This is a genomic window from Mycobacterium xenopi (assembly GCF_009936235.1).
GTDB classification, from domain to species: domain Bacteria; phylum Actinomycetota; class Actinomycetes; order Mycobacteriales; family Mycobacteriaceae; genus Mycobacterium; species Mycobacterium xenopi.
Window position 1 is genome coordinate 2805706 of the sequence record NZ_AP022314.1, and the last position, 57671, is coordinate 2863376.

Annotated in this window: 49 protein-coding genes, 1 tRNA gene and 1 pseudogene (2 of these 51 only partly in view); 13 read left to right on the forward strand and 38 right to left on the reverse strand. The window is 67.3% G+C overall.

Annotation, left to right across the window (positions count from 1 at the left end; all coding sequences use genetic code 11):
• Nucleotides 1-1203, reverse strand: partial view of a dephospho-CoA kinase gene (gene coaE, locus MYXE_RS13080; RefSeq protein WP_003920385.1) — the 5' portion only. It extends 18 nt beyond the left edge of the window; 1203 of the gene's 1221 nt are visible here — the first part of the coding sequence; the start codon lies at nt 1201-1203; the stop codon falls past the left edge of the window.
• A gap of 6 nt (nt 1204-1209) precedes the next feature.
• A complete protein-coding gene (rpsA, locus tag MYXE_RS13085) occupies nt 1210-2670 on the reverse strand; it encodes a 30S ribosomal protein S1 (protein WP_003920384.1) in 1461 nt (486 codons plus the stop codon).
• 863 nt (nt 2671-3533) lie between these two features.
• Here rpsA and MYXE_RS25295 point away from each other — a divergent pair.
• Nucleotides 3534-4232 carry a hypothetical protein gene (locus tag MYXE_RS25295; RefSeq protein WP_415624424.1) on the forward strand — a complete coding sequence of 233 codons (699 nt, stop codon included), beginning with the start codon at nt 3534-3536 and terminating at the stop codon, nt 4230-4232.
• On the opposite strand, the gene MYXE_RS13095 is transcribed toward MYXE_RS25295, so the two are convergent.
• The 9 genes and pseudogenes from MYXE_RS13095 to polA form a co-directional block, all read right to left on the reverse strand.
• On the reverse strand, nt 4156-6234 hold the full coding sequence (locus MYXE_RS13095; protein WP_085198278.1) for a DEAD/DEAH box helicase: 2079 nt from the start codon (nt 6232-6234) through the stop codon (nt 4156-4158). The two genes, MYXE_RS25295 and MYXE_RS13095, sit on opposite strands and share 77 nt — an antisense overlap.
• Nucleotides 6234-7508, reverse strand: coding sequence for a BREX system ATP-binding protein BrxD (gene brxD / locus MYXE_RS13100; RefSeq protein WP_085198281.1), 1275 nt, complete (start codon nt 7506-7508; stop codon nt 6234-6236). Before brxD ends, MYXE_RS13095 begins: the two co-directional genes overlap by 1 nt.
• Nucleotides 7505-10114 (reverse strand): BREX-2 system phosphatase PglZ, encoded by a 2610-nt coding sequence (pglZ, locus tag MYXE_RS13105; RefSeq protein ID WP_085198284.1) that lies wholly within the window; start codon nt 10112-10114, stop codon nt 7505-7507. The genes brxD and pglZ overlap by 4 nt, the downstream gene beginning before the upstream one ends.
• A complete protein-coding gene (locus MYXE_RS13110; RefSeq protein ID WP_085198627.1) occupies nt 10111-13773 on the reverse strand; it encodes a DUF6079 family protein in 3663 nt (1220 codons plus the stop codon). Before MYXE_RS13110 ends, pglZ begins: the two co-directional genes overlap by 4 nt.
• Entirely contained in the window at nt 13770-17330 is a 3561-nt protein-coding gene (gene pglX, locus MYXE_RS13115; protein ID WP_071700405.1) for a BREX-2 system adenine-specific DNA-methyltransferase PglX, read from the reverse strand. The genes MYXE_RS13110 and pglX overlap by 4 nt, the downstream gene beginning before the upstream one ends.
• Before the next feature lie 63 nt (nt 17331-17393).
• On the reverse strand, nt 17394-17747 hold the full coding sequence (locus MYXE_RS13120) for a hypothetical protein (RefSeq protein ID WP_071700404.1): 354 nt from the start codon (nt 17745-17747) through the stop codon (nt 17394-17396).
• Entirely contained in the window at nt 17744-18211 is a 468-nt protein-coding gene (locus tag MYXE_RS13125) for a hypothetical protein (protein ID WP_071700403.1), read from the reverse strand. The genes MYXE_RS13120 and MYXE_RS13125 overlap by 4 nt, the downstream gene beginning before the upstream one ends.
• Nucleotides 18212-18275: 64 nt before the next feature.
• Nucleotides 18276-22457, reverse strand: coding sequence for a BREX system serine/threonine kinase PglW (gene pglW, locus MYXE_RS13130; RefSeq protein ID WP_085198287.1), 4182 nt, complete (start codon nt 22455-22457; stop codon nt 18276-18278).
• Nucleotides 22458-22570: 113 nt separating this feature from the next.
• Nucleotides 22571-25305, reverse strand: a pseudogene (gene polA / locus MYXE_RS13135) (DNA polymerase I).
• Between the two features lie 85 nt (nt 25306-25390).
• On the opposite strand from polA, the gene MYXE_RS13140 reads away from it, so the two are divergent.
• The gene (locus tag MYXE_RS13140; RefSeq protein WP_071700400.1) at nt 25391-25831 is read left to right on the forward strand and encodes a Zn-ribbon domain-containing OB-fold protein; all 441 of its coding nucleotides are present in this window, start codon (nt 25391-25393) and stop codon (nt 25829-25831) included.
• Between the two features lie 35 nt (nt 25832-25866).
• Entirely contained in the window at nt 25867-27030 is a 1164-nt protein-coding gene (locus MYXE_RS13145) for a lipid-transfer protein (protein WP_050947692.1), read from the forward strand.
• 31 nt (nt 27031-27061) lie between these two features.
• Here the strand turns inward: MYXE_RS13145 and MYXE_RS13150 are convergent, their stop codons facing one another.
• Nucleotides 27062-27682 (reverse strand): ANTAR domain-containing response regulator, encoded by a 621-nt coding sequence (locus tag MYXE_RS13150; protein ID WP_003920370.1) that lies wholly within the window; start codon nt 27680-27682, stop codon nt 27062-27064.
• 99 nt (nt 27683-27781) lie between these two features.
• Between MYXE_RS13150 and MYXE_RS13155 the strand changes: the two genes are divergently transcribed.
• The 7 genes from MYXE_RS13155 (at nt 27782) to MYXE_RS13185 (ending at nt 34355) form a co-directional block, all read left to right on the forward strand.
• Nucleotides 27782-27858 (forward strand) — tRNA-Leu (locus MYXE_RS13155).
• A complete protein-coding gene (locus MYXE_RS13160) occupies nt 27859-28365 on the forward strand; it encodes a DUF488 domain-containing protein (protein WP_003920369.1) in 507 nt (168 codons plus the stop codon).
• 43 nt (nt 28366-28408) lie between these two features.
• Nucleotides 28409-29740 (forward strand): adenylate/guanylate cyclase domain-containing protein, encoded by a 1332-nt coding sequence (locus tag MYXE_RS13165; protein WP_003920368.1) that lies wholly within the window; start codon nt 28409-28411, stop codon nt 29738-29740.
• Between the two features lie 33 nt (nt 29741-29773).
• Nucleotides 29774-30409: an HdeD family acid-resistance protein gene (locus MYXE_RS13170; protein ID WP_086009169.1), complete on the forward strand. Its 636-nt coding sequence runs from the start codon at nt 29774-29776 to the stop codon at nt 30407-30409.
• 166 nt (nt 30410-30575) lie between these two features.
• Complete coding sequence (gene cydD / locus MYXE_RS13175; RefSeq protein WP_039889913.1) at nt 30576-32156, forward strand: thiol reductant ABC exporter subunit CydD; 1581 nt, start codon at nt 30576-30578, stop codon at nt 32154-32156.
• Nucleotides 32143-33840 (forward strand): thiol reductant ABC exporter subunit CydC, encoded by a 1698-nt coding sequence (cydC, locus tag MYXE_RS13180; RefSeq protein WP_415624425.1) that lies wholly within the window; start codon nt 32143-32145, stop codon nt 33838-33840. The genes cydD and cydC overlap by 14 nt, the downstream gene beginning before the upstream one ends.
• Nucleotides 33841-33842: 2 nt before the next feature.
• Entirely contained in the window at nt 33843-34355 is a 513-nt protein-coding gene (locus MYXE_RS13185; RefSeq protein WP_085198298.1) for a DUF4190 domain-containing protein, read from the forward strand.
• Nucleotides 34356-34359: 4 nt separating this feature from the next.
• Here MYXE_RS13185 and MYXE_RS13190 read toward each other — a convergent pair whose 3' ends face one another.
• The 11 genes from MYXE_RS13190 to MYXE_RS13240 form a co-directional block, all read right to left on the reverse strand.
• Nucleotides 34360-35775 (reverse strand): bifunctional lysylphosphatidylglycerol flippase/synthetase MprF, encoded by a 1416-nt coding sequence (locus tag MYXE_RS13190; RefSeq protein WP_112650139.1) that lies wholly within the window; start codon nt 35773-35775, stop codon nt 34360-34362.
• A 116-nt stretch (nt 35776-35891) separates the two neighbouring features.
• Nucleotides 35892-36749, reverse strand: coding sequence for an acyl-CoA thioesterase II (locus MYXE_RS13195; RefSeq protein WP_085198301.1), 858 nt, complete (start codon nt 36747-36749; stop codon nt 35892-35894).
• A 3-nt stretch (nt 36750-36752) separates the two neighbouring features.
• Entirely contained in the window at nt 36753-38171 is a 1419-nt protein-coding gene (gene pyk, locus MYXE_RS13200) for a pyruvate kinase (protein WP_003920361.1), read from the reverse strand.
• Between the two features lie 144 nt (nt 38172-38315).
• Nucleotides 38316-38741: a DUF2752 domain-containing protein gene (locus tag MYXE_RS13205; protein WP_415624426.1), complete on the reverse strand. Its 426-nt coding sequence runs from the start codon at nt 38739-38741 to the stop codon at nt 38316-38318.
• Nucleotides 38731-39129, reverse strand: a complete 399-nt coding sequence (locus MYXE_RS13210; RefSeq protein WP_003920359.1) for an NINE protein — start codon at nt 39127-39129, stop codon at nt 38731-38733. Before MYXE_RS13210 ends, MYXE_RS13205 begins: the two co-directional genes overlap by 11 nt.
• A 42-nt stretch (nt 39130-39171) precedes the next feature.
• Nucleotides 39172-40272 (reverse strand): prolipoprotein diacylglyceryl transferase, encoded by a 1101-nt coding sequence (gene lgt, locus MYXE_RS13215; RefSeq protein WP_085198306.1) that lies wholly within the window; start codon nt 40270-40272, stop codon nt 39172-39174.
• On the reverse strand, nt 40269-41081 hold the full coding sequence (trpA, locus tag MYXE_RS13220) for a tryptophan synthase subunit alpha (protein WP_085198309.1): 813 nt from the start codon (nt 41079-41081) through the stop codon (nt 40269-40271). Before trpA ends, lgt begins: the two co-directional genes overlap by 4 nt.
• A complete protein-coding gene (gene trpB, locus MYXE_RS13225; protein ID WP_003920356.1) occupies nt 41078-42349 on the reverse strand; it encodes a tryptophan synthase subunit beta in 1272 nt (423 codons plus the stop codon). The genes trpA and trpB overlap by 4 nt, the downstream gene beginning before the upstream one ends.
• Nucleotides 42350-42413: 64 nt before the next feature.
• Complete coding sequence (gene trpC, locus MYXE_RS13230; protein ID WP_003920355.1) at nt 42414-43232, reverse strand: indole-3-glycerol phosphate synthase TrpC; 819 nt, start codon at nt 43230-43232, stop codon at nt 42414-42416.
• Nucleotides 43233-43311: 79 nt separating this feature from the next.
• Complete coding sequence (locus MYXE_RS13235; protein ID WP_085198312.1) at nt 43312-43968, reverse strand: TIGR02234 family membrane protein; 657 nt, start codon at nt 43966-43968, stop codon at nt 43312-43314.
• Complete coding sequence (locus MYXE_RS13240) at nt 43955-45502, reverse strand: anthranilate synthase component I (RefSeq protein ID WP_085198314.1); 1548 nt, start codon at nt 45500-45502, stop codon at nt 43955-43957. The genes MYXE_RS13235 and MYXE_RS13240 overlap by 14 nt, the downstream gene beginning before the upstream one ends.
• 50 nt (nt 45503-45552) lie before the next feature.
• On the opposite strand from MYXE_RS13240, the gene MYXE_RS13245 reads away from it, so the two are divergent.
• Nucleotides 45553-46023: a peroxiredoxin gene (locus tag MYXE_RS13245; protein WP_003920352.1), complete on the forward strand. Its 471-nt coding sequence runs from the start codon at nt 45553-45555 to the stop codon at nt 46021-46023.
• A 153-nt stretch (nt 46024-46176) separates the two neighbouring features.
• On the opposite strand, the gene MYXE_RS13250 is transcribed toward MYXE_RS13245, so the two are convergent.
• From MYXE_RS13250 to MYXE_RS13265, 5 genes are all read right to left on the reverse strand, one after another.
• The gene (locus MYXE_RS13250; RefSeq protein WP_085198317.1) at nt 46177-46356 is read right to left on the reverse strand and encodes a hypothetical protein; all 180 of its coding nucleotides are present in this window, start codon (nt 46354-46356) and stop codon (nt 46177-46179) included.
• A gap of 31 nt (nt 46357-46387) precedes the next feature.
• A complete protein-coding gene (gene ftsH, locus MYXE_RS13255; protein ID WP_003920351.1) occupies nt 46388-48166 on the reverse strand; it encodes an ATP-dependent zinc metalloprotease FtsH in 1779 nt (592 codons plus the stop codon).
• 596 nt (nt 48167-48762) lie between these two features.
• Nucleotides 48763-48909, reverse strand: a complete 147-nt coding sequence (locus tag MYXE_RS13260; protein ID WP_003920350.1) for a DUF2905 domain-containing protein — start codon at nt 48907-48909, stop codon at nt 48763-48765.
• A gap of 125 nt (nt 48910-49034) precedes the next feature.
• Entirely contained in the window at nt 49035-49139 is a 105-nt protein-coding gene (locus MYXE_RS24525; RefSeq protein ID WP_218565225.1) for a DUF1931 family protein, read from the reverse strand.
• Between the two features lie 60 nt (nt 49140-49199).
• A complete protein-coding gene (locus MYXE_RS13265; protein WP_085198631.1) occupies nt 49200-49655 on the reverse strand; it encodes an Hsp20/alpha crystallin family protein in 456 nt (151 codons plus the stop codon).
• Nucleotides 49656-49931: 276 nt separating this feature from the next.
• Here MYXE_RS13265 and MYXE_RS24020 point away from each other — a divergent pair, with 276 nt between their 5' ends.
• The gene (locus MYXE_RS24020; protein WP_232061608.1) at nt 49932-50270 is read left to right on the forward strand and encodes a thioredoxin family protein; all 339 of its coding nucleotides are present in this window, start codon (nt 49932-49934) and stop codon (nt 50268-50270) included.
• 109 nt (nt 50271-50379) lie between these two features.
• Here the strand turns inward: MYXE_RS24020 and hisI are convergent, their stop codons facing one another.
• The 8 genes from hisI to hisD are packed head-to-tail and all read right to left on the reverse strand — an operon-like array spanning nt 50380 to nt 56713.
• A complete protein-coding gene (gene hisI / locus MYXE_RS13275; RefSeq protein ID WP_085198323.1) occupies nt 50380-50727 on the reverse strand; it encodes a phosphoribosyl-AMP cyclohydrolase in 348 nt (115 codons plus the stop codon).
• Nucleotides 50724-51509: an imidazole glycerol phosphate synthase subunit HisF gene (gene hisF / locus MYXE_RS13280; RefSeq protein ID WP_085198326.1), complete on the reverse strand. Its 786-nt coding sequence runs from the start codon at nt 51507-51509 to the stop codon at nt 50724-50726. Before hisF ends, hisI begins: the two co-directional genes overlap by 4 nt.
• 1 nt (nt 51510) lies before the next feature.
• The gene (locus MYXE_RS13285) at nt 51511-52311 is read right to left on the reverse strand and encodes an inositol monophosphatase family protein (RefSeq protein ID WP_085198329.1); all 801 of its coding nucleotides are present in this window, start codon (nt 52309-52311) and stop codon (nt 51511-51513) included.
• Nucleotides 52312-52313: 2 nt separating this feature from the next.
• The gene (gene priA, locus MYXE_RS13290) at nt 52314-53051 is read right to left on the reverse strand and encodes a bifunctional 1-(5-phosphoribosyl)-5-((5-phosphoribosylamino)methylideneamino)imidazole-4-carboxamide isomerase/phosphoribosylanthranilate isomerase PriA (protein ID WP_003920344.1); all 738 of its coding nucleotides are present in this window, start codon (nt 53049-53051) and stop codon (nt 52314-52316) included.
• Nucleotides 53048-53668, reverse strand: coding sequence for an imidazole glycerol phosphate synthase subunit HisH (gene hisH, locus MYXE_RS13295; protein ID WP_085198332.1), 621 nt, complete (start codon nt 53666-53668; stop codon nt 53048-53050). Before hisH ends, priA begins: the two co-directional genes overlap by 4 nt.
• Complete coding sequence (gene hisB / locus MYXE_RS13300) at nt 53665-54279, reverse strand: imidazoleglycerol-phosphate dehydratase HisB (protein WP_085198334.1); 615 nt, start codon at nt 54277-54279, stop codon at nt 53665-53667. The genes hisH and hisB overlap by 4 nt, the downstream gene beginning before the upstream one ends.
• Nucleotides 54276-55400, reverse strand: coding sequence for a histidinol-phosphate transaminase (locus tag MYXE_RS13305; RefSeq protein ID WP_085198337.1), 1125 nt, complete (start codon nt 55398-55400; stop codon nt 54276-54278). Before MYXE_RS13305 ends, hisB begins: the two co-directional genes overlap by 4 nt.
• Nucleotides 55397-56713, reverse strand: coding sequence for a histidinol dehydrogenase (gene hisD, locus MYXE_RS13310; RefSeq protein ID WP_112650170.1), 1317 nt, complete (start codon nt 56711-56713; stop codon nt 55397-55399). Before hisD ends, MYXE_RS13305 begins: the two co-directional genes overlap by 4 nt.
• A gap of 60 nt (nt 56714-56773) precedes the next feature.
• Here hisD and MYXE_RS13315 point away from each other — a divergent pair, with 60 nt between their 5' ends.
• Nucleotides 56774-57184: a nitroreductase family deazaflavin-dependent oxidoreductase gene (locus MYXE_RS13315; RefSeq protein ID WP_003920339.1), complete on the forward strand. Its 411-nt coding sequence runs from the start codon at nt 56774-56776 to the stop codon at nt 57182-57184.
• 11 nt (nt 57185-57195) lie between these two features.
• Here MYXE_RS13315 and MYXE_RS24535 read toward each other — a convergent pair whose 3' ends face one another.
• Nucleotides 57196-57651 (reverse strand): MDR/zinc-dependent alcohol dehydrogenase-like family protein, encoded by a 456-nt coding sequence (locus MYXE_RS24535; RefSeq protein ID WP_232061895.1) that lies wholly within the window; start codon nt 57649-57651, stop codon nt 57196-57198.
• Nucleotides 57552-57671, reverse strand: the 3' end of a protein-coding gene (locus MYXE_RS13320) for an alcohol dehydrogenase catalytic domain-containing protein (protein WP_232061609.1). 552 nt of this gene lie beyond the right edge of the window; 120 of the gene's 672 nt are visible here — the last part of the coding sequence; its start codon lies beyond the right edge, outside the window; its stop codon occupies nt 57552-57554. Before MYXE_RS13320 ends, MYXE_RS24535 begins: the two co-directional genes overlap by 100 nt.

Below are 57671 nucleotides of genomic sequence, written 5' to 3' on the forward strand. Positions count from 1 at the left end.
GGACTCGGCCCAATTCCACGCTCGACGGTAGGCGTCGCGAAGCCAGGGCTCCTTGGCCTCGTTGTACTCGGCGATACTGCCGTCGGCGGGCAGTGATGCCGCGGCTTTCTGTTTGACGGTCAGATACTCAGCGAGCGCGTCGGGGTTAGCGGTCAGCCAGTCGACGAACAGCAGCGCGAACTGCTGGTTGGGCCAGCCGTCGACGCGCACATGAACGTAGGTGGGGCGACCCGGGTCGGCGGAGCCGTGAACTCGCTTGTGCCACAAAGCAGCATCGTAGCTGTGGTCGTGCTGGGCGACCGTGCTTCGAGGATCGGGTTTAGCGATATCGCTACGGATATCGTCGATGCGGGGATAGCCGGCGGACAGCAACGCGTCAGCCAGCTCGTCGGCCACCGCCAGTGACTCGACGGTGACCTGAATATCGATGGCGTCCTTGGCGTCCAGGCCCGGCACCGCGGTCGACCCGATGTGGTCGACCCGCAGGGCCTTGCCGCCGCAGGCGGCCAGCAGCCGGGCGACGATGCGCCGCGCCTGTTCCGGCCACGTCGGGTCCGCCGGTGTCAGCCGCACGGGTTGGCGCACGGCTTGCCGGGCGGTGAGATTGCGCGCAAACGGCGCTATCCGGTGGTTCCACACGTTGCTGGCTCGCTGCGCCAACACCGCCATGCTGCCGGAGTTGTCCAGCCAGATGTCGGCGACGGCGCGCCGCTGTTCGTCGCTGGCCTGCGCTGCGATACGGGCGCGAACGTCGTCTTCGGCCATGCCGCGTTGTTCAACCAGCCGGCGCACCCGCAACTCGGCGTCGGCGTGCACCACGACAACCAGCGGGAAAAGCGGCGCCATCCCGGATTCGACCAGCAGTGGAATGTCTTCCACCACCACCGCGTCGTCGGGGACAGCAGCGATGATTTCTTCGCGACGCTTGGCGACCAACGGATGCACGATCCCATTGAGGGTCTTGCGTGTGTCGTCGTTTTGAAACGCCTTGGCGGCCAACGCCTGCCGATTCAGCGACCCGTCGGGCAACAGAATGTCGTCACCAAACACGTTGACCAGAGCCGCAAGTCCCTCGGTTCCGGGTTCAACCACCTCGCGGGCGATCACGTCGGCGTCGATGACGATCCCACCGCATTGCTGGAACGTGGCGGTTACTGCCGACTTTCCGGCGCCGATGCCACCGGTCAGCCCGATCCGAAGCATCGCCAGTTAGGCGCTGCCGGCGAGTTTCTCCCGCAGGGCAGCGAGTTGGGCGTCGCTGGCCAGCGACCCGCCCGTCTGCTCCTCAGACGAAGGCGTGCCCCCGTTCGCTTGCGGCTGCTCGGCACCGCCGGCACCGGCGGCGGCCGCGGCCTCGGCGGCGGCGAACTTCTCCATCTGCGCGGTGTGCATCTTGTGCCGGCGCTCGGCCTCGGCGTAGCGGGCTTCCCATTCGGCGCGCTGCTTTTCGTAGCCCTCGAGCCATTCGTTGGTTTCGGGGTCGAAGCCCTCCGGGAAGATGTAGTTGCCGTGCTCGTCGTAGCTGTCGGCCATGCCGTACTTGGCGGGGTCGAACTCTTCGGTGTAGTCCTCGTTGGCCTGCTTGAGCGACAGCGAGATGCGGCGGCGTTCCAGGTCGATGTCGATGACCTTGACCATCACCTCGTCGCCCACGCCGACCACCTGATCGGCGACCTCGATGTGCCGCTCGGAGAGCTCGGAGATGTGCACCAGGCCTTCGATGCCCTCCTCGACGCGGACGAACGCGCCGAACGGCACCAGCTTGGTGACCTTGCCCGGCACGATCTGGCCGATCGCATGCGTGCGGGCGAAGTGCCGCCACGGGTCTTCTTGAGTCGCCTTGAGCGACAACGAAACCCGTTCGCGGTCCATGTCGACGTCGAGCACCTCGACGGTGACCTCGTCGCCGACCTGCACCACCTCGGATGGGTGGTCGATGTGCTTCCACGACAGTTCGGACACGTGCACCAGGCCATCGACACCGCCGAGGTCGACGAACGCGCCGAAGTTGACGATCGAGGACACCACGCCCTTGCGAATCGCGCCCTTTTGCAGCTGGTTGAGGAACTCGCTGCGCACCTCGGACTGGGTCTGCTCCAGCCAGGCGCGGCGGGAGAGCACCACGTTGTTGCGGTTCTTGTCCAGCTCGATGATCTTGGCCTCGAGCTCCTTGCCGATGTAGGGCTGCAGATCACGGACCCGCCGCATCTCGACCAGCGAGGCCGGCAGGAAGCCGCGCAGCCCGATGTCGAGGATCAGCCCTCCCTTGACGACTTCGATGACGGTGCCTTTGACCGCCTCGTCCTTTTCTTTGAGCGCTTCGATGGTGCCCCAGGCCCGTTCGTACTGCGCGCGTTTCTTCGACAGGATCAGGCGGCCGTCCTTGTCCTCCTTGGTGAGAACCAGGGCCTCGACCTTGTCGCCGACCTTGACCACTTCGTGCGGATCGACGTCGTGCTTGATCGACAGTTCGCGCGACGGGATGACCCCTTCGGTCTTGTAGCCGATGTCGAGCAGCACCTCATCCCGGTCAACCTTGACGATGGTCCCCTCCACGATGTCGCCATCGTTGAAGTACTTGATGGTCTTGTCGATGGCGGCGAGAAAGTCCTCGCTCGAGCCGATGTCGTTGACGGCTACTTGGGGCGAGGAAACGGCGGGACTCGGCATATTGTTGGGTTGCTCCGGACAGGTTTGGTCGTAGGGATAGATTGAGTTACCCGTCGAGGCTACTCGACTGTGTGCATGCTGGCCAAACTCACCTCAGCCGCGTCTCGTTGCCGGCGCGATCCGGGTCGTCCCGCGCAGGATCCATGGTGTCCGCCTCGCCAGCATCTCAACCGCGCGGTCCGACCGGCGCATCGCGCTGCGAGGCTCCGGGGTGGGCGTTGCTGCCAGCTCCGCCCGACCGACCCCGCCTGTGGACCGCGGCGATCGACCGCCACGAGTTCCCCAGCGGCCCGGTACGCCACGCAACTCGACGGTGCCGCGGTCCTCAAAGCCCGTGCCGGAGCCAACGACGAGGTCACGCACGGTGCGGGAAACCAGAATTTCGCTGGGCCTGGCGGGCCAACCGTGCCACCGAGGCGTTCCGACAGGTCGGCAGTGACCTCATCAAAGCGGTGCAGCACCGCCCGCCACTGCTCATCACCGGCCGCGACCGCGCGTTCCGTCGAGGCGACATGTCGGTGAACAGCACCGTGCGCAGAGCGCGATGCGTATGCGCCGACGTCGCCTGGCTGCCGGTGGGAAACTCTCCGATGGCGGTCAGGATACTCGCGGGCTCGGTGTACCAACGCCCACGCTCGTCCGGGCGCGTTGTGGCGAACATCATGCTGGCCGGGCGGGCATCGCTCACACTGAGAAGGGCGGCTCGTGTGAAACTGGCGGTGTCATGACGGGCCTCGATCTGGGCCGCTAGCCCCAAGTTGCCCCTTCCGCCACGGACCGAGCTTGCATCAGGTAGCGCTATAACCTGCCGCGGTGTCCTACGCCGCGCCGTGGCCTCCGCCTTTCAGCGGCGAATCCGCAAAGTGGGAACGCCACTCGGGGTAATCATCGCCCTCGGCGCCGTCGCCGGGCTGATCGTGATTCTGATGACCGCCGCCAACCCTGTCGGCACGGCCATCGGCTTTGTCCCTTCCAGCCTCGCGATGGTCGTCGTCGTGCTGAATTACCTGTGTGTTGGACCGCTGGAGCCGGAACCGCCGCGTCTGCTCGTGCTGGCTTTCCTCTGGGAGCATCGTTCGCTGTCGTCCCCCGCTGACTACGATGTGCGTCGCGCTGCAGCGGCGAAACCCCCTAGCCAAGGCGGTGTGGGTTCTGCTCGGCTATGCCGGGCGGTGATCATGCATGGGTGTGGAACGGCTCGTCACCTGTTCAGCGCGGAGGTGTGCCTGGCCGTCTACGTGTTGTCGATGATGCCGATCTCCGGGCTGGCGGTCGTGCTGGCGGTTTTCAGCCGGCGCCGCCAGCAGCACATGGTGGCCGCCAAGCTGCCCGGCATGGTGGCGGCGGGCCTGGTGACGCCCAACGAGACGACCTGGCTGGGCTCGATGCGGGGCCGCAAGCAGCCGATCGGCAGGCAGCGCAGTTCGGCGGGCCGGCCGCCCGCAAGGCGGTCAAGAACCTCGCCGCCCAGATGGGTGGAGCTACCTATCGGACGACGATCCGGGCATCGCCGAGAACCTCGGCCGCCCTTTTTTGGTCGCCGATCCGCGCGGCCAGCGTGACCCGAGCCAACTCCGGCGGCAGGGCCGACGAAAACTTCAGTCCCCGAAGCGCATTCGCGTCGACAGCTGGCTCCCGCCACTCGACGCCATCGAGCGCGGCCGAGAACTCGGCGTCCGTGATGCCCGGCAACAGCCGCAGCGACTTCTCGTCGATCCGCTGCCGGGGATCGACGACCGTCGGCAACGACACCTGCAGCGTCCGGTTGGCCGCAGTGCCCGCCCACGTCCACCACCGCCCCGCCGAGTCGGCGGGCAGTCGTACGATCAAAGCATCTGCAGACACGTTGTCGCCGTTTGCTTCTCGGATTTCCGCGAGCTTCAACGACGCTCGGCTGGTGAACACCACTCCCATCGGCTGCGCCCCCAGCAGCACCGACCGCATACCGCGGGCGATGTCGTACGACAGACCGCCCCCGGACCCCGACCACTTGGCCCGCCCGCCCCCGTCCTCGGGTTCGACGAAGCATCTCCTGCGGTCCCAGTCGACATGGGTGACCCGCCACGACCGGCCGCCAAGAAGCAGCACTCGCGGCCCGTCGACCTCGTCGGTGAGCAACTCCGTGCCGATGGTCCCAACTTCGACCCGTCCAGCGAGCACCAGGAACTCCGGCGGCGCGGTGAACACCGCGGTCAGGTCGGAGAAGTAGCGACGGCCGAACTTCCGCTCGGCCTCGGGGCCGATGTGCAGGAACGGCCCGTCGGGCTCGAAGAAGCCTTCGGCGACAAGGTAATCCACAATGTCCGAGCTGGCGTCGAACACGGGCAGATCTCCCCACCACGACGCCCACTCCCTTATACCGATGCGGTGCTCCTGCAGGCACAACGCCATCAACTGCTGCGCCGCGATGTGCCGCGGCGCAGGCGGCGGGGTGATCGGCTCGACCCAGCCGTGCGACCACCGCTGCAGCATCCCCGCGGCCAGCAGGAGACTGTCGTCGTCGATGCACAGAAACAGGCAGTTGCGCACGGTGTCTGCGCGACGGCCGGTGCGGCCCAGTCGTTGCAGGAACGACGCGACCGTCCGGGTGGAGCCGATCTGGATGACACGGTCGAGGTCGCCCACGTCGACGCCGAGTTCGAGGGTCGAGGTGGCGACGATGACGGTGTCGCGGGCCTCGGCGAACGCCGCTTCGGAGCGGCGCCGCTCGGACGCCGACAGCGACGAGTGGGAAACGAACGTCGAAACACCGAAATCCCGCAACGCAACACCGAGTTCCTCGGCCTGGCGTCTGCTGTCGACGAACACCAGTCGCTTCTCCCCGGCGTGCAGCGACGCGATCACCTTGGCGGCATTACCCAGCGACGCAACGTAATCCACCGTGATCTCGGGCTCGGCAATGGACCCGTCGGCGGGTGCCACCACCGACGACGCCCGTGAGACGAAGCTGCCCTGCAGCCAGGCCAGCAGTTCCGACGGGTTTCCGACGGTCGCCGACAACCCCACCCGCTGCAGCTCGCGGCCGGCCAGCCGCGACACCCGCTCCAGCACCGCGAGCAGGTGCCAGCCCCGGTCGTCGCCGGCGAACGCGTGGATCTCGTCGACCACCACCGCCCGCAAGCCCGAGAACAGCACGCGCGGGTCGACTTTGGTGGACACCAGCATGGATTCGATCGACTCCGGCGTGGTCAGCAAAACATCGGGACGCTCGGCGAGGATCCGCCGCCGTTGGCTCTGACCGACGTCACCGTGCCAGACGGCCGCCGACCGGCCGAGCCACCGGGCGTAGCCGTCGATGCGGGGTTGCAGGTTGTTCAGCAGTGCCCGAAGCGGACACACGTACAGCACCGATAACCCTTGCCAGTCCTCGGTGGCCATCCTCGACAGCAGCGGGAACACCGCGGCTTCGGTCTTTCCGCCGGCGGTGGGCGCGAGGACGAGGGTGTCGCGGCCGTCGAGGATCGGTGCGACGGCTTGCGCCTGGGTGGGACGAAGACCGGTCCACCGCAACGTGTTTGCCAGATGGTATTGCAGCCCGGGATGCAGTCGCTCGAACGCGTCCATCACAAGTTGAGTGCAACGTCGTCGGCGGTCAGCGCGGCGCGTTCGGCGGGCGACAGTTCGTTCTCGGCGATGCGCACCTCGTAATCCCGGTACGGGTCGAAGTCCGGGAACTGTTCGATCTTGTCGAGGACGTCGACGAGTTTGCGCAGGAACAGCCGCGGCGCGATGCCGACTCGCCCACCGAGCTCGCCTGCGACCGCGGCCGAGAACCGTTGCAGGAACGAGTCGTCGGCGACGGACGCAACTCGGTTGGGGTCGGGCACGCCGGCGATGTACAACGCGCGGACGCGGGTGCCCAGTTCGATCAGCCGGGGCTGGTCGAACCCGGTGAGCCGCAGTTGCGGCGCCCGCGGGTTGTCGAAGCGCGGGTCCTTGGCGAACTCGGTGTGAAGCCGGTCGGCCAGCGGCGGCAGCAACGGGATGCCTTGGCGGCCCACGAAGAAGGCGGGAGTTCCGGTTATCAACAAATAAAGGCCAGGGAAATGGCCGTCGTGAATTTCGTCGACGAGTTGGCGTAACGCGTTGAGCGCCTTGGCCCGGGCGTCGCTGCGGATACGTTGCAGCGTCTCCACCTCGTCGAGCACCAGCAGCAGCCCGGGGTGCCCGGCGTCGGCCAGGACCGCCAACAGGCCGCGCAGAAAGCCCAGCGCGAGAAAGTGGTCGAGATCGCCCTTGATGCCGGCCCGGCGTTTGACGGCCGCGGCGACATGGGGCTGCCCGCCGAGCCAGGCCACCAGCCCGTCGGCGCCGTCGTGATCGCCGTCGGCGACCATGCGCCGGTAGGCGCGGATCGCCAACGGGAACACCGGTGCTCGCGCCGCGACGTCGGCGAGCCGGCGTTCCAGCAGTGTGTCGGCGTCCACGCCCTGCTGGCGGGCGTCGTCGTCGATGGTGAACAGCCAGGCGTCGAGCACCGGGCGCAACGCGCTCGGCGGAATTGTCGCGGTCCGCAGGGATTCGATGCTGCGGCGGTACACCGTCTCCAGTTTGTGCAGCGGGGTGTCAATCTCGTTGATCTGGACCTCGGCGACGGCGAAGCCCTTCTTCATCGCCCGGTCCGCCAGCCACCGCGCGAAAAACGTCTTACCCGAGCCGTATTCGCCGCGCACCGCCTTGAACATCGCGCCCCCGGCAGCGACGGCGTCCAGCGACGCATCGAGTTCGGCTTCGAATCGCCCCAGCCCGACGGCCAACTGGTCGAGCCCGTTGGACGGCACGGTGCCGCGCCGCAAGGCGTCGAGGATCTCGCGGCGCCGCCGCGCCGACACGCTCACTCCGACACCCCGAACTGTTCCTTGAGCGCGTCGACGTCGAGGCGCACCACGCCGTTGGCGACCCGCAGCACCTCGTATCCTTCGACGTCCAGCACTCGTTTGGCCTGCATCAGCGCGCCATTGACGCGGGCGGTTGCGACGCCGAGCACCGCTGCCGCCTGCGCCAGCGTGATCTCATGCGCGCTGGTGGCGAGCAGCGCGGCCAGCAGATCCCGGATTTGGCTCTGCTGCACGACGTTTCGCTTGGCGAGCTTGAGTTGTTCGCTGAACACCTTGCTGCGTAACACTTTTTCGGGCACTGTGCTTGACGGCTCGGCGGTGTCAAACAGGCTGGGCTCTTGCGGCTTCTTCGTGATGACCGGGGTGCTAACCGGGGCGGAGGCGTGCCACCACGGAGGCTCAGCGCCCGCGACGGGTACCGCGAAGTCAGGCAGCGTGCCGGCCGCCAGCACCACCACCGGCACCAGCGCTTCGGCGGGTGATCCCCCGCCGTGGTAGCCGGCGTTGCGCACCTGGTAGCGCACGTCGGGGTCCACGGCCAGCACGACCTTGTGGTCGGTGGTCAGCACGCGGGGGCCCTCGACGAGGATCTCGCGGTCGGGGTCGACGTTGGCGTAATCCCCGTGGGCGCGTTGGCCGTAGGTGTTGGCGCGCTCGACTTTGGTGCTGGTGCCGTACTCGATGATGTGGCCGTGGTCGGAGGTGATGACCACCGCGCGTCCGGCGTTCTTCGCGGCGTGTAGCAGCGCGCGCAGATGCGTGATGGTGGTCAGTGTCCAGTCGGCGCTGCCCGGATCGGTGTGGTGCAGGGTGTCGTCGACGTAGTTGAGCACGGCGGCGACCAGCGGTTGGTGTTCGACGTCGGCGATCGCGTTGCTGACGTCGGTGGCCAGCGAGGCGCCGGCGGGAATGGCGTCGAGCGCCTTCTTGTGGAAGATCGGGTCCGGCGCGCCGCCGGTGGCTTCGAGCTGGGCCTCGCGGATGAGCGCGACGAAGCCGGCCCGCTCGACGGTGTCGGGGCCTTCGCGCAGTTCCCCGCACAGCAGCGAGCATCGGCTGCGCTGGGTCAGGGTGGGCAGCACCGCCAGCGCAGCGCCACGGTGTCCGTCGGCGGCGGCGGAGATCTCCACCCATCCGTCGCGTTGGGCGGCCGCGACGAGGTCGTTGGCGGCGGCCAGTGACAGCGCGTCGATGACGAGCAGTAGCGTCGGCGTCTTCTTGGCGAGCGGTATCACCCACTGCGACAACACATTCTCGATGGTCTGCACCGGAGGATTCGGCGCGTCGGCCAGCGCCTGCGCGAACCCGCGATCGTGGTGGGCGCGGCGGGCCGCGACGGTGTCGATGACCGCGCGCAACGCCTCGGCGAGGTGCGGGCCGTCGGCACCTCGCCACGCCGCCACCAACGCCGTGTCGACCCACGACAGCTCACGCACGTAAAGTGCGCTGGAATTGGCGAGTCCCGTTGCAGGGGTGGGTGTTTGGGCAAGCCAGCGAACGAGGCGGACAGCGCCGGCGAATGCCGGGCACGACGGGTCGGATCCAGACAGGAAATGGTTCTGCACGTCGGTCCATGCGCTTTCGACGCCGGGTAGCGTTTCCGGCCGGGTGAGCGCCGTCGTCACCGCGTCGGCGAGGACCGTGAGCCGGTGTTCGAGGCCGTGGCGCAACAACTCCGATGACGCAGCGGCCGCGCCGATTCCAAGGTCGTCGACCACGGCCGCCGCGGCCTGCAGCACGGAGTGGGGTGACGTCAGCGCGTTGGTCACCAGACCGCGGGCGTTGACGTACCAGGCGCCCAGGTCGGCGGGCGTCAGGGAGGTCAGCCCGTATCGGCCCAGGAACACGCCGAGGGCCTTGGCATCGTGACGAGCCTGCGAGAACAGCCCGGCCACGATGCCCAGCGGCACCAACTCGCTGATCCGGTCGGTGGCCAGCAGCGCTCTCAGCGGTCCGGCGATGGCCGCGGCGCGTCCCGCCAGCCAGCCGTGGAACACCGAGGTGAGTTCGCTCCCCCCGCGCGCAGCCAGCGCCGAGAGACCATCAGCGGCCTTACCCGACAGGCTCCACTCCAGCACCGCGAGCGTGTCGATCTCCACGTCGGCGCGGTTGACGATCTTCAGCACGTCGCGCGCGACGGCGGCCATGGCGTGGTCCAGGGTGAGCACCCCGCCTGGCGCCGGGGTGTAGGAGTCGGGCGACAGGATGTTCAGCAGGCCGTTGGCGATGGCGCGGTCGTTGTGAACCCGATACAGCGCGGGTTCGATGGTGGACGCGGCGAAGTTGCTGCGCAACGCGTCCCACGGGTCAGGGGTGATGAGCCTGCCGTCGAGCAGATGCGCCAGCACGGTGTCGCTGAGCTCGTCGTCGTCGACGTCGGTCAGCACCACCGTCCACGCGTCGGAGTCGCGGGTGTCGATCGCCTCCCAGATCGCCAGCACCGACGGGCAGGCCACGACGGTCACCGGTGTGCCTTCGAAATCGAAAGTGTCGCCGTTCCATTCGGGTTTGGCGCGCAGCCCGAGCACGCCGCGGGCGTACCGTTTGGCCTTGGCCTTGCCCAGGCGTGCCCGGATGATGGGTTCGGTCACGGCCAGTGTGCTCACTCGACCCACCAACGCACGTGAATTGTCTTGCCGTGCTTGGACAATGCCTGCGCCAGCTGCGATTGCAGGCTGGACAGTTCCTGCGGGCTGCTGACGGTGAGCTCACCGGACTCCTCACCGGCGGGAGGCTTCGGCTGGTCATCGACCACCCAGGCAACGAGCCTGTCCTCTCCGCTGGCCAGTTCGTCGCTTAACGAGCGGCCCGGCACGGCGATCGCGTTCTGCAGCGACCGTTGGATCGCCCGCGCGCTGTCGCCGGCCTCGCCCGCCCGGTCGGCCCCGGCGCGCAACGTCTGCAGCAGTGGCCATTTGAAGTTGCGCAGGGCACGGGCGTCACGGGCGGCGTCGTTGCGAATCTGCCCGGCGGTCTCGATGGCGACGGGAAGGGTGACGGCGGCCATCGCGTCGATAACAGCGACGTTTCCCGTTGTGGTGCTGAGATTTTCGACGAAGCCCCGCAGGGCCACCGCAACGGTCAGCCGATCGTCGGCGCCGGGTGTCGAGCCCAGCCGTGAATGCGCGGGCTGCAGTTGGTCGATGAGATGACCCAGTTCGGTGACGGCCTCGGAGGCCTTGGCGCGGACTTGAGCGGCGAATTCGGCGACGTTGGCGCCGGTGAGGTAGGTGCGCGGCATGGTGTAGCCGAACAGTTTCGACGCGTTGGCGCGGGCGTCGTCCCAGGCCTGCTGGGCGGGCAGTTCCTCGGCGCGCAGTTCGATGCTGGGCCGCAACCGGCCCAAGGGTGGCGGGGTGATCGCGCTGCCCGCCTCGAACCAGGCCCGCTTGCGCAGCAGCGCCCACGCGCAGATCACCAGGTCGCGTGCTTCCGGCCGCAGCCCCCAGGCGGGGCTGATTCCGTCGATATGGTCTTGCAGCACACACACGGTCAGCGGCTGCGCCTGCTGTGCGGCGCGGTCGAGTTCATGGGCCCAGTAGGCGAACGTGTCCTCGCCGAACAGGAAATGGTCTTCGGTGGCCTTGCCGACGCGCAACGGGTCTGCGATGCGGCGCACGATCTTGCGGTCGTTGCCCGGGTTGGTGGGTACCCGACCGTCGCGGTGGGCGCTGGCCTGCTCGACGTAGTCGCGCACCGTCTCGAAATGGCGGGCGGTGAGTTCTTCGTCGGCGGGCTCGAACGCGGGATGGTTGGGGTAGGTCGCGGTATACGCCTGATCGACGATCTTGGTAAACGCGTCCCCGAGGGTGGCGGCGGGCGGCAATTCGGGCTGGAAATCGCGGGACAGCGAGGTGAGCACGTCGTACTGCTGGGACTCGGCGGTGATGCGTTTGGGGTCGGCGGGCTCGATGCCGTAGGCCTGCTTGAGCAAGGTCTGGAAGCTGGTCATGGTGCCGCTGCGCAGGTTCTCCAGGATCCCGCGGGCCTGCGCCCGGTCGGTCGCCGACAGATGGTCGGAGTATTCGTTCCAGCGCTCGCCGCCGCCGGTGAACAGCCAGTCCAGTTTGACCAGCAGCGCCAGGTCCGCCATCGCCGCGTCGGTGAAGAACCTGGGCAGCCAGACCACGGTGTGCCGGTCGCCGGTGGTGAGCAACCGGTCGATGCGGTCGATGTCGTCTTTGCTGGTGTAGCCCTCCTCGTCGAAGGGGTAGTCGACGACGACGCGCCACGTGCCCGGCCGGTTGTCGAAGGACTGCTCGGGCAGCGAGCCGGGGTCGCGGACGTTGCCGAACACGATGTCGACCTCGCGGCGCGATCCGCGCCATACGATGGTGCGGGTGGCGGCGCCGCTCAGGTCGTCCTGCCGGCTCGACAAGCCGAGCGCCTCGTGCACCAGGCGGCGGACGAGCACCCGACGGCGACCCGAATTATCTTCGCCGCGAATGCGTTCCAGGATCGACTGGTAGTCGACGTCGGCGAGCTGCACCCGGATCACCGGGTTGGCGGCGTCGGAGACGCTGATCTCGGGGACGTCCTTCTGCGCCCACTCGCGCACAACGCCGAGAACGACGCGGGATTCGCCGCCGGCCAGCTTGGACCGGATGGATCCGTGGTTGAGCGCGGCCAGCCGCGGCGCGGTGATGTCGCGCAGCGCTGGGACTCTCGGCGCGATGGCCGACAGCAGCAGGGTTTTCGCGATGCGTTCGTGTGCGCGGAACCCGGCCGGTACCGAAGCGGGATCGTCCTCGAGTTGTTCCCTGCTGACCGAATGCTTCTCCAGCAGGGAGGGCAGCAGCCGGGTGTGGTAGAGCTCGGTAGCCGATTTGAACATCGCTGCGGCGTGCGCGTCGATGGGGTCGCCGCCCTCGACGATGTAGTCGAAGGCGTCACCGACGGGAATGAGGTCGTCGACGGTGAGGGTGTCGCGGCGGTCGACGAGCATGCGCTGCATCACCTTCAGCGCGGTGCGTTCGCGTTGCATCACCGACGACAGGTTGCGCAGCGTGGAGACGAGCACCGGGGAGAACGGGTAGGTGAGCCGGAATTCGGCCTCCGACGCGCCGCGGTGGTGCTCGTCGGTGTTGAGGCTGTCGCGCAGCACTTCCCACACCTCGGCGCGGCGGGTGAGGTTCGCGAACGCCTCGTCGAGTACGGCGCGGGCGGCGTCGTCCTTGGGTGCGAGCAGCCGCGCGTGGGCGACCTCGGCGAGGTTGTCGTCGCCCAGGCCGATCTCGCGGAAGCGGCCCTGCTGGTAGTGGAACGCGCGGTCGAGTGCCTCCTGCTCGGCGCCGGAGGCTCCCGCGTCGGCGAACCACTTGCGCAGGTCCATCTGGCGGGAGATGAAGGAGATCAACGGGATTGCACGGTTGCGGCCCGACGACTCGACGAGCTTGGTGATCTTCTGCGATTCGCGGGCGAAGAACTCGGTGTCGCGCACCGAGAACGCCAACCACAGCACCAGTTCGTCGAGGAACAGCACGACGGCGTCGTAGCCCAGCGATTTGGCGTGTTCGGAGATGACGACGAGGCCGCGGTCGAGGTCGACGTAGTCGGCGGTCTCGGCGAACGATTTGAAGTAGCTGCCGGCCAGCGCGGACACCAGGTCGCGCCGTTCGGGGTCTTCGGGTGAGGCGGCAAGGGCCGCCTGGTATCGCGGCAGGTCCCAGCCACCGCCGACGAGGCCGCCCCACTCATCGCCGACACCGGAACCGGACCCGAGACCGGCGAGGAATTTGTCGTCGTCGGCCATCTGCGCGCGCATGTTCTCCGCGTCGGCGAGCAGCTTGTCCGACAGATGCACCGCGGGCAGCGGCGCGTCGGGGTGCAGCCGGGTGATCTGCTCGACGTAGCCCCGAAACACCGCCTGCTCAAGGCTTTTCGCGCCGAGCAGATGATAGGTCAGGCGCAGGATCTTCTTGCCAGAGAGCTGCCCGTCGTAGTGTCCGGTGAGGTCTTGGAACTTCGACGTCCGCACGGCGGGGTGGTTGCCTAGCAGCGCGTAGAGCACGGCCATGAAGTGGCTCTTGCCGGAGCCGAACGACCCGGTGAGGTAGGCGGCGCGCGACGTGTTGCGGGCTAGCGCGTCGGATACCAGGTCGATGGCGGCGAAGAAGTTGTCTCGCAGCGAGTCGGTGATGACGTACTCGTCGAGGGCGGCGGCGATGCGCTGGTCGTCGCCGGTGCTGTCGGTCAGGCGCAGCACGTAGTCGTCGCTGCCCACCCGCTCGGGAATGTCGATGACATCGCGCAGCAGTGTGGTCATGACGTTGCGGCCCTTCGTGTTCTGCGCGTGGGCTCGGGACGCCACGCGGTCAGGTCGGTGACGGTGAGGTGGTGTTCGGCCAGCCGGGCGGTCAGCTCGTCGTCGATGGTGTCGGCCACCGACTCGCCGTACTCGGGGTCGATCTCGTTGTGCCACTGCCGAACCCACGGCAAAAGCTCATGCAGCCCGGCCAGCAGCGGTATCAGCCGCGGGGTGTCCCAGCCGTCCTCGATGCGCTGGCTGATCAGCGCGGCCAACGCCAGCGCCTGGTCCGCGTGGTCCCAGCCAGCCCAGCCGAGCAGTTCGGTGGTGTCCGATTCGCGGCCCGCGTTCGGGTAGCTGATGAACCGCTCCTTGGGCACGTCGAGCTTGCCGCGGTGCGACCAGTACGAGGGCTTGGCGAAATCGGCGCTGGTGTACTTCGGCGGCACCGGGATGGGGGCGTCGATTTTCTCGCCGGCGTCTTCGCGGCGCTGCAGTGCCCAGGTGTGCTCCCAGGCGGCGCGCTTGTCCAGCCCGGACGGCTTGTAGCGGTAGGCGGCCAGGAACGGAACCGCCTCGTCGGCAAGCAGTTTCGCCAACGCGGCTCCGGTGGGGACGTTCTGGTCGCCGGCCCACAGCCGCAGCACCCGGCGGAACTCCTCGTTGCGGTCGAGGATGTCGGCGAGCTGGGCCACCGACAACACCGTGGGCCGGCCCTCGCGGTCATACCACAGGGCGCGGTCCTCGACGCGGTCCAGCAGCCAATCCTTCAGTGCGGCCTGCACCTGCTTGTCCCACGGCTCCATCGCCCAGCGCCGCTTGTACTCCGGCCGCTCCAGCAGGCGGATGTGCGGATTGGAGTCGATGGCATCCAGGCGGCGCTGCAGCAGGTCGCGGTAGTCGGCGGGCAGGTGCTGGGGGATCTCGGTGACTGGCGTGGAGCCGTGCCGCTCGAACCATGCGGTCTCCTCGCCGTCTTTCATGCGCCGCGCCAGGGCGATCTCGAAAGCCCGTTCGCCAAGAGCGATTTCGGGGACATCGCCGCCATAGGTGAGGTCGTTGTCGATCAGCCCGTAGATGCGGTAGTACTCCCAGTCGAGTTCCTCTTGGTGGGCGATCATCAGCCCGCGAAGCCGGGCGAACTCCGACCGCGCCGCTTCCAGCACGGCGTGGGCGGGCGTCTGCCGCGCGGCGACCTCCACAGGGGTCTGCTGTTGTTGTGCTTGCGCGAGGTCATCCAGCAACTTGGCGCGCTCCAGCGGTGTGGTGGCGGGCAGCGGAAAGTCTTTGAGGGTGGTGCCGGTGAACTCGTATCGTGGCTCCCAGTCCTCGTCGCCGATCCCCCCGCCGATACCGCCGTTGCCCTTGTTATGGCTGTTTTGTTTGAGCCAGAAGCAAGCCACCGATGAGTTCAGCACACCCAGCAGTCGGAGGTGATCCTCGACTGTGGCGCTCGCGGGCAGCTTGATCACCGGGGCTGACTGCTTGAAGACCTTCCCGCCGTGGTCGAGCACGAAGTGGTTGTGCGTCGCGACGAACGCGAAGGTGATGGAGAGGGGCGAGGCACCAGCGTCGATCGGGAGTTGATGCCACTCATGCCAGGCGCGCCCATCGGAGAAGTACGTCCCACGAGAGAACGTCGCGCGATTACCAAGCTCGGTTCGTACGCGCCATAACCGCTTGCACTCGTCGGGAAACGATTCGAGGCTGAGCAGCTGATGGCCGTCGTCGTAGGGAAAGAAAGCACGGATGACTGCCGTGGCGGTGTAGTCGCGAACGTCATCACCTTGAATCAACAGTGGATATACCTGGTTATCGAAGCGTCCGCTCGCGAAGAGTGCAGATGGAATCGAGAAGGCATCGTCTGCGCCCATGACACCGAAGAAGCCAATGCGCATTATCAGAGAACCGAGCACATCGGAGCCGGCGTCTTCGATCGCCTTTGATAGCTCAACGGCGCCGCCACCCGAGAGACTCCACGGATGGGGGCCGAAGCCGCTTCGCGGCACATCGGCAACGGAAACGTACGCGTCCTCATGGCCTGGCTGATCGACGTGCTCGACAATCGTCGACCAGACAAGGCCCTTCGCGGCATCGGCTGGACGGCCCGGCTCGCCGCGGATTCCCAGGACCGCGCGAATGGTCTCGGTCGACGGGCGTTGGTTGCGGCCGACCAGGATTGCGGTCGGTGTTCCGTGTCCGGGGATATAGGCACCAGAAGTGTCTATGACGACTCGAAGATCAACCGTGGGCAGGAACTCCTCGATCAGCTTGGAACCGAACTCCCGCTTCATGAACGAGTTCGACGTGATCTGGCCGACCCACCCCGCTGGTCGTTCACGGCCCGACGAATATGCAAGCCGGAAGAACAGTTCCATGAACGGAACTGTGAGCGCGTACTTCCGATGCGGCGTCTGATACAGCTGCCGGTACGTCGTGTTGAGCGCTGCGTCTTTTACCGTGATGTACGGCGGGTTACCGACGACGACGTCGTGCTCGCGCTGCAGGATCTCCTTCAGCGCATCGGCGTTCTCGGTCGAATCGGCACGAATCACGGGGCCCGCCAACAGATCTTCCGGAAGTAACTGCTGATTGGCTCCCCACAACAGACTGTCCCCGGCGGCCAGGTGCGGCGTGTATCGGATCTTCTCTTCGATGCTGGTATCCCCCGCCGCGTGCAGCGCCGCCACCAGCAGCCGGAACCGCGCGATCGCCACCGCGAACGGGTTGATGTCCACGCCGTACACCCCATCGAGCGCCTTCTCGACCAGTTCGCGGGCGCCGAGGCCGGGCGCGTGGCGCTGCCAGCGCTCGTGCAGGCGCCGGAACGCGCCGAGCAGGAAATGCCCCGAACCGCAGGTCGGGTCGATCACGGTGAACCCCTCCAGCGGCCGGTCCGCCAGCGCCGGCTCCATCGTCTGATCGAGGATGAACTCCTCGACGAACTCCGGGGTCTGCAGCAGCGCGTAGGTCTTCTTCGCGTGCTCGGACAGGTCTTGGTACACGTCGCCGAGGAACCGGGTGTCCACCCCGGCGAACGGATACAGCGGCTCACCCGTCGCGCTCTGCTGCCACCAGAACTCCAGCAGCGTCCGCGCCGCATCACCCGACGGTGCGACCAGGTGCAGTGGCGAATACTCGTCCACCAATCCCTTTGTCGCAGTGAACTTCCCGAAGTATGCGATGATCTGCTGCAGCCATTCACGATCAGTGTGCTCGGGATGCTGCTGGAAATATGAACGTCGCGCATCCAGCGCGTGGCCGCGTTCGTCACCGGTGGCACCGCCGACCCAGCGGGGCGTCACCAGGGCGTTGTCCTCGCAGTAGCGCGCGAACACCGTCACCAGCACCCACGCCACCGCCGCCTGCGTCACCCGATCGTTGCGCCACTGCTGCCACGACGACGCCGTGCGCTGCGCCGCGAATGCCGCGTCGTAGTCCCGTTTCCACGCCTCGTACACGCCCGGCTGACGCAGGTCGTGATCGTCGCCGTCGACCCGCGCCCGCAAGTCGGCTTCCAGCTCCGACACCTGGCGCCGCAGCGCAGCCACCAGATCCGCTGCAGCCCAAGTCATTTCCGACGATCCCCTATCGCCAGTGAAGAACGCCGTGCCGGCTTGTCACTCACATCTTCTCCCTCATTCGGTCTCACGAGGATGCCCAGGCCCCGCGTGGCGCAGCCACAACGTGCGCTTTTCGACATCGACGAGGTACCAGATCCTTCCGCCGCCGGTCACTTCGTATTGCCACTGCTCCATCTCCACCCCGCCGTGCATGCCCGACGCCAGCCGACCCTTCAGCCGATGATGGCGCGGGGTTGGCGCAGGACTTTGCGGGCGGCTGCGCAACTCGTTCCACGCAGTCGCGGTGTTCGCAGCGGCTTGCTGGCACAGCGATTCCCATCCCTTGACCGCCTCGCTGGTCGCGAAGCGCAACTCCCACTGCCCCCGCACAGCCGGCGGTGCGACACGATCTCCCCGTTTCGGACTCACTCAGGCGGCGGCACCCTTCCGTAGTCGCCGTCGCTCGGCGCGGCCAGCACCGCCGCCAACTCCGGATCGGCGAGTACCTCCGCGGTGTGCCGCCAACTCTCGATCACCTGAGCCACCGGCACCGGGTTGTCGATCGAGTCCGCGGCCCGCATCGTCGCCACCAACTCGTCGACGAACTCGTGGACCTCCTCCTGCGACAAGAACGCCACCCACGGGAACGCATCCGGCAAAGCCTCGGTCACCAGGTCACGCGCCCCGCGGCCATGCTGCATCATCGCCACGAACAGCCGAGACGTCGCCGACGCCGCCTCCCGTTGCTGAGCAGCCCGCGAGGCCGTGATCAGGACCAGATCCTCGGCGTCGCGCCGGCGCACCCGCAGGGGGCGACCCGCCGAACGGCGCAGCCAACGCTCGACAGTTGCCTTGCCCTTCAGCTGCAAGTCAGAAAACGACACCTCGTCCATGACATTAAAACTACTTCTAAAGTATTTCCTTGTCGAGGTCGGTGGCGCGTGACCGGGTGCTTTCTCAGCCGTGTATTGCATCCGCCTCCTCCCGCCACACGAGGAACTGCCCGGGCGAGCCCAGCTGAATCGGCTTGCGGTCCACCAGCGCTCCGGTCTGCCCACGTAGCTGAGGGAGCAGCACCCAAACCGGACGCCGCCGCGGCGCCGACAGGTCGCTGAGCGTGGCGAGAATGTCGAGATGCCCGTAGCGGGCCAGCGGCGACACCTCGGTGAGGATCAGCGGTTCGGCCCGGCTGGGGCCGTCGAACACCGACGCACGCAGCTCTTCGGTCAACTGAGGCACCACCCGGTCGATCACCGCGCGCAACCCGCGTGCGTCGCGGCTGCCTGGCTCCGCTGCGTCGGCGCTGCGAATCAGATTCCACGACACGCCCTGCCGCTCGGCCAGTTCCCGCATCGCGGCGATCAGACGCGTCGTCACGTCGAGCACCTCACCGTCGTAGGCAGCGGCGAGTTCGCGCGCCACCCGCTCGTGCTCGCCGGGCCGATCCGTCTGAATGGGCACACCGACCGCGAGGAATCCATGCTCGTCGATGCAGCGTCGCAGCGCCGCGCGGTGGTCCGCCCGTTGCAGCGCCTCTGCATCGAGGCCACCGGAGCCCGGCACCTGGGTCGGTGTGTGGGTGTGCATGGTGGTGGCGCTGGGCGGTTCGGGAACCCGGAAGCGGTAGGCATCGCCGTCCCACTCGAGGTCCAGTCCGGTCTGCGCGATCAGGGTGTCCAGATGCGGCCGCAGCGGAACTCGGTCCAGCTCGGGGAAGCGGGCGGTGACGCGGCTACGGACCTGCGACGGCGACAGCCGCTCGGACTGCGCCAGCCCCGTCAGCGCCACCCGCACCGCGGCCGCGGGCGGCATGCTGCGGTTGTGCAGCTCGCCGCGGCCCGACACCGCGGCATGGCGGGAGATGGCCGCGGCCAGCCGCACCAGCCGCCCATCCGCCGGCAACGGGATCTGCGCGTCAGTGTCATAGACGGCTCGGTAGCCGTCGAGGAACGCCGCCCTCAGTTCCCTGGCCGCCGTCGACGCGGGCACCAGGGCGGCGACATCGGCGGTGACCAGCTTGTCGGCCCGCTCCCCCGCAGCTTCGGCGGCGGCGAGCAGCATCTCGTCCTCTGCCAGCAGCGCCAGCCGCCGACCATGCCGTCGTCGCACGAACTCCATTGTCCCCGAAGCGGTTTCGTGCTCACTGAGCCGGTCCAGCGCCGCGCGCAGTAGGCCACCGGCCGTGCGGTCGTGCGCCGACCAGTCGGCCAAGGTGACGTCGGACTGCGGCAGCCGCGCGCGGATCTCGGCGGTCAGCGTGCTCACCGCGGCGACCCCACCGAAATCGGTGACCACCTGCTTGGCGATCTCGGTGATCGCGTCGAGCAATTCCCGGGCGTCGGTGTTCTTCGCCCAGTCGTCCTGCAGTTCCTTGAGCACCTGGATGCCGCGCGGAGTTGTCTTGCCCAGCTTTTCGGCCAGTTCGGCGCTGCTCGCGAACGCGTCCAGCCCCGGCGTGACACCCAGGATCAGCTCGGCGGCCCGCCTGCGGGTGGTGGCTGCCCGCGGTGCCGATACCGCCGACATCAACAATCCCACCGCGTCGTCGAGACCCATCAGTTGATCGGAGACGGTGCGCTGCTTGCCCAGCCGCTTGGTCCACTCTTGGTAGCGGGTGCGGATCTCTCTGCGGGTGTCCTTGGCCTCCCTGGCGACCAGCCTGTTGAGCGGGGTGGAGTCCAGCGCCAACAGCTCGCCGACGGTGGCGACCTGCGCGGTGGCCAACGCCGACACCGCCCGGGCGCTCAACCCCGCCGCGGCCAGCGGCGTCGACACGTCCGCCCGCGCGGCGGCCGAATCGCTTTCCTGCGGCGCGGTTTCGGTGTCGACGGCGCTGAAGATGGCGCGCCAGGCGCGCAGCATGTCCTCGGCGGTGTCGGGCCGTTTAGCCGCGTCGCGGGACAGCGCGGTGGTGAAGAACGCGACCATCGCCGCGGCGGCGGTCGGCTCGAACATGTCGGGAGTCAGCGTGATGTCGTCATCGACGGTGGCCGGGTTGGCGTTCGGGTTGGGCCCGTACCGGGGGCTCTTGCCGGTCGCCATCTCGAACAGCACCACCGCGGCGCCGTAGCGTTCGGCCGCGGTGTCGTACTGGCGGCGCCCACCAGTGCCCAGGAACGGGTCCAAGTACGGCGGGGTGCCGGCCTCGATGTTCTTGGGATCGACGCCGGCCATCGAGAAGTCGAAGATCACCAGATGCGAGTCGGCGCGTGAACTCGACTGGTAGACACCGAGATTCGCAGGTTTGATGTCGCGGTGCATCACCCCGTTGCGTTCCAGCGCCACCAGTGCCGTCAGCAGGTCGGTGCCCCACCGCTCCAGCACGTCAATAGACAAGCGGCCGCGGTTGTTGAGTTCCTCAGCCAGCGTGGTGCGCCCGGCGTACTTCAGCAGCAGCGCGGTGCGCCCACCGACTTCGACGACGCCGTGCAAGGTGACGATGCGGTCGTCGTTTTCGAATCGGCCCAAGATCTGCGCCTCGGCACGCAACCGCTCGGCGGCGTCGGCGTCCTTAGCCACCTTCAACACCCGTTCGGCGCCGCCCACCTGATGGTCGGCGACCAGGATGCCCACTGCCGTCGACCCGGCACCGAGCTTGCGGCGGTACGTGAACCGTCCGGCCAGCTCGGTTCCCGGCCCGGCTTCCAGCGGATCGGTGCCCGTCGCCTTGCCGAGCACGTCCTCGCGCGCAGCCGCGAGCCGTTCGAGAAACTCGGCCACGTCGGCGATGCGCTCGTCAGGCTTGGGGTTGGTGGCGTCGAGCACCAACTGGCGCAGCGAGGATCGGACCTGGGGCATCTCCGCGGCCAGATCCAGGCCGTGGTCGCGGCGGAGCCGGTCCATCAACTCGCCGCGTTCGGTGGCCGGTGACCGGCCGCCGGTCAGCACGTAGAACGCCAGGGCGCCCAGCCCGAAGACGTCGATGCGCGCCGGGTCTGCCGGGCGCGGGCCTTCCGGGGCGGCGAACAGCCGGGCCATGTCGCTGGGCGCAGCGGCCATCAGCGACAGCGAGCCGCTCGACAGGCGGCTCACCGCGGTGTCGGGGTTGGCGGGCAGCACGCCGGCGCTGTCCCAGTCGGTGACCTGCGGCAGCAGTTCGTCGCGTTCGCGGATCGCCACCGAACGCGGGTTGAGGCCACGGTGCACCACGCGGTTGCGGTGGGCGTAGTTGACGATGTCGGCCAGCCGACCAATCAGGTCCAGCTGTTGTTCCAACGACAGGTTCTTGTGGTCGGCCAGCCAAAGGTCAAGCGGCACATCACCTTTAGGTTGAGGAAACACCAGCCCGATCCCCAGTTCAGGCTCGTTGACAAGGTCTTCGGGGACCTGCAGCCCGTCGTAACGCAGCCGGGACAGCAGGTGGAACTCGTGGGTGACGGCCTGCTTGCGGGCGTGGCTGTCGGCCTTGGTCACGCCCTCACCGATGGTGTAGAAGCGGATGCGGGCGTGCCGTTCGGTGTCGACATGGTGAAATGCCGGCCAGTCCTGCCAACCGTCACCGTCGGCGAGGGGCTGCTCGTCGATGATCCACGACCCGACCTCGCGCTGGCGCCGCGGCGCCAGACCGATCGCCTTCATCAGCCCGTGGATGATCAAGCTGTTCTTCTCGCTGACCGGCTCTCGTCGGGCCGGGGCCAGCAGCCGTTCGGATATGCCGGGCAGGCCGGTCTTGTGGCTGAGCCCGTCCAGCCCGTACAGGTTGATCTTCGAGCTTTCCGGCAGCTCGCAGGTGAACTCCGGGTGGTGCAGAAACACCAGCTCCTGCACGTACGGGATGATGCCCGGGTCGTAGCCCGCCTTCTGCCGGAGTGTGTCTGTGAGCAGCGACTTGAAGTACTGGGCCTTGCGGCGGGTCAGCAGCAGGGGCGAGTCCTCCGCCCGCTGCCCGTTGCGCATCCACACGTGATCGTTGCCACGCAGGGTGCCCGCGTAATGCTTGAGCTCGATGAGATAGAGCGTGTCTCGGGCAAGCACCAGCAGATCGACCTCGTGCCAGCGGCCGCGATTGTCGCGGAATTCGAAATTCGCCCAGGCGCGAAACGGCGCCGCGTCGGGAAGAATCCGCTTGATGGCATCGAGCCCCTGCTGCTCGTGGGCGAATTGCGACTCGGCGATCTGGACCCAACGGCCATCCTTCACCGGTTGGGCACCTCCTCGTCGCTGTGAGCCGGTTTGCTGTCAGCAGTATCGGCTACGACACCGACAATTTTGGGCGAACCACGTGCCGCTCGGCGAGCCGGGTCTCGGCCCCACTAGTGCGCGGCCGCATCCCAAGAGCGGCCATAGCCCACCGACACCTCCAGCGGCACGTCCAGCGGATAGGCGCTGCCCATTTTGTCGCGCACCAACGCCTCGAGTTGCTCCCGCTCGCCGGGAGCCACTTCGAACAACAGTTCGTCATGCACCTGCAGCAGCATGCGCGACTTGAGCCCGGCCGCTTTGAGCGCCTTGTCGACCTCGATCATCGCGACCTTGATGATGTCGGCCGCGCTGCCCTGGATCGGCGCGTTGAGCGCGGCACGCTCCGCGGCCTCGCGCACCTGCCGGTTGCTGCTGTCCAGCTCGGGCAGGTAGCGCCGCCGCCCAGCACGGTCGAGGTGTAGCCGTCCTTGCGGGCCTGCTCGACGACGGCGCGCAGGTAGTCGCGCACGCCGCCGAAGCGGGCGAAGTAGGCGTCCATCTGCTCCTTGGCTTCCTCGGTGGAGATCTTCAGCTGCTGCGATAGCCCATAGGCGCTCAGCCCGTAGGCCAGCCCGTAGGACATCGCCTTGACCCGGCGCCGCAGTTCGGGTGTCACTTCGTCGATCGGCACGCCAAAAGCCCGGGATGCCACGAACGAGTGGAGGTCCTCGCCGGTGTTGAACGCTTCGATGAGCCCTTCGTCGCGCGACAGGTGCGCCATGATCCGCATCTCGATCTGGCTGTAGTCGGCGGTCATCAGCTCGGCGTAACCCTTGCCGACGACGAACGCGTCGCGGATCTGGCGGCCGGCCTCGGTGCGGATCGGGATGTTCTGCAGGTTGGGCTCGGTCGACGACAACCGCCCGGTGGCGGCGATGGTCTGGTTGTACGTGGTATGAATCCGGCCATCTGCGCTCACCGCATTCAGCAGCCCGTCGACGGTGACCTTCAGCCGGGTGGCATCACGGTGGGCGAGCAGATGCTCCAGGAACGGGTGCGCGGTCTTGTCGAACAGCGACTGCAGCGCGTCGGCGTCGGTGGTGTATCCGGTTTTGGTGCGTTTGGTCTTCGGCATGCCCAGCTCGTCGAACAGCACAACCTGCAGCTGCTTGGGTGAGCCCAGGTTGATCTGCTTGCCGATCACCGCGTAGGCGGCCTCAGCGGCGTCGCGGACCTGGTCGCCGAATTGGCTTTGCAGCTCGCTCAGCAGCTCCAAGTCCACGGCGATACCGGCGGCCTCCATGCCCGCCAGCACCGCTTGGACCGGCAACTCCATTTCGGCCAGCAACGACTGGGAGTCGATGCGGGCAAGCTCGACGTCCAGCGCGTCGGCGAGGTCGGCCACCGCGCGGGCCCGCAGAATCGTGGTTTGCACCGCCTGGTCGTCGACGCCATCGGTATCGTCGAGAAGCGAAAGCTGTTGCTGCTCAGGGGTTTCAGCGCGCAACTCCCGGCGCAGGTAGCGCAGCGACAGGTCGTCGAGAGCGAAGCTGCGCTGCCCGGGCCGCACCAGGTAAGCGGCCAGCGCGGTGTCAGAGGTGACACCGCCCAACGTCCAGCCGCGCCCGGCCAGGTCGTGGATGGCCTGCTTGGCCTCGTGCAACGCCTTGGGTTTGTCGGGGTCGGCGAGCCAGGCCGCCAACGCAGCGTCGTCGGCAGGGGTCACCGTGGCGGTGTCGATGTAGCCGCCCTCACCGTCGGCAGCGGCGATGGCCAGCGCGGTGGCCTGACCCCCGTAGGGCAGGTGGGTGCCCACGACCGCCAGCCCGCAGCGCCGGCCATCTCCGGCGTGTGCGGCCAGCCACTGCCCGACGGTGCCCGGCTCCAGCGCGCCGCCGCGCACGTCGAACCCCGCGTCGACTTCGGGCTCGACGGCTGCCAGCGTCTCGAACAGCCGGTCGCGCAGCACCCGGAACTCCAAGTGGTCGAACAGCCGGTGGATCTGATCCCGGTCCCAGGGCTGCAGCCGCAGCGTGTCGGGGGTTTGGGCCAGCGGCACGTCGCGGATGAGCTCGGTGAGTTCCCGGTTGCGCACCACGCTGGCCAGGTGTGCCCGCAGCGCGTCGCCGACTTTGCCTTTGACCGTGTCGACGTTGTCGACCAGTCCTTCCAGTGAGCCGTACTCGGCGATCCACTTGGCGGCGGTCTTTTCGCCCACGCCCGGGATGCCGGGCAGGTTGTCGCTGGGGTCGCCGCGCAGCGCGGCGAAGTCCGGGTACTGCTTGGGGGTCAGCCCGTATTTGTCGACGACGGCCTCCGGGGTGAAGCGGGTGAGGTCGCTGACGCCCTTGCGCGGGTAGAGGACGGTGACGTCGTCGCTGACCAGCTGCAGCGCGTCGCGGTCGCCGGTGACCACCAGCACCCGGTAGCCCTCTTTCTCGGCTTGGGTGGCCAGCGTCGCGATGATGTCGTCGGCTTCGAAACCCGGTTCGGCGAGCACGGTGATGCCCAGTGCGGCAAGGACTTCCTTGGTGATGTCGATCTGGCCGTGAAACTCGTCGGGGGCCGAGGTCCGGTTGGCCTTGTATTCCGGGTAGCGGTCGGCGCGAAATGTCTCCCGCGACACGTCGAACGCGGCGGCCACATGCGTCGGCTGTTCGTCGCGCAGCAGGTTGATCAGCATCGCGGTAAACCCGTAGACCGCGTTGGTGGTCAGCCCGCCGGCGGTCTTGAAATTCTCCGCGGGCAGTGCGTAAAACGCCCGGAACGCCAGCGAATTGCCGTCCAACAGCAGCAGTGTCGGCTTGTCTCCGTTTGCAGTCGGGGCTTCCGCCGGCGCGGTGGCCGCGGCTTTGGCTGGGCTCACGGCCCTACTCTATGCATCCGGTCGGACAGCGGCGCCAAACTGCAACACGTTTCAGTTTTGCCCCGGTTGTCGGTAGGCTGGCCGCGTGCCAGCAACAACCCGCCAGCAGCCGGCGATCGAGGGATGGTTCGCCACCGACGAGGCCGGTGTGCCGCATCTGATCGGCAGCAAGTGTCCGCGATGCGGCACCTACGTGTTCCCGCCGCGCCCCAACACCTGCCCCAATCCCGCCTGCGACGGGGACCAGCTGGACGCGGTCCCGTTGTCGCGACGCGGCACGCTGTGGAGCTACACCGAAAACCGCTACGCACCCCCGCCGCCCTATCCGGCCACGGACCCGTTCGAACCGTTCGCTGTTGCCGCGGTCGAGCTGGCCGACGAGGGCTTGATCGTGCTCGGCAAGGTGGCCGACGGCACGCTGGCCGCCGACCTGACGATCGGCATGGAGATGGAGCTGACCACCATGCCGCTGTTCACCGACGACAAGGGTGTGGAGCGCATCGTCTACGGCTGGAGGATCGCGTGACTACACCTGAGCCGCTGTACATCCTCGGCGCCGGGATGCACCCGTGGGGCAAGTGGGGCAACGACTTCACCGAGTACGGTGTCGCGGCCGCGCGGGCGGCGCTGGGCGAGGCCGGCCTGCAATGGCGTCAGATTCAGTTGGTGGCCGGCGCGGACACCATCCGCAACGGGTATCCCGGTTTTGTCGCCGGTGCGACCTTCGCGCAGAAGCTGGGCTGGAACGGCGTCCCAGTCAGCTCGAGCTACGCGGCCTGCGCCAGCGGATCGCAGGCGCTGCAGAGCGCGCGCGCCCAAATCTTGGCCGGTTTCTGCGACGTGGCGCTGGTCATCGGCGCGGACACCACTCCCAAAGGGTTTTTCGCGCCGGTCGGCGGTGAACGCAAGAACGACCCGGACTGGCAGCGATTCCACTTGATCGGGGCGACCAACCCGGTGTATTTCGCGCTGCTGGCTCGCCGGCGCATGGACCTCTACGGAGCCACCGCGGAGGATTTCGCGCAGGTGAAGGTCAAAAACGCGCGGCATGGACTGCAGAACCCCAACGCCCGCTACCGCAAGGAGGTTTCCCTCGCCGACGTGCTGGCCAGCCCGGTGGTGGCCGATCCGCTGCGGTTGCTCGACATCTGCGCCACCTCCGACGGCGCCGCGGCGCTGGTGGTGGCCAGCGCGAAATTCACCCGCGAACACCTCGGTTCGCTGCGCGGTGTGCCAGCGGTGCGCGCGGTCAGCACCGTCACCCCGCGCTATCCGCAGCACTTGCCCGAACTGCCCGATATCGCAACGGATTCCACTGCGGTGGTGCCTGCGCCGCAGCGGGTGTTCAAGGATCAGATCGTCGATGCCGCCTACGCCGAAGCCGGCATCGGGCCCGAAGACTTGAGCCTGGCCGAGGTCTACGATTTGTCGACCGCGCTGGAGCTTGACTGGTACGAACACCTGGGGTTGTGTCCCAAGGGCGAAGCCGAGGCGCTGCTGCGCAGCGGGGCGACGGCGATCGGCGGCCGGATCCCGGTCAACCCGTCGGGTGGGCTGGCCTGCTTCGGTGAAGCGATTCCAGCCCAAGCCATCGCGCAGGTCTGCGAGCTCACCTGGCAGCTGCGCGGCCAGGCCACCGGTCGCCAGGTCGAGGGCGCCACCGTCGGGATCACCGCCAACCAGGGCCTGTTCGGGCACGGCTCCTCGGTGATCGTGGCCCGCTAAGTGCGGGTGAGCAGACGTAAAACGGGCTGTTTCACGTCTGCTCGCGCGTCGGGTCGAGGGTTTCGAGCACCACTTCGGCGACGCGTTTCATGGTGGTGCGCCGATCCATCGCCGCGCGCTGGATCCACTTGAACGCCTCCGGCTCGGTCATGCCCTGTTTGGTCTGCAGCAGACCCTTGGCCCGTTCGATGAGCTTGCGGGTCTCCAACCGGTCGGCGAGCGTCGCCACTTCGCGTTCCAGTGCGGTGATCTCGCTGAACCGACTGACGGCCAGCTCGATGGCCGGAATGAGGTCACTGACGGTAAACGGTTTCACCAGGTAGGCCATCGCGCCCGCGTCGCGGGCCCGCTCGACCAGGTCGCGCTGGCTGAACGCGGTCAGCACCACTATCGGCGCGATCCGCTTGCTGGCGATCTCCGATGCGGCGTCGATTCCGTCGCGGCGCGGCATCTTCACGTCCATGATCACCAAGTCGGGCTTGAGCCGCTCGGCCAGTTCGACGGCCTCCTGCCCGTCGCCGGCCTCACCGACGATGTCGTAGCCCTCCTCGCGCAGCATTTCGGCCAGGTCCATCCGGATGAGTGCCTCGTCCTCGGCGATCAGAACCCGGCGCGGGCTGGCAGCGTCGACGTCGGTCGTGGAGCCGGTCATGACGACATTGTGTCGCGGACGGCGGCCACCAGCGACCGCGGGGTTGTGACACCGTCCCACCGCACGCATCCTCTATGGTGGGAGGCCGGAAACCGGCACGCCCTCGTATCCCAACTGGCAGAGGAAGCGGACTCAAAACCCGTACAGTGTGGGTTCGAATCCCACCGAGGGCACCAATGCTGTTCACCATCGGCCACGGCGCGAAAACAGCCGAGCAGCTCACCACGGCGCTCCGTCAACACGGCATCGAGCTGCTGGTCGACGTGCGAAGCTTTCCCGGGTCGCGCCGCAACCCCGATGTGTCCAAGCAAGCCATGCCGAAGTGGCTGCGCGACGCGGGCATCGGTTACCGGCACGAGCCCGAACTGGGCGGCAGGCGCAAACCGCCGGATGACCCGTTGCCCAGCGACCACTGGTGGGATAACGAGCAGTTCGCCAACTACGCCGCTCATACCCGCACCCCGGGATTTCACGCGGCGTACCGGCGGCTGTTGCGCGACGCCGACACCTGCAACGTCGCCATCATGTGCGGCGAACCGGTGTGGTGGCGTTGCCACCGGCGCATCATCGCTGATCTGGCCACCCGTGACGGCTATCCGGTGCACCACATCATGCCCAACGGGTCATTGTCAGAACACCCCATGTCTGAGTGGCTTGCCGGAGACCGGCCGGACAACTCTTGACAACGTATTTCTGGAATGACCAGCTCACCGGTAGGCTTTCGGCGTGGCCGCCAAGGCCAGAGGCGCCCCACGGTCAGAAACGGCCGATTCGTCGCGAACATCGTGCTGTGTCGCAACAGTGCGGGCACAGCCACGTGCCCGCAGCCAGCACTACGCCGACAGCGCGTCCCGACGCCGCCGGGTGCTCAACATCAACTCCGCGATGGCGGTACTGGTATGTGCGAGCTACGCCATTGTCGGACTTGCGGTCGGACACCCGGTGTGGCGGACTCAGCTGGTCAACCTGCTGGCCGCTGCTGTGTTCGCCGCGGTGCCGTTACTGCATCGCTTTGGCGAACTTGTTGCGCCGCTTACCTTTATCTGCACCGCTTACCTTGCGATCTTCGTCATCTGCTGGAACGTCGGCACTGGCTCGGGGCTGCAGTTCTTCTTCCTGGTGACAGCGTGCCTGGTGGTGTTGCAGCTCGGCATCGAACACATCGCGTTGGCCGCGACGCTGGCGGCGATCGCCGCCGCCCTGGTGATCGCGTTGGAGTTCCTCGTCCCGCGCAACACCGGATTGCAGCCGGCGTGGGCCCAGTCGATGGGCTTCGTCATCGCCGCCGTCTCCGCGTGCGTGATGGTGGTCGTGACCATGTGGTACGCGCTGCGCGAAATCGCCCGCGCCGAAGCCGTGATGGAAGTCGAATACGACCGGTCCGAGGCGCTGTTGGCCAACATCATGCCGGCCAGCATCGCGGCCCGGCTCAAAAATCCGGCCCACAACATCATCGCCGACAAGTACGACGAGGCCTCGGTGCTGTTCGCCGACATCGCCGGCTTCACCGAACGGGCCAGCAGCATCGATTCGACCGAGCTGATCCAGTTCCTGGACCGCCTCTACACCGAGTTCGACGCGCTCGTCGACAAACACGGGCTGGAGAAAATCAAAGTCAGCGGCGACTCCTACATGGTGGTCAGCGGGGTGCCGTGGCCGCGCCACGATCATGTCCAGGCGCTGGCGGATCTCGCGCTGGACATGGCCGACGCCGCCGCCGAACTCAAAGACCCGCATGGGCGTGCGCTGCCGCTGCGCATCGGCCTGGCCACCGGGCCGGTCGTCGCCGGGGTGGTGGGATCGCGCCGTTTCTTCTACGACGTGTGGGGCGACGCCGTCAACGTCGCGTCCCGGATGGAGTCCACTGACCCCGAGGGCAGGATCCAAGTGCCTCAGGAGGTCTACGAACGGCTGAAAGACGACTTTGTGCTGGAGGAACGCGGGGATGTCGAGGTCAAGGGCAAAGGCGTCATGCACACTTGGTATCTCGTCGGCCGCAAGCCCGGGGCGCGGTCGGGTCGCCTGCATAGTGGCGCACCGCAAATCGCCGGCGTCTGACGCCTGCCCCAAACGCCGCACCCAGCTCGCGCGATATGGGACACTGCGCTGATGGAACCCACTTCTGTCCCAAGCTTATTGCCGCATCTGTGGAAGTCGACGCTGGTTTCCGGGATTCTGGCGCTGGCCCTCGGCATCCTGGTATTGGTTTGGCCGGGGATAACCATTCTGGTCGCAGCCATTGCCTTCGGCGCCTATCTGTTGGTCACCGGCATCGCGCAGGTCATCTTCGCCTTCAGCCTGCACGTGTCAGCCGGTGGCCGCGTGCTGCTCTTCATTAGCGGTGCCGCATCGCTGGTGCTGGCCGTGCTAGCCTTCCGGCACTTCGGCAACGACCCGCTGATCGCAATCCTGTTGCTGGCGATCTGGATTGGCGTCGGCTTCATCTTCCGCGGTGTGGCAACGTCGATCTCGGCGATCAGCGACCCCAACCTGCCTGGGCGAGGCTGGGCGATCTTCCTCGGTGTGGTCAGCCTGCTTGCCGGCATCGTGATGATCGCCTCGCCGTTCGAATCGCTCGCGATACTGACGCTGATCGTAGGCATCTGGCTGGTGGTCATCGGCGTGTTCGAGATCGTGTCGTCGTTCGGCATCCGCAGCGCATCCAAAGCGCTGGACAACGCGCTGTCGGGGGGAACCGGCGCGACGCCGCCGGCCGGCGGACCTTAGCGGCACACCCCCACCAGCTATGTACTACACTCTGTCGTAGTACTTGATCCGCGGTTCGGGGAGCTGTCATGGCGAGGCGAGCGTCCTGAGCACCGGCCGACGTGCGCCCCTGGACCCGCGGCTGTGGCGGGCTTCGAGCGCGCTGCGCCGTTTCCTGGTCGCTACCGTGGGCTGTGGTGTGGTGATCGCCGCCTGCGCACTCGCCTCGGCGATTGTGCTGGCCCACGTCGTGGCCGGAATCATCACCGAACCGTCCCCTCGAAGCCTGCGGCAGTGGACGTCGGCCTTGTCAATCCTGTTGATGCTGTGGACGATTCGCACGCTGGCGCATTGGCTGCAGGCAAGGCTGGGCCAACGCGGTGCCAGCGCGGTGATCGCCGACCTTCGTGCGCAGGTGTTGACCGCGGTGACGGCGCAGGCGCCGAGACGGCTGGCGACGCAGCGCGAGGCCGCCGCTGCGGTGGTAACCCGCGGTCTGGATGGATTACGGCCATACTTCACCGGATATCTGCCGGCGTTGCTGCTTGCCGCCGTCCTGACCCCGGCCACCGTCGTAGTGATGGCGGTCGACGACCTGAAGTCGGCCGCGATCGCGTTGGTGACGTTGCCGCTCATTCCGGTGTTCATGGTGTTGATCGGCGTGGCGACCGCTCAGCGATCCGCTGCGGCGCTGGCCGCCATGACGACGCTGCAGGCCAAGCTATTGGACCTGATCGCCGGGATTCCCACGCTGCGGGCGTTGGGCCGTGCCGCCGGCCCGGAACAACGCATCGCCGAATTGGCTGCCGCACACCGACGTTCGGCTATGGCGACGCTGCGCATCGCGTTCTTGTCAGCATTGGTGCTCGAACTGCTGGCCACGCTGGGCGTCGCGTTGATCGCCGTCGGTGTCGGTCTGCGCCTGGTGTTCGGGCAGATCAGTCTTGCCGCCGGTTTGACGGCCTTGTTGCTGGCCCCCGACCTGTACTGGCCGCTGCGGCGTATCGGCGTGGAATTTCATGCCGCCCAGGACGGCAGGACCGCGGCCGATAAAGCCTTCGCGCTCATCCAACCGCCGCCGAGGAGCCGGCCCGGACGGCGAATCGGCGGCGCGCAGGGCGCGACGATTCGAGTCGAGAACCTCAGCGTCGACGGCCGCGACGGCGCCGCACCACGGAATCTCGACGTGGTGCTCGAACCGGCGCAGGTCACGGTACTGACCGGTCGAAACGGGGCGGGCAAAACCACCGCGCTGCAGGTCATCGCCGGGCTCATCGCACCGAGCACCGGCAAGGTGACCGTGGCGGGAATCGACATCGCCGAGCTCGAGCCGGCCAGCTGGTGGCGGCAGCTGTCGTGGCTACCGCAACGCCCGGTGCTGCTGCCCGGCACGGTCGTCGACAACTTGAACCTCTTCGGCGAGCTGACCGACCCTGACACAGTCTGCCGTGCAGTGCAATTCGACAGTGTGGTGGCAAAGCTGCCCGACGGGTTGCAGACCGTCCTGGGACGCGACGGGGTGGGATTGTCGCTAGGAGAACGTCAACGCTTGGCTTTGGCGCGCGCGCTCGGATCGCCGGCGCCCGTGCTGTTGTTGGACGAGCCGACCGCACACCTCGACGCCGACTCCGAGGCCCGGGTTTTGCGTGCCGTCGTCGAGCGGGCGCGGGCAGGGGCCACCGTGGTGGTGGTCGCTCATCGCGAGCAGGTCGTCGCGATCGGCGACCAGGTGGTGGAGGTGCGCGCCGAGCGTCATGCGTATGTCTGATTCGCTGCTGACCGCGGCCAGGTTGCTGCGGCCACGGCTGTCGCGTCTGCTGCTCGCCGTCACGCTCGGTGTGCTGGCGCTCAGCAGCGCGCTGGCGCTGGCCGCGGTTTCGGCGTGGCTGATCACGCGCGCCTGGCAGATGCCACCGGTGCTGGATCTGTCGGTGGCGGTCGTTATGGTGCGGGCGTTGGCGATTTCTCGCGGAGTGCTGCACTACTGCGAGCGCCTGGCCACCCACGACACCGCCCTGCGGGCCGCGGGCAGCGCGCGGGGCCGCATCTATCGAGGCCTGGCCCGGGGACCGGTCGACGCGGTGGCGCGGCTGCACAGCGGCCAGCTGGTGAGCAGGGTCGGCGCCGATGTCGACGAGTTGGCCAATGTGCTGGTGCGCGCGGTGTTACCGATCGCGGTTGCCGCGGTTCTGGCGCTGGCGGCAACGACGGTCGTCGCCGCCATCTCGGCCCCGGCGGCGGCCGTGCTCGCGGCATGCCTGCTCGCCGCCGGCGTCGTCGCACCCTACCTGGCCGCACGAGCAACCACGGCACAGGAAACCGTTGCCCGCCAACATCTTTCCGAGCGCGACGTGGCAGCCATCATCGCTCTCGACCATGCGCCCGAACTTCGGGTCGGCGGCGCGCTGGCTAGGGTCATTGCGGAATCCACACGGCGACAACGCCGGTGGGCCGATGTGCTGGACGCCGCGGCGAAACCGGCCGCCGTTGCCGAGGCGATGCCCACCGCGGCGATCGGGGTCAGCGTACTGGGGGCCGTGGTGGCCGGTATCTCGATGGCCTCCTCGGTCGCGCCGACCACGCTGGCGATTCTGATGTTGCTCCCGTTGTCGGCGTTCGAGGCGACGAGTGCGCTGCCCGGCGCCGCAATCCAGCTGACCCGCTCGCGGATTGCCGCGCGGCGGCTGCGGGAGCTGATCCCGTCCGATGCGACCCGCCCGGTTACGCGCGCTGCGACGTCCCCGCCGCCGGCGACGGCTCGACTGACCGCCGTCGATATCAGCACAGCTCACCCCGACGCGACTGGCTCAGCGCGGATGAGTGTGGACCTGCCGCCCGGCGCGAGGCTGGCGGTCACCGGTCCCAGCGGCTGCGGCAAGACCACGCTGTTGATGACGCTCGCTGGCCTGCTGCCGCCGCGGCTGGGCCGCGTCGAGCTGAACGGAACACCGATCGACGTGCTGGCTGAAAGCGAGCTGCGCAGGGCCGTGTGCTTTTTCGCCGAAGACGCCCACATTTTCGCCACCACGGTCCGGGACAACTTGCTGGTCGCCCGCGGCGACTGCGGCGACGACGAGCTCGCTGAGGCTTTGCACCGCGTCGGCCTCGGTCGCTGGCTGGCCGGTCTACCCGATGGCCTGGCGACAATGCTGAGCGGCGGCGCGCAAGCGCTGTCGGCGGGTCAGCGCAGGCGGTTGCTGTTGGCTCGTGCGCTGATCTCACCGGCTCGGATCCTGCTGCTCGATGAGCCGACCGAGCACCTTGACGCCGCCGACGCCGAAATCCTGTTGCACGACTTGCTCGACCCCCACGGCGGGCTGATGACCGCCGCGCGAACCGTGGTGGTGGCTACTCACCAGCTGCCCAACGACATTCGGTGTCCGCAACTGTGCGTCGGCTGCGACGGGTACGCTGGCTGCCGGTCGTCGACGCCGCCCGATGTGGAGCGCTAGCAATGACAGATTCCCCGGACCATCCCTCCGACACCCCACCGCCCTACCAGCCGTATCCCTATCCGCCCGGATCCTACCCCCATCCCCCACAACAACAACCGTACCCATTTACGGTGCCGCCTCGCGTCCTGCGCAACGGCTTGGGCACCGCGTCGTTGGTGCTTGCCGTCATCGCGCTGCTGGGGGTGTGGTCGGTGTTCGGCGGTGTCATCCTCGGCGTCGCGGCCAGCGTGCTGGGAATCGTTGCTTATGGGCGAGTTCGCCGCGGTGAGGCCGACAACGGCGGCGTCGCGGTGGCCGGAATCGTGCTGGGCGCCATAGCGATTGTGGTCGGGCTGATCTTCATCGCGATCTGGGCGGCACTGTGGCACGACATCGGCGGTGGCGACTACATCGATTGCTTGCAGCGGGCCGGGTCGAATCCAGCGCTGCGACAGCAATGCGTGGATCGGTTTCGGGAGAACTTCGAAAACAGGCTCAGCGTCACCCTCACTCCGCGACCATCATTGCGGTAGAACGCTACAGCCGGCGCCGGCGGGGCATGAACTCCAGCGACAACAACACATACAGCAGTGGGAACAACTGCCGCAGCTGCACCAGCGCGTAGCGTCGGCCGTCCAGCGAGTGGAATTTACGCAGATATCGGTACAACGACTCCAACGCGATCAGTGGATCCAGTAGATGGATCAGCCGGTAGAACAGGCTCTGCATCCGGTTGCGATGCTTTTCGTCGAAGATTTCCGGGAACGCCGCGAACGCCAGCGACAACCGTTGGGCTCCCATATCTTTGGCGGCCATCACCATGTCGACGGACAGCCGCTCGTCGAGCCCGTTCGGCGCTCCCCGGCGACGCCACGGCACGTCGAGACTGATGTCGCTGCCGTGGCCGGCGGTTGCGTAGCGGTGAAAGCCCTGTACCTTACCCGAGGCGTCGCGCGCGATGATCAGCAACACCCCCGGGTATCGGCCTTCCAATGCGCCGTCGAGGGCCATGCAGAAACCGCGTTCGGTGTGGGCCCCCTTGGGGGATGCGCGCAACACCTCGGTCAGCTCAGCCAAAAGGTCGTCGTCGAGTTGCTGTTCGGACGCGATTTCGGTGGTGACACCGAAGTTGTGGGTGCGCTGGACGGCCTGGCGCAGGTTACGGAATTTGCGCCCCACCATCTCGAAGTTGGCCACGTCGATGACGACGTCTCGGCCAATCGGTATGGCCCGCAAGGATTGTCCCACCACCGCCGGGTCGGTCCACAAGTGCAGCCGTCGCTCGCTGCACGCCAGCACCACCAGCCGCCACCCGCGGGTATGACACTGCGCGGCGAAGTCGGCCACCAGCTGCGGGAACTGCGCCTCATCGCCGATCGGGTCGCCGCTGACCACCGCGTAGCCGATCCGGGTGCGATACGCCAGGGCCGCGTTGCCGTCCGCGCTGAAGTGGTAGCACTTGCCCGTCTGCATGGCGAACGGCGCCAGCGGGTCGCCGCTGGTGGCGTCGACCAGCGCCCACACCCGCGGCACGTCGGCTGCACGCGGGCGAGCCGAGGTGGGCCACATCAACGCCAGACCCGAACCCGCGATCAGCACGTCGCCTAGCAGGTCGAACGACAACACGTGTGCGCCCAGCCCGGCGAACAGGACGAGGACAGCGATGCTGGCGTGCAAGGCGGTGACCGGCCGGCCCAGAAAGATGCCACGAGCGATCAGCGCCACCGCCGCAAGCACGGTCAGCGACCACGCCAGTCGCCCGGTGGCCTGCCAGTCGGGGTGGCGGTGATCGTGGGCTATCAGGGCGACCAGCCAGCATGCCGCGCTGAGCAGGGCCAACGCGCCAACCCAACGGGCGGCCGGGGAGTCGACGTGTACGACCACTCGCTCGCTGGGACGCAGCTTGGGCGTGACGTCGACCGACGAAGTGTTCACCCCCACCTCCGGTTGCATTGTTCGCCGCTCAAACGGTGGCGCATCGTCGGTCCAGCCCCTACATTCTGCCTGCCCGCTCACCGGGAACGCTACGCCCGGATCGCGGCCGGCGGGGCGGGTCGGCGGACGCCAAATCAGCGTCCGGGGAAATACTTCACGACGCCTTCTTGTACGACGGTCGCCACGAGCTGTCCAGTGCGGTCGAAGAAGTGCCCGGTGCCCAGCCCGCGCGAGTCGGCGGCCACCGGCGACGACGTCGAGTACAACAGCCAGTCGTTGAAGCTGACCGGCCGGTGAAACCACACCGAATGGTTGACGGTCGCGGCGAAGATCCGATCGTAGCCCCACGACAGTCCATGGGTGGTGATGATGGAGTCCAGCACTGTGGTGTCCGACGAATACACCAGCGCCGCGGTGTGCAGCACCGGGTCGTCGGGTAGCACACCGTCGGCTTTGACCCACACCCGGTTGTGCGGGAGCCGTTCGCCTTTGTCGCGCATCACCCATGACGGGTCGTTGGTGTAGCGCCATTCGATGGGTTGCAGCGCATTGACGAACTGCGGAACGGTGTTTTCGTAACCGCGAAGCAGCTCACCGATTTTCGGCAAACTCTGCGGTTCCGGGACCTGCGGAGGGTCGATGCCGTGCTCAAGTCCGCGACCGCCGGACAGATACGAGATCATCGCCGACGACAACAGGGTGCCGTCTTGCATCGCGTCGACACGACGGTTGGCGAATCGTCGTTCGTCACGCAGCCGGATCACGCGGAACTCGATGTCCTTGCTGGGATCACCGCCGTTGATGAAGTGCACCGACAGCGCGTTAGGCGGCAGGTCGCGGGTACGGGTGCGGCTGGCTGCCACCAATGACTGCGCCATCAACTGGCCACCGAACGTGCGCAACGGGTGTTTGCTCGGATGGGATCCGATGAAAATGTCGTCGCCGACGTCGTTTAGATCCAGCACCGCAAGTAGTTCGTTGAAGTCTGACATCGGCTAGACATCGTCCTCGCCGATCCGGTGCACGTGGATCAGGTTGGTCGAGCCCACTGTGCCCGGCGGAGCGCCCGCGACGATGACGACGAGGTCACCGCGTTTGTAGCGGCCCAGTTCCAGCAGCGACTTGTCGACCTGGCGGATCATGCCGTCAGTGGACTGCATGTGCGGAACGATGAAGGTCTCGGTGCCCCACGTCATGGCCAGCTGGCTGCGCACCTCGGGCAGGTCGGTGAACGCCAGCAGCGGCAGCGGGGTGTGCAGGCGGGCCAGCCGGCGCACGGTGTCGCCGGATTGGGTGAACGCAACCAAGGCCTTGGCGTCGAGCCGCTCGCCGATGTCGCGGGCAGCGTAGGAGATCACGCCACGCTTGGTGCGCGGGATGTGCGTCAGCGGCGGGGCGGCGACCGAGTTCTGCTCGACCGCGCAAATGATCCGTGACATCGTCTTGACCGCCGCCAGCGGATACTTGCCGACCGCGGTCTCGCCGGACAGCATCAGCGCGTCGGCGCCGTCGAGGACGGCGTTAGCGACGTCGGAGGCCTCGGCCCGGGTCGGTCGGGGGTTCTCGATCATCGAATCCAGCATTTGCGTCGCGACGATGACCGGCTTGGCGTTTTCGCGGGCCATCTGGATAGCGCGCTTTTGTACCAGCGGCACCTCTTCCAGCGGCAGTTCGACGCCCAGGTCGCCGCGGGCCACCATGATCGCGTCGAACGCCAGCACGATCGCTTCGAGGTTGTCGATCGCCTCGGGCTTCTCCAGCTTGGCGATCACCGGCACCCGTCGGCCGAACCGATCCATCACGTCGTGGACCAGCTCGACGTCCGACGGCGAACGCACGAACGACAACGCCACCATGTCGACGCCGAGGTCCAGCGCAAACTGAAGATCTTCAATGTCCTTGTCCGACAAGGCCGGAGCTGACACGTTCATTCCCGGCAGCGACATGCCCTTGTTGTTGCTGACCGGGCCGCCCTCGGTGACGGTGCACACCACGTCGTCGCCTTCGACGTTTTCGACCTGCAGGCCGATTCTGCCGTCGTCGACCAACACCTTGTCGCCGGCCACCGCGTCGTTGGCCAGTTGCTTGTAGGTGGTCGACACCCGGTCGTGGGTGCCCTGGCAGTCGTCGACCGTGATGCGCACCGTCTCACCGGTGGCCCAATACGTTGCCCCGCCGGCGAAGCGGCCCAGCCTGATCTTCGGGCCTTGCAAGTCGGCCAGCACGCCGACCGCGCGACCGGTGGCATCAGAAGCGGCCCGCACCCGCTCGTACGCGGCTTTGTGGTCGCTGTAGTCGCCGTGGCTGAAGTTCATTCGGGCGACGTCCATTCCGGCCTCGACCAACGCTGGAACCATCTCGTCGGTGTTGGAGGCCGGGCCGAGGGTACAGACGATCTTGCCGCGCCTGTTCACGACGCCTCAGCATAGTCGCGCTTGTCGGTCAAAGCTCGCGTTGACGCACGCCCCAGCACGGCAAATCGTTCACAGACCAGCGGCGTCAGCCCCCCTGGGGAAGCCGATTGTTGTTGCGTGCGAGTCGAATTCGATCCCATACGTTTACCCGCCGGTAACTGTCGGAACCAGTGGGAAACCGGAAAGGTTGCGCAGCACCGTCCACGCGATCGCCGCGGCGGCGATGGTCAGCACGGCGGGTATCGGCAACACCGGATCGCGTCGGCGGCGCAGAAAGATCCACGTCCCCAACATCGGCAGGCCCACGAGCAAGAAAGCGTTGTCGGCGACGGCCGCCGCCAGGTCGGCGTGCAGCACGTCATGCAGCATCCGAAGCCCGCCGCATATCGGGCAATTCCACCCGGTAAGCGCCTTGAACGGGCACAGTGGGAACAGCGAATGCGGGTTGTGCGGATCGACCAGGCCGATATAGGCGACGGCGGCAGTCAGGAGCGCGCCGCAGCCGAGCAAGGCGGGTAGTCCACGCCGACCGCTCGATCGGGCGTTCTGGGGTAATCGGCTAGGTGCCATCGCGCAGTGGGCGGCCCTGGGGGTCGCGCACTTTGTCGGTGAGGATCAAAACCGCGTCCACGATGCCCCAGATCACCGGAACGACGGCGCCGAAACCGAAGGTCAGGACGGCAACAAGCAAACCGATCAGCAGCTGCGCGACGCCCAGCCCCGTGTAGCCGAGGTAGATGCGCCCGAAGCCGAGGAACCCTAACAACCCGATCAGCTGCAAAAGCCCGGCGACGACCTTCGATTTATCCGACAGCGGCTCACCGGTCACGGGATGCCGGCCGTAGGGCGCGGTGGGATCGACGTAGCCTGCGGCACCTCCGGGCGGCGGCGCATAGGGCGGCGGGCCCGCTGAGCGCCACTTGTCGTCGGGGGTGCCTTGCTGCGGCAAGTCGGTCACCCCTTCAGCATGCCAGATCGGCCCGCGATCGCAGGCGCGCGCTTACGACCCGTCTTCGGGCTCCTTGGACTCGGCGTCCGTGGCTTCGGTTTCGTCGGCCTGGTCTTCGGCGGGGTCGTTTGCGGGTTCAGCGGCGGCGGCGTCCGTGGCTTCGGTTTCGTCGGCCTCGGCGCGCTCTGGTACTTCGGTGTCTTCCGTTGTTTCGGACGGCTCGACCGGCTCGTCGGTGTTGGTGCCACTGGGCGCCGGAACCGGTTCCTCCTCGACGGCCGGGCCGCCGGCACCGCCGAGGGTTGCGGGATCCTCGCGTCCTCTCGGCGCCAGCATCACATAGACCACTGCACCGATGAACACGAACGTCGATGTGAACGAGTTGATCCTGACCCCGGCGATGTGGGTCGCCGGGTCATCGCGTAATAGCTCGACCCAGAAGCGGCCCACGCAATAGCCGGCGACATACAGTGCAAACAGGCGACCGTGGCCGATCGTGAACCGCCGATCCAGATAGATCAGGGCGACGAATACCAGGACGTTCCACAGCAATTCGTAGAGGAACGTCGGCTGCACCACCATCGCCAGCTGGCCGGTCGACACCCCGTCGAGGGAATGCACGTCGACGAATCCCGATGGATCGCGCCGGTAGAACACTTCCATGCCCCACGGCATGGTGGTCTCGCGGCCGTAAAGTTCCTGGTTGAAATAGTTCCCGAGCCGGCCGATGGCCTGTGCGAGCACGATACCCGGGGCCACCGCGTCAGCGAAGGCCGGCAGCGGGATGCCGCGGCGGCGGCAACCGATCCACGCGCCCACGCCGCCGAGCGCCACCGCACCCCAGATTCCCAAACCGCCGTCCCAGATCCGCAGTGCAGCGACGAGACCGGCACCGCCGCTGCCGAAATACGTGCGCCAGTCGGTGATCAGGTGATAGAGCCGGCCGCCGACCAACCCGAAAGGCACCGCCCACAGCGCGATGTCGTAGATGACACCACGCTCGCCGCCGCGCGCCGCCCAGCGTCGATCCCCGATCAGCAGCGCAACGACAATGCCGGCGATGATGAACAGCGCATATGCTCGGATGGGAATCGGGCCCAGGTGCCACACCCCGCGTGGCGGGCTGGGGAAGTAGGCGAGAATCCTCGTCATGGTACGGAATCCCTTTGACGCACACCGATAGCCAGCTCCTCGGCCAGTGCGCGCAACGCTGGCATGCCCTCGGCTAAAGCCGACACCAGCGCTGAGCCGACGATGACGCCGTCAGCGTAGCCGGCAATTTCTGCGGCCTGCTGTCGTGACCGCACCCCCAACCCGACACCGACCGGTATGTCAGACACTGCCCTTATCCTGCGCACCAATTCGGGTGCGGTTCGCGAGACCACATCGCGTGCTCCGGTCACACCCATCGTCGACGCCGCGTAGACGAAGCCCCGCGACGCCTCGATGGTCGCCGCCAGGCGCTGCGGTGTCGACGAGGGGGCGACCAGGAAGATCCGATCCAGACCGTGCTCGTCGGATGCGGCCAACCACTGTTCGGCCTCGTCGGGAATGAGATCAGGCGTGATGAGTCCATGCCCGCCGGCGGCGGCCAAGTCGCGCGCAAACGCGTCAACCCCGTAGCGCAGCACCGGGTTCCAGTACGTCATCACCACTGCGCGGCCACCGGCGGCACTGATCGCCTCGACGGCGGTCAAGGTGTCGCGAACCCGCACCCCGCCGCGAAGTGCGGCCTCGGACGCTGCCGCGATGGTTGGGCCGTCCATGCCGGGGTCCGAGTAGGGCAACCCCACTTCGATGAGGTCACAGCCACATTCGACCAGCGCGATCATCGCCGCGATCGAGGTTTGCACATCGGGATACCCGGTGGGCAGGTATCCGATCAAGGCCGCCCGATCGCTATTCCGGCACGCGTCGAAAAGTGGTGCGAGCCTGCTCATCTGGCTCTGCTCTACGGTCATGTCCGGCCGTTGCCTTCCGCATCGAGCAGGCCGAACCACTTCGCGGCGGTCTCGACGTCCTTGTCACCTCGGCCGGACAGGTTCACCACAATCACTGCGCCGCTGCCCATCTCGGCGCCCAGTTGCAGAGCGCCGGCCACGGCGTGGGCTGATTCGATCGCCGGGATGATGCCTTCGCTGCGGCTCAGCAGCCCGAACGCGTCCATCGCCTCCGCATCGGTGACAGCCCGGTACTCGGCGCGTCCGGTTTCCCGCAGCCACGCGTGTTCTGGCCCTACCCCGGGGTAGTCCAGGCCGGCCGAGATCGAGTGCGATTCGATGGTCTGGCCGTCGTCGTCCTGCAGCAGGTACGAATACGAACCGTGGAACGCCCCGGGTGATCCGCCGGTGAAGGTGGCGGCATGCCGGCCGGTTTCGATGCCGTCGCCGGCGGCCTCGAACCCGACCAGCCGAACCCCGGGATCGTCGAGAAACGCATGGAAGATACCAATCGCGTTCGATCCGCCACCCACGCATGCGGTCACCGCGTCGGGCAGCCGACCCGCCTGATCCTGGATCTGCACCCGCGTTTCGAGCCCGATGATCCGCTGGAAGTCGCGCACCATGGTCGGGAAGGGATGCGGACCCGCCGCGGTGCCGAAACAGTAATACGTGCTCTCGGCGTTGGTCACCCAATCCCGGAACGCCTCGTTGATGGCGTCTTTGAGGGTCTTCGAACCGGATTCGACCGACACGACCTCGGCGCCCAGCAGCCGCATCCGCGCCACATTGAGTGCTTGGCGCGCGGTATCGACCGCACCCATGTAGATGACACAGTCCAGCCCGAGCAACGCACATGCGGTGGCAGTGGCCACCCCGTGCTGTCCGGCACCGGTCTCGGCGATCACCCTCGTCTTGCCCATCCGCTGCGCCAGCAGCGCCTGGCCGAGCACATTGTTGATCTTGTGAGAACCGGTGTGGTTCAAGTCTTCTCGTTTGAGGAAGATGCGAGCCCCGTGAGCATGCGCGCTGAGCCGGCGAGCTTCGTACAGCGGCGACGGCCGGCCCGCGTAGTTCGCCTGCAGCTTGTCCAGGGTGTCGAGGAATTCCTGGTCGGTGCGGGACTTGTCGTAGGCAGCGGTGACTTCCTCGATGACCGCCATCAGCGCCTCGGCGACGAAACGGCCGCCGTACACGCCGAAGTGACCACGGCTGTCGGGGTCGTGGCGAGTGGGTTCGGCGACGGCCGCACTAGAGCGAGGAAGCTCCGGGCCCGAAAGATCTGCCATCACCAAGGCTCAACGCGCAACGGCTTCATCGGGTTCACGCTTCCGGCCATGGGCCCACGGGCGGCTAGCGGGCCGGTTTCGGGCAGGACGGGTGGGTGCCTGCGGTAACCAGATCAGCGACCGCGGCCCGCGGGTCAGCGCTGGTGACCAGGCCTTCGCCGACCAGCACCGCGTCCGCACCGGCACCCGCGTACGCCAGCAGATCGGCGGTACCGCGAACCCCCGACTCGGCGATCCTGATCACGTCGGTGGGCAGGCCAGGCGCGATCCGCGCGAAACAATCGCGGTCGACTTCCAGCGTCGTGAGATCACGGGCGTTGACCCCGATCACCCGCGCCCCGGCCTTCAACGCCCGGTCGGCTTCTTCTTCGGTGTGCACCTCCACCAGAGCGGTCATGCCCAACGACTCGGTGCGGTCCAGCATCGACACCAGCGCGGGCTGCTCGAGCGCCGCGACGATCAGCAGCAGCATGTCGGCGCCGTGTGCCCGGGCCTCGTGAATCTGATAGGGGCAGACCACGAAGTCTTTGCGTAATACCGGCACCGACACCGCGGCACGCACCGCGTCGAGGTCGGCTAGCGTGCCGTGGAAGCGGCGCTCCTCGGTGACCACGCTGATGATGCGCGCGCCGCCGTCCTCGTATGCGCGGGCAAGCTTCGCCGGATCGGAGATCGGCGCGAGTTGACCAGCCGACGGGCTGGCGCGCTTGACCTCGGCGATGACGGCGATCCCCGGCGCACGCAACGCCGCCATCACGTCAAGCGGCGGCGGTGCTGCGGCGGCGGCCGCTTTGACCTCGGACAGGCTGACGACGGCTTCACGGGCGGCAACATCGGCGTGGACTCCCTCGAGGATGGAGTCGAGCACGGTTGCCGAACTCATGCTGTCGGTTCCTTTCGCCGGGCCCCGCGGGTTATTGACGGCGTCCCTCGAAGGGTAGCGACCGAGAGCGTGCGGCCCGTCACCGACCCTCGGTGTCAGCTTCGTGTCGCGGGTCTTGGTCCAGCTGCGGCGCCGCCTCGCCGGGCCGATCCGTCGGATCACGGCCTTCGTCGAGCGCATCCCACATCACGCGCTCCGAGATCGTGTCGTCGTCCCCGCGGGCCCTCGATCGGCGTGTGGCCCGGGTCGCGTATTTGGTGGTCGCCGGCCCTGTCGCCGAGCGCATCAGCAACACCGCACCGGCCACCATGCACGCCGTGGCCACCAGCGTGATCGCGGCACCCCAGTAGCGTCGCTCGCTGCCCACCAGCGTGAATACCGGGACGTGCGCCAGGTCGGCCCCGCGTGCCGCGACGTCCGGAAGCGCCCACAAGCCAATGGCCAGGTAGCCGCTGGCCAGGCTCGCGACCGCGACCAGCATGGCCAGCAGCCGCAACGGCCACCCCCGCACCGCCAGCGCGGCGATCGCGATGGCCAGCAACAACACCGCCAGCGGAACCAGCGCCGTCGACCACGTCGCCCCGGAAATGGTGGCGGTCCTGGGTGGGCCGAGCCCGTCGAACGAGCGCACGACGACCCACGGCAGCCGCGCCGCCGCCCACAGGCCGCCAGCGGCGATCACCAGCAGCAGTTGGGCCGTCAGAACTGTCGGCTTGCGCCGCTCAGGCTTTGCCATCGCCGCCGGTGTCGGGGGCGGTGAGCGTCTCGGCGGCGGCGATCGCGCGCAGCACCGCGCGTGCCTTGTTCGTCGCCTCGGTGTGCTCGTACGGCCCGTTGGAGTCGGCCACTACCCCGCCGCCGGCTTGCACGTACGCGGTGCCGTTGCGCATCAGCGCGGTGCGGATGGCGATGGCGAAATCGGCGTTGCCGGCGAAGTCCAGGTAGCCGATGACACCGCCGTAGAGGCCGCGGCGGGTCTTTTCCACCTCTTCGATCAGCTCCATCGCCCGCACCTTCGGGGCGCCGGACAGCGTGCCGGCCGGAAAGCAGGCCGTCACGGCGTCCAGCGCGGTGCGGCCTTCGGCCAGCATCCCGGTCACCGTCGACACCAGGTGCATGACATGGCTGTAGCGCTCGATGTGGCTGTAGTCCTCGACGCGCACCGTTCCCGGCACGCAGACCCGGCCGAGGTCGTTGCGGCCCAGATCGACCAGCATCAGGTGCTCGGCGCGTTCCTTGTCGTCTTCGAGCAGTTCCTTTTCCAGCAGGATGTCCTCTTCGTCGGTGTGTCCCCTCCAACGCGTTCCAGCGATCGGATGCGTCGTGACCCACCGGTCGTGCACGGTCACCAGTGCTTCCGGACTAGATCCGACAATCGAAAAATCCGTTCCGCCAACGTCATTCGGCACATGAAGCAGATACATATACGGACTGGGGTTGGAGGCCCGCAAGATCCGGTACACGTCGATGGGTTCGACGTCGGTGTCCATTTCGAAGCGCTGCGAAGGCACCACCTGAAAGGCTTCGCCGGCCTCGATCTGCCGGACGAGATATTCGACAATCGCGCCGTATTCCTCGACGGTGCGCTGGGCACGGTGTTTGGGCTCGGGCCAGGTGAAGGTGGCCACGGTCGAAGGCAGCGGCTGGCCCAGTGCGGCGGTCATCACGTCCAGCCGCGCGATCGCGTCGTCGTAGGCTTCATCGACGCGCTCGTCGGTGCCATTCCAGTTCACCGCGTTGGCAATCAGCGTGATGGTGCCCTCGTGGTGGTCGACCGCGGCGAGATCGGTGGCGAGCAGCAGCAGCATGTCGGGCAGATGCAGGTCGTCGACCGCCAGCTCGGGCAGCCGCTCGAGCCGCCGCACCAGGTCGTATGCGAAGAAGCCGACCATGCCGCCCGACAGCGGCGGAAGCCCCGGCAGCGGGGCGGTGGCCAACAACTCCAGGGTGGCGCGCAGCGCCTGCAGCGGGTCGCCGCCGGTCGGCGCGTCCTGCGGCACCGCACCCAGCCACACCGCTTGGCCGTCGCGCACCGTCAACGCCGACGGCGCCCCCGCGCCGACGAATGACCACCGCGACCACGACCGGCCGTTCTCCGCCGACTCCAACAGGAACGTGCCCGGCCGGTTGGCGGCCAGTTTGCGGTAGGCCGACAGCGGGGTCTCCGCGTCGGCCAAGACCTTGCGCGTGACCGGCACGACCCGGTGCTCGGCCGCCAGCGCCCGGAACGTCTCCCGTGACGTGGTGGCGGCAGCGAGTTGGGCCTGCATGCAGTTATCTTCCCAGACGTTTGCGATGCCGCTGGCGTAGCGTGACGGCCATGAAAACCGGTGACACCGCGCCCGACTTCGAACTGCCCGATCAGACGGGAACGCCCCGCAAGCTCAGCGAGTTGCTCGCCGACGGTCCCGTCGTGCTATTTTTCTATCCCGCCGCCGGAACGGCCGGCTGCACGCGGGAGGCTTGCCACTTCCGCGATGTGGGCAGCGAGTTCGCCGCGGTGGGCGCGCAGCGGGTGGGCATCAGCACCGACCCGGTGAACAAGCAAGCCAAGTTCGCCGCTGATCACGGGTTCGACTACCCGCTGCTCTCCGACGCCGACGGGACGGTGGCTTCGCAGTTCGGAGTCAAACGCGGACTGCTGGGGAAGTTGATGCCGGTCAAGCGGACCACTTTCGTCATCGACACCGACCGCAGGGTGCTCGACGTGATCGGCAGCGAGTTCAACTTCAACTCGCACGCGGACAAGGCGTTGGAGACGCTGCGGGCACGGACGGGGCGGTCTGGCTGACGCTTGAGTTTTGCAATTCTAGCTCCTCCCAACGCTTTTCGGGCACACCAGGCCGCGGCCTTGGCCTGCCCCGTCTGCTTGTCGGGTGTGGTCGCACGGTGCCGTTGCGCGGGGTACCCCAAGGGGGCTTCGGCAACTAAGCGGCTGGAAGGCTCAATAGTGATCATTGCCGACGTCTTTCAACGCCGAAACCTCGCCGCGTGCAGCGGAATCGACCTCGCCATCCGCGGCGGTGTGGCCCCGAGCCGGGGGATAGGACTCTCCAAATAGGTCGAGGACGAAGTCGCGCACTGCCCGCCTGTCGTGGTGCACCCGTCGGGCGCTGGCGATCATGATATCGACATCGACCTGTTCCTGCTCAGCTTTACGGGTGTGCCGCGGCCACCCTCGGAATACCGGCCGCCGCGTAAACCTCGGCTTCGCCCAACGTCTCGTGGGCTAAGAGCTCCGCGACAATATTGTCGAGCTTGTCGCGGTTGTCTTGAAGCAGTTTCCGTGCCTCGGCGTAGCACTCGTCGATGATGCGTCGAACCTCACCGTCCACGATGCCCAGCATTGCGTCAGATACACCGGCCATATGTGGGTCACCCTCCTTCGGCAGTACCGACACCGGGCCGATGTGGTCGGACATACCCCACCGACCGACCATGCCGCGGGCGATATTCGTGGCGTTCTCAAGGTCACTCTCCGAACCGGTGGTCACCACACCTAGGACCTCTTCTTCTGCCGCCATTCCCCCCACGGCCCCGATGATGCGCCCGCGCAAGTACTCTTCGCTGTAGACATATCGATCGTCCTCCGGGGTGGAGAGCGTGACACCGAGGGCGTGACCGCGTGGAATGATCGACACCTTCCGCACCGGGTCGGCGCCGGGCTGCAGCATCCCGAGCAGCGCATGTCCGGCCTCGTGGTAGGCAGTGCGGCGGCGTTGCTCTTCCGACATCACCACGTTGCGGGCGATGCCAAGCTGCACCTTTTCAAGGGCTTCGATCAGGTCCTGGTTGGTGATGTGGGTCTGCCCGTGGCGGGCCGCAGTCAGCGCTGCCTCGTTGACAAGATTGGCCAAATCCGCCCCTGTCATGCCCGGCGTCGAGGCCGCAAACTGGTCGAGATCCACGTCGCTGGCAAGCGGCACCTTGCGGGTGTGGACCCGCAGGATCGCGGCGCGGCCCTTGCGGTCTGGCGCATTGACAGTGATCGTGCGGTCGAACCGGCCTGGCCGCAACAACGCCGGATCGAGGACGTCGGGGCGGTTCGTCGCGGCCAGCACCACAACACCCTCCGCCCCGGAGAACCCATCCATTTCGGTGAGGATCTGGTTGAGCGTCTGTTCGCGTTCATCGTGACCACCGACCGCGATTGCACTGGAGCGTGACCGGCCAATAGTGTCGATCTCATCGATGAAGATGATCGACGGGGCAACCTTGCGCGCCTCTTCGAACAACTCGCGCACCCGGTAAGCACCGACCCCAACGATCATCTCTATAAACTCCGAGCCACTCGCCGAAAAGAACGGCACGTTCGCCTCGCCCGCGGTAGCCCGGGCCAGCAGTGTCTTCCCGGTGCCCGGCGCACCAGCCAGCAGCACCCCCTTCGGTACGCGGGCCCCGAGCTTGCGGTATTTCTCCGGATCGCGCAGGTAGTCGACCACCTCGTTAATCTCGGCCTTGACCTCATCGATCCCGGCGACGTCATCGAAGGTCACTCGCACCGATTCCGGGTCAACGGGCTTGTGCTTTTTCCAGAAGCCGCCGAACATCCCCATGCCCAACTTCTCGCTGCGCTTGAAAAGCCAATACCAAAAAACGAACAGCAGCAATGTCGGAGCCACCGAGATCAGCAGGTTAGCCAGAATTCCGCGCTGCTGGGTCAGCGGAGTCGCCGAGACCGTTGCGCCGCTGTTCTTCAGCGCCGTCAATAGGTCGTCCTGCGCGAAGGTTGGGCGCTCGGTGGTGAACTTCTGATACGTCCGGACATTTTGCCCACCTGCGTCTTGGCCCGGCAGCGGTCTGGGTTGGCGCAATTTGCCCTCGATAGTGTCGCCGCGGGAGAACACCTCCGCGACATTGCGCTGCTCGACCTGGGTGGTGAATTCGGTGTAGGACACCTTGGGCGGCCCACCGAGTGCGTCCTGGAAACTCAACCCACCAAACAGCAGGAAATAGCCGAGTCCGAAAATTAATAGGACTAACCACCAATTCGGGCTCCTGCCCCGGTGGCGCTCGCCATCCCCCGCCGGAAGGCCCTCGGTGCGCCATGGCTTGGTTGCAGGCCTGCCTGACGGCAGTGCCGGTCCGCCGACGCTGTTGGCCTCTGGCGGCTGTGAGGCATCTTGCTGTGCTATGACGTGACCCCCACCGACAGTTTGACGGGGTACAACCCGGTATGGGCTTCACTCCGTCTGGTGAACACAAGATCGGGCGGCCTTGCCGTCTGACTGAGCCGGTCTTCGCGGCCGACCGGGGTAATCATAGCCAGAGACGAGTAGTGTCTGCGTCGTTTATGGGCTCGATCGACCCGGTCGCCGAAGGCGGCCAGTCGCCGACGGCAGCGTTGGCCGCTGCCGCGACTGGCCACAAGTGCCTCCCGTCGTGCAGCCAACCAAGCGGGCCACCGCGCCAGCCCTTTACCCCACCCGTCGGGGTGGGGTAAAGGGCTGGCTACGCGCGTGATTGTTAGCAATGGTTTCGCGGGTTGTCGCCGAGCTCCGGAAGCGCGGAACCGTTTTCACTCACCAGTTCAGTGCCTGAAGAACGACAGCACGACCCACAAAAGTACATTCACCGCAACGGAAACCAGAAGCATCGATGTGATCGGAATGTAAATTCGCGTGTTGCCGCTGGTGATCCTGATATCGCCGGGGAGGTTACCCAGCCATGACAACATGCCCGTCCACGCGAGCAGCCCGCCGACAAGCAGGAGTAACCCTCCCCCGACAAGCCACGGACCCCACTCCCGAGTCACTGGCCGTAGTCCAATCTCGCTATCCCGCAGGGTGGTTCGGACTGGTCTCAGAATACCAGGCTGAACAGCGCGAAAACACGATCCCAGTGTTCGGTAGACGGATTCGTGAGCTTCGGGTCGATGACTGGAATCTCGAACGGGTCGAAACTCACCTTCCAGTCGATGCAAGCCGCCGCAGGTGCAGGGTCTCCACCGCTACGATCGCTTTTGAGTCATTTACTGATGGCGATGCGCTGCTTTTGCGTTCCCTTGTAAGCCCCGGCTACCCGCACCGTCAGCACACCCTTATCGTACGAGGCCGAGATGGCGTCGCCGGTCACATGCGACGGCAGGGTGAACGTCCTGCTAAAGGACCCGTAGCGAATCTCACGCACTGTGCGGCCTTCTTTTTCTTCGGCGCGCTCATCGCGGCGCTCGCCGTGGATCACGAGCCTGTTGCCCTCTACTTCCACGTTGACGTCGTTGTCCACGTCGACGCCCGGCAGCTCAATTCGAATCACCGCATCGTCGCCGTCGCGGGCGACCTCGGCCGCTGGGGCAAAAGCACCTGTGCCCTCACCGCTGACGCCGAACATCTCGCGCAGCCAGTTGTCGAACTCGGTGAACGGGCTGGGGCGGCGCAGCAGGTTGCTCCAGCTGGGCGGAGACCAAACGGTCAAGTCGGTCATCGGTTCCTCCTCGCTCATTGCCTGTGTGGCAGTTGTGTGCTGTTTCGTAGCCGAGTGTGACAACCGCACCAGGCGACCGCGTGCGCCCACGGGGTCCAAAAACCAGGCCCAGATTCGTAATGGCATGCGAGTGGCGCACGCAGACAAATGCGCAATGCTGTGGCATCTCGCAGCTGCCGAGCCCAGGCGGGCACCGCGGCGCAGTGCCCACACGCAACGAGGCGGTGCTGCTGACGGTCGACCCCGACCGGCATGCGATCGAGGTGGTCTACATCGATGAGGTCTACGGCGCGGGTGTTCGGCGGCGTGGCGGCCTCAGGCTTCCCGACGTTCCGCGTCGACCAGCTGGTGCGACCCCTGCCGCAGCGCGGGCCGGCTCTGATCCAGCTCGCCGCCGAACGCGCTGGAGCACTCAAACTGGTCGAGGTCGACGTGGACGCTGCACCGGCACTGGCGAAACGATTTGCGGTGCAATCGGTTCCGACCCTGGTGCTGCTGAACCAGGGACGGATACTGGCGCGACAGTCCGGCGTACCGCCCGTCACGTGCTGCGTCGGTGGGTCAATGACGCACCCTCCGACGCAACGTGCGCCGCAACACAGATTAGGAGATTGACCTGGTGACATTGCCCGGGCGACGTTTCGCGAGCCAGGCCGAAGCATGGCGGCCATGCCGTGAACTCGATGTGCCTTAGCCTTGGGTTAGCACGCCGACGCCATTGCGATCAGTCTTGCGGACCCAGCAGGACGTCGGCGTCGAAGCAACTGTGATCGCCGGTGTGGCAAGCTCCGCCGACTTGGTCGACCACCAGCAACACCGCATCGCCGTCGCAGTCGAGCCGCACCGAATGCACATGCTGGGTATGCCCGGAGGTGGCGCCCTTCACCCACTGCTCGCCACGCGACCGCGAAAAGTAGGTCGCCTCGCGGGTTTCCAAGGTCCGGGCCAGCGCCGCGTCGTCCATCCACGCCACCATCAGCACATCGCCGCTGGTGCGCTCCTGCACCACGGCGGTAATCAATCCGTCGGCGTTGCGCTTGAGCCGGGCGGCGATATCGGGATCGAGCGTCATCGCACCGTGATTCCCGCTGCAGCCATGGCCGCCTTGACCTGACCGATCGACAGCTGCCGGAAGTGAAACACGCTGGCGGCCAACACCGCGTCGGCGCCCGCGAACACCGCGGGCGCGAAGTGCTCCACCGCCCCAGCGCCTCCGCTGGCGATCACCGGCACGGTGACCGCGGCCCGCACCGCCCGCAACATCGGCAGGTCGAAGCCGGCTTGGGTGCCGTCGGCGTCCATCGAATTCAGCAGTATTTCGCCCACCCCGAGCTCGGCGCCGCGGGCTGCCCATTCGACGGCATCGATGCCGGTGCCCCGCCGACCACCGTGCGTGGTGACCTCCCAGCCAGACGGGGTCGGCGGCGATCCGGGCGGCACGGTGCGCGCATCCACCGACAACACGATGCACTGGGAACCGAACGCACGCGCCATCTCGCCCAGCAACTCTGGGCGCGCGATCGCGGCGGTGTTGACCGACACTTTGTCGGCGCCGGCGCGCAGCAGCGCGTCGACATCGGCTACCGTGCGCACGCCGCCGCCGACGGTGAGCGGGATGAATACCTGCTCGGCGGCGCGGCGTACCACCTCGAGCATGGTGGCCCGCCCCGACGACGACGCGGTGACGTCAAGAAAGGTCAGCTCGTCGGCGCCCTCGGCGTCGTAGACCGCGGCGAGTTCAACCGGATCGCCCGCGTCGCGCAGGTTTTCGAAGTTGACGCCCTTGACCACCCGGCCGTGGTCGACATCGAGGCAGGGGATCACCCGCACCGCAAGGCCGTCACCGCAATACATGTCAGTAGTCCTCCGGACTGCCGGTGCGGCGCAAAATCGCGAGCATCTCGGCGTGCACTCCAGGTGCTGCGGCCAGCGCCGAGCGGGCGTCGGGCGTCCACGGGTCGCCGGCGAGGTTGGTGACGATCCCGCCGGCTGCCCGTACCAGTGCTACCCCGGCCGCGTGGTCCCAGACATGGTCGCCGAAACTGATCGCCCCACCGAGAATTCCGTCGGCGACATAGGCGAGGTCGATGCCAGTGGCACCGTGCATCCGCAGCCGCGACGACACCCGGCTCAAGTTTTCCAGCACGGCGAGCCGAAACCGTCCCGGGAAGCGTCCCCGCGAGTCGGCGTTGAACGTGCCGACACCGACGATCGAATGAGCGAGCTCGGTGTGCACCAGCGGCGGCTGCGGCACACCATTCTTGACCAACGGTCCACCGACCACAGCGGTGTAGCGCTGCCCGGTGAACGGCAACCACGTCAGTCCGGCCACCGGATCGCCGTTGTGCAAGAGCCCCAACAACATCGCCGACATCGGCGAGCCGGCCGCATAGTTGAACGTCCCGTCGACCGGGTCCAGCACCCATACCCAGGGTGAGTCGACGCCCGCACCGCCGAACTCCTCGCCGTGAACATCGATCCCGGTGGCCCGAACCAGCGCTTCGACGACCCGGCGTTCGATTTCCAGGTCGACTTTGGTGGCGAAGTCGTTGCCCCTTTTGTTGACCGCCGAGTCGGCGCGATGGCCGGCGACGAACTGCTCGGTGGCGGCGTCCAGAATGGCCGACGCTTCGGCCACCAGCGCGTCCAGATCCATCGTCATTCCCGCACCGCCGCCAGCGCCTGCGGCAAGCTGAATCGCCCAGCGTAGAGCGCTTTTCCAACGATGACGCCCTCGACCCCGCTGCCGGCCAGGGTGGCGATGGCGCGTAGGTCGTCCAGGCTGGACACCCCGCCGGATGCGATCACCGGGGCGTCGGTGCGTTCCGCGACCGCACGAAGCAAATCCAGATTGGGGCCGGTGAGCGTGCCGTCCTTGCTGACGTCGGTGACCACAAAACGTGAACAGCCTTGGACAACAAGGCGTTCCAGCACGTCCCACAGGTCGCCGCCGTCCGTCTCCCAGCCGCGGCCCCGCAGCCGATGCTGGCCGGCGACAATTCGGACGTCCAGGCCGACGGCCACCCGTTCGCCATGCTCGGCGATCACCTCGGCGCACCATTGCGGGTTTTCCAGCGCCGCGGTGCCCAGGTTGACCCGGGCGCACCCGGTGGCCAGCGCCGCTGCCAGCGACTCGTCGTCGCGGATGCCACCCGACAGCTCAACATGAACGTCGAGTTTGCCCACGACTTCGGCCAGCAGTTCGCGGTTGGACCCGCGCCCGAACGCGGCATCGATATCGACCAGATGAATCCACTCGGCGCCGTCACGCTGCCAGGCCAGCGCAGCATCGACCGCTGAGCCGTACTCGCTTTCGCTGCCGGCGCGACCTTGCACCAAGCGCACCGCCCGCCCGTCGACCACGTCGACGGCCGGTAGCACAATCAATCCGGTCATAGCCCCTCGACCCAATTGCTCAGCAGGACCGCGCCGGCGTCACCGCTCTTTTCGGGATGGAACTGGGTCGCGGCCAGCGGGCCGTCCTCGACCGCGGCCAGGAACGGAACGTGGTAGCTGGCCCACGTCAGCAGCGCGTCGGCCGCGCCCTCCCAACGCTGGGCCGCATAGGAGTGCACGAAATAAAAGCGGGTGTCGGCGTCCAGGCCTTTGAACAGCGCGCTGCCCGGTGCGGCCGTCACCACGTTCCAGCCCATGTGCGGAATCACCGGGGCGTCGAGTCGGGTGACCGCTCCTGGCCACTGCCCGCAACCGAGTGATTCGACGCCGAACTCGATGCCCCGCGCGAACAAGATCTGCATGCCCACACAGATGCCCAACACCGGCCGGCCGGCGGCAACTCGTTTAGCGATCAGCTTGTCGCCATTGACTTTTCGAAGACCTTCCATACAGGCCGCGAACGCGCCCACGCCGGGCACGACCAGACCGTCGGCGCGCGCGGCGACGTCGGGGTCGGCGCTCACCTTCACCGAAACCCCGACGCGTTCGAGCGCCCGCTGCGCCGAACGCAGGTTTCCCGAGCCGTAGTCGAGGACCACCACCGACTTTCGGGTCACAGGCTGCCTTTGGTCGACGGCACCCCGGACACCCGGGGATCGGGTTCGACGGCCTGGCGCAATGCGCGGGCGACGGCCTTGTACTGCGCCTCGGTGATGTGATGCGGGTCGCGCCCGTAGAGGATGCGCACATGCAGCGCGATGCGGGCGTTCATCGCCAGCGTCTCGAAAACATGCCGATTGACCACGGTGTGATACGGCACCGTGTTGCCGGCAATCGTGAAGTGCCGCAAGTGGTCCGGCTCGCCAGTGTGTACACAGTAGGGCCGGCCGGACACGTCGACGGCGGCGTGGGCCAGCGCCTCGTCCATCGGGACGAAGGCGTCGCCGAACCGGCGGATGCCCGTCTTGTCGCCGAGCGCCTGCCCGAGCGCCTGGCCGAGCACGATCGCGGTGTCTTCGATGGTGTGGTGTGCTTCGATCTCGACGTCACCCTTGGCGCGCACTGTCAAATCGAAACTGGCGTGACTGCCCAGCGCAGTGAGCATGTGGTCGTAGAACGGGATCCCAGTGTCGACATCGACCTGCCCTGTGCCGTCGAGGTCGACCTCCACGACGATGTCACATTCCTTGGTAGTGCGTTCGATACGCGCGCGGCGATTGGTAGTCATGACGCTCCTAGCGGCTGGGCCAGTTCAGTGGTCGCGAGGTGCGCGCTGGCCTTCAAAAACGCGTCGTTCTCCTCGGCGAGTCCCGTGGTGGCGCGCAAAAATCCCGGGATGCCGACGTCGCGGATCAGCACACCGGCGTCTAGGTAGCGTTGCCAGGCGGTGGGGGCGTCGGCGAACTGCCCGAACAACACGAAGTTCGCATCGCTGGGGATGACCCGAAAACCCATGCGGGCCAACTCCGCTGCCACCCGTTTGCGTTCGGCGATCAGCGCGGCCACGCTGGCCAGGGTGTCGTCGGCGTGGCGCAGTGCCGCCCGGGCCGCGGCCTGCGTCAGCGACGACAGGTGATAGGGCAGCCGCACCAACAACATCGCCTCGACCACCGCGGGGGTGGCGATCAGGTAGCCCAGCCGGCCGCCGGCGAACGCGAAAGCCTTGCTCATGGTGCGGGTGACGACGAGCTTGGCCGGATACTCGGCCACCAGCTGGACCGCGCTGGGTCGCGACGAGAACTCCCCGTAGGCCTCGTCGACGACCACCATCCCAGGCGCCACCTGCAGCAACCGCCGCAGGTCTGCCAACGAAACACTCTGCCCGGACGGGTTATTGGGACTGGCAACCATCACCACGTCGGGCTGGCGCTCGGCGACCGCGGCGACGGCGGCGTCGACGTCGATGCTGAAATCGTCGGCGCGAGCCGCCTGCAGCCACTCGGTGTGAGTGCCGTCCGAGATGATCGGGTGCATGGAATACGACGGAACGAAACCGATCGCAGTGCGGCCGGGCCCGCCGAACGCCTGCAACAGCTGCTGCAGAATCTCGTTGGAACCGTTGGCGGCCCAGACATTTTCGACACCGAGCGGGACGCCGGTCTGCGCGGACAGATACGCGGCCAGGTCGCGACGCAGGGCTACCGCGTCACGGTCCGGATAGCGGTGTAACCCCGCGGCGGCTTCATGCACCGACCGCGCGACGTCGTCGACGAGCGCCTGGGTGGGCGGGTGCGGGTTCTCGTTGGTGTTCAGCCGCACCGGTACGGCCAATTGCGGTGCACCGTAAGGAGTTTTACCGCGCAGGTCGTCGCGCAGTGGCAGCTGGTCGAGCGTGGGGCGGTCGCTCATCGCTCGAACCTTCGTCTTATCGCCTCCCCGTGCGCGGGCAGGTCTTCGGCCTGGGCCAACGTGATCACGTGCCCCGACACATCTTTAAGCGCCGCCTCGGTGTAGTCGACGACGTTGATGCCCCGCAAAAAGGTCTGCACCGAGAGCCCGCTGGAATGCCGGGCGCAGCCGGCGGTCGGCAACACGTGGTTGGAGCCCGCGCAGTAGTCGCCCAGGCTCACCGGCGAGTAAGGGCCGACGAAAATCGCTCCCGCCGAACGGATCCGGGCCGCCACCGCGGCGGCGTCGACGGTCTGTATCTCCAGATGCTCGGCTGCGTACATGTTCACCACGTTGATGCCGACGTCAAGGTCGTCGACCAGGATGATCGCCGACTGCTTACCGGAGAGTGCGGCAGCCACCCTGTCCCGGTGCGCCGTGGTCTGCAGCTGGCCGGCCAGCTCCGCCTCGGTGGCGTCGGCCAGTTCGAGGCTGGGGGTGACCAGCACGCTGGCGGCCATCACGTCGTGCTCGGCCTGGCTGATCAGATCGGCGGCGACGTGCGCGGGATCGGCGGTGTGGTCGGCGAGGATGGCGATTTCGGTCGGCCCGGCTTCCGCATCGATGCCCACGCGGGAGCGGCAAAGCCGCTTGGCGGCGGTGACGTAGGCGTTGCCCGGCCCGGTGATCATGTCGACCGGCGTCAGGTCGGTGCCATCGGTGTCGGTGCCGCCGTAGGCCAGCAATGCCACCGCCTGCGCCCCGCCCACCGACCAGACTTCGTCGACGCCGAGCAGCCGGGCGGCGGCCAGGATCGTCGGATGGGGCAGACCGTTGTGCGCGGCCTGCGGTGGGCTGGCCACTACCAGCGAGTCGACGCCGGCGACCTGCGCCGGCACCACGTTCATCACCACACTCGAGGGGTATACGGCGTTGCCGCCGGGCACATACAGGCCCACCCGCTCCACGGGAACCCACCGCTGGGTGACCGTGGCACCGGGGCCCAGGGTGGTCGTGACGTCGGCGCGGCGCTGCCGGGCATGGACCGCGCGGGTCCGGTCGATCGCCACCTGCAGCGCCTCCCTAATGTCACTGTCGAGCCCCGCGATCGCCGCGTCGAGCTCGGCAACCGGCACCCGCACAGCCGTCGGCCGCACCCCGTCGAACGACGCGCCGAAGTCCAGTGCTGCATCCGCGCCCCGCTCCGCCACCGCCTCGACGATCGGTTGCACCGTCGCCAGCACCGCATCGACGTCGGCGCCACCGCGCGGCAACGCTGCCCCCAGCCGGGCAGCCGACAGCTGCGCGCCGCGCAGGTCGATGCGGGCCATCACATTCACGCCGACCATTGTCCCAGGCAGCTCAAATGGATATCGGACCGGTACAGTGACCGCATGTCCGTACAGGATCGTCCCAACAGCGCTCCGGGCGTGCCGATGATGTTCCCGCCGTGGTTCGAGCGGTGGCAGGTCAAGTACATGAACCCGGCTCTTAAGCCGTTTGCGCGTTATCTGCCCGGTGCGGCGCTCATCAAGCACCGCGGCCGTAAGTCCGGCAAACCCTACGAGACGATCGTGACCGCGTACCGCAAGGGCAACCTGCTGGCGATTGTGCTCGGCCACGGCAAAACCGACTGGGTGAAAAATGTGCTGGCCGCAGGCGAAGCCGATGTGCAGTTCTTGCGGCGGTCGGTCCACATCACCAACCCACGGATTCTGCCCGCCGGCACCGGTGGCCAAGAGCTGCCCTGGCCGGCCCGGATCCAGGCGCGCCGGATGGGCGTCTTCGTCGCCGATATCGCCTAAGGCGCGGCCGCTTAAGCGCGGGTAAAGACCGTCTTGCCGGTCATCGTCGGCCACGCCGACGGCGCGTCCTCCCACGGCACGACCTGCTCGACCACCGGCGACAGATCGCATCCACCTGTGATCACGCTGACGATCTCAGGGATGACGGCACGGGCGTTGACGCGCCCGGTGACGAACCGTACGCCACGGGTGTACATCGCCAGCAACGGCAGATCCACCGACGGCTGGAAGTACGCGCCGGTGTCGGTGCAGACACCGTCGGGCCAGGTGACGCGCAAAGTGGAGGCCAGCAGCGCAGGATCGGCCGAGGTGTGCACAGCGACCGGATACGGATTCCACGACTTGTCCGGCGTCGCGCGGTCGTGCGCTACGGCACCGAGCTTTTCGGCCGCGGCAAGCCGCTTCGGGTCGGTGTCGACGTAGTCGACGTGCGCACCGAGCGCTGAGGCGAACGCCGCCGCGTACAACCCGATCGAGAGCCGCCCAC

Coding starts and splice junctions, on each gene's coding strand:
- rpsA (WP_003920384.1), bottom strand. CDS start 2,670: ATGCCGAGTCCCGCCGTTTCCTCGCCCCAAGTAGCCGTCAACGACATC.
- MYXE_RS13095 (WP_085198278.1), bottom strand. CDS start 6,234: ATGGACGCGTTCGAGCGACTGCATCCCGGGCTGCAATACCATCTGGCA.
- MYXE_RS13110 (WP_085198627.1), bottom strand. CDS start 13,773: ATGACCACACTGCTGCGCGATGTCATCGACATTCCCGAGCGGGTGGGC.
- pglX (WP_071700405.1), bottom strand. CDS start 17,330: ATGACTTGGGCTGCAGCGGATCTGGTGGCTGCGCTGCGGCGCCAGGTG.
- MYXE_RS13125 (WP_071700403.1), bottom strand. CDS start 18,211: ATGGACGAGGTGTCGTTTTCTGACTTGCAGCTGAAGGGCAAGGCAACT.
- MYXE_RS13145 (WP_050947692.1), top strand. CDS start 25,867: ATGCACCCGTGGGGCAAGTGGGGCAACGACTTCACCGAGTACGGTGTC.
- MYXE_RS13150 (WP_003920370.1), bottom strand. CDS start 27,682: ATGACCGGCTCCACGACCGACGTCGACGCTGCCAGCCCGCGCCGGGTT.
- MYXE_RS13160 (WP_003920369.1), top strand. CDS start 27,859: ATGCTGTTCACCATCGGCCACGGCGCGAAAACAGCCGAGCAGCTCACC.
- cydC (WP_415624425.1), top strand. CDS start 32,143: ATGCGTATGTCTGATTCGCTGCTGACCGCGGCCAGGTTGCTGCGGCCA.
- MYXE_RS13185 (WP_085198298.1), top strand. CDS start 33,843: ATGACAGATTCCCCGGACCATCCCTCCGACACCCCACCGCCCTACCAG.
- MYXE_RS13190 (WP_112650139.1), bottom strand. CDS start 35,775: ATGCAACCGGAGGTGGGGGTGAACACTTCGTCGGTCGACGTCACGCCC.
- MYXE_RS13195 (WP_085198301.1), bottom strand. CDS start 36,749: ATGTCAGACTTCAACGAACTACTTGCGGTGCTGGATCTAAACGACGTC.
- MYXE_RS13205 (WP_415624426.1), bottom strand. CDS start 38,741: ATGGCACCTAGCCGATTACCCCAGAACGCCCGATCGAGCGGTCGGCGT.
- lgt (WP_085198306.1), bottom strand. CDS start 40,272: ATGACGAGGATTCTCGCCTACTTCCCCAGCCCGCCACGCGGGGTGTGG.
- trpA (WP_085198309.1), bottom strand. CDS start 41,081: ATGACCGTAGAGCAGAGCCAGATGAGCAGGCTCGCACCACTTTTCGAC.
- trpB (WP_003920356.1), bottom strand. CDS start 42,349: ATGGCAGATCTTTCGGGCCCGGAGCTTCCTCGCTCTAGTGCGGCCGTC.
- trpC (WP_003920355.1), bottom strand. CDS start 43,232: ATGAGTTCGGCAACCGTGCTCGACTCCATCCTCGAGGGAGTCCACGCC.
- MYXE_RS13235 (WP_085198312.1), bottom strand. CDS start 43,968: ATGGCAAAGCCTGAGCGGCGCAAGCCGACAGTTCTGACGGCCCAACTG.
- MYXE_RS13240 (WP_085198314.1), bottom strand. CDS start 45,502: ATGCAGGCCCAACTCGCTGCCGCCACCACGTCACGGGAGACGTTCCGG.
- MYXE_RS13245 (WP_003920352.1), top strand. CDS start 45,553: ATGAAAACCGGTGACACCGCGCCCGACTTCGAACTGCCCGATCAGACG.
- MYXE_RS13250 (WP_085198317.1), bottom strand. CDS start 46,356: ATGATCGCCAGCGCCCGACGGGTGCACCACGACAGGCGGGCAGTGCGC.
- MYXE_RS13260 (WP_003920350.1), bottom strand. CDS start 48,909: ATGTTGTCATGGCTGGGTAACCTCCCCGGCGATATCAGGATCACCAGC.
- MYXE_RS13265 (WP_085198631.1), bottom strand. CDS start 49,655: ATGACCGACTTGACCGTTTGGTCTCCGCCCAGCTGGAGCAACCTGCTG.
- MYXE_RS24020 (WP_232061608.1), top strand. CDS start 49,932: ATGAGGTCTACGGCGCGGGTGTTCGGCGGCGTGGCGGCCTCAGGCTTC.
- hisI (WP_085198323.1), bottom strand. CDS start 50,727: ATGACGCTCGATCCCGATATCGCCGCCCGGCTCAAGCGCAACGCCGAC.
- hisF (WP_085198326.1), bottom strand. CDS start 51,509: ATGTATTGCGGTGACGGCCTTGCGGTGCGGGTGATCCCCTGCCTCGAT.
- MYXE_RS13285 (WP_085198329.1), bottom strand. CDS start 52,311: ATGGATCTGGACGCGCTGGTGGCCGAAGCGTCGGCCATTCTGGACGCC.
- priA (WP_003920344.1), bottom strand. CDS start 53,051: ATGACCGGATTGATTGTGCTACCGGCCGTCGACGTGGTCGACGGGCGG.
- hisB (WP_085198334.1), bottom strand. CDS start 54,279: ATGACTACCAATCGCCGCGCGCGTATCGAACGCACTACCAAGGAATGT.
- MYXE_RS13305 (WP_085198337.1), bottom strand. CDS start 55,400: ATGAGCGACCGCCCCACGCTCGACCAGCTGCCACTGCGCGACGACCTG.
- MYXE_RS13315 (WP_003920339.1), top strand. CDS start 56,774: ATGTCCGTACAGGATCGTCCCAACAGCGCTCCGGGCGTGCCGATGATG.